Raw genomic sequence first — 56,794 nt, 5'->3', positions numbered from 1 at the left:
TCGAGTACCGTGCGGGCGGACGGCGACAGTGCCGGTATGTCGATCGAGACGCGATGCCGGATTGCCCTCTCCTCCGCTTCAAGGCGCTGCATGGCGTTCGTTCGCATCTGAAGATAACGTTCGAGATCACGCGAAAGCGCCGGCGCATTGACGTGTGCAATATCGCGGTCCTCCTTCTCCACGCGGCTGGCGAACAGGCCGGTCTTGCCTTTGAGCGCTCCAAAACTCTCCGGCTCGTTCGCGATTTTAGCGAGCGTGGATTTCGCAGTCGCCGGATCCTTCAACGCCGCGTCGACATCGACCGCGCGGAAGGCGGCTTCGGGCTGGGCGTAGATCAGATGAAAACGGGAGGAGACTTCCTCCCATTGCTTCTTCAGACCGGGATCGGCGGCGAGCTTGTCCTCGACCGCCTGGTCGAGGGATTTCGGATGAATGGTGATGCCGGCAACCATCGGCCTGACCTCCTTCATGTTGCTGGAAAGCGATTGTTGCTGGTGAGTGCTGGAAACGAGACCGAGCTTGCCGCCGATGGCGAGCAGCCGGCTTCCGAGACGGGCAAGCCGCTGTTTCTGCCGGACCGTCCAGTCGAGCCGGTCGCGCATCATGGTCCGGGCGACGTTCATGACGCGCAGGCCATGCGTGTCGGCGAAGCGGAGTGCCGCGCGATAGAAGCTGGCGTTCTCGTAGTCGAGCGTCGTTTCCTTCGCTGCGTCGCGCGACATGCGTTCCGTCATCCGCGACAGCGCCAGCTCGCGGATGTCGACGACCTTCCAGGTATGGCGCTTGACCTTCTTGCCGTCGGGAAGACGGACCATTTCGGAACCCTTGTGGTCGAGGCCGATGCGGTCGCCGATCTGAGGCGCCGCCTCTGCCATCGCGCGCCTCAGATCGACGCCCCAGATGGTGTTCTGCTTCCCCTCGCCCGTTTCGAGCGTGACGAAATAGCTGTCGTGGTTCTCGGGCTTGTTCTCGTAGGGAGCCTCTCCGTGATCGACGAGAACGCCGCCGCGGTTGGTGAACTCGTTCATGCCGACATAGAGCCGGGCTGCATCGCGATGACGGGTGAGCGCGACATAGGTCAGATGGCGGTCCATCGTGCCGGAAGCGAGCACCCTGACGTCGTCGACCGTCGCGCCCTGCGATTTGTGGATGGTGGTCGCATAGCCATGATCGACATTGGCGTAGAGATGCTGATCGACCGTCACCTGACGGCCATCCTCCCCTTCGCCGATCTCGGCGACAAACCTGCCGGGTGCGGCTTCGACCACCTTCGCCAGCATGCCGTTCTTGACGCCGAGCGATCCCTCGTTCTTCAGGAAGACGATCCGGTCGCCGGCGTCAAAGCGACGCTCGCCTTCTTCTGTCCGGAAGGCGAAGCCCTCGCCGACGAAACCGCGCCCGACCAGTCTTTCGCGGGCGAGTTCGTTGAGTGCGCGCACGTCGAGCCGTCGATGGGCGAGAATGAGAGAAGACCTCGCCGGATCGTAGTCGCGGTTCCAGTCTTCGATCAGCGAGGCTATGGCCTCGTCCTTCGACCAGTGCGAATGGATCAGGTTCGCGCGGTCATAGGCTGCGAGCGCCGACCCGACCTGACGGTGGGCAAGATCGACCGAGGCGCGACGCATCCACGCCTCGCGCTGGCGATAGATCGTGCCAAGTTCGGCATAGCCGATGCGGTCGGTAATCGCGCGGAATGCGGCGCCCGCTTCGATCGGCTGGAGCTGATCGGGGTCACCGACCAGCACCAGCTTGGCCCCGGCCTCGGTCGCTGCCTGGACAAGCATCGCCATCTGCCGCGACGACACCATGCCCGCCTCATCCAACACCATGACGGTCCTGTCGTCGAGACGGTCACGCTCCTGTTGCCAGCGCAGTTCCCATGACGACAGCGTGCGCGCGATAATGCCGGCCTCTTTCTCCAGACCCTCCGCCGCCTTGCCGGCAAGCGCTGCGCCCACGACGCGATATCCGGCGGCTTCCCATGTCTCGCGGGCCGCTTTCATCATCGTGGTCTTGCCCGCTCCGGCACGGCCAACGACGGCGGCTATGCGATTGGCGCCGGCGATATGCGCAAGCGCCGTCCGCTGTTCCTGCGACAGGCGGTCGTGGCGCGCGAAAGTCGCGTCGAGAAGGACCTTGCCGACACCATGCGAGGACCGTCGGTCAAGCCACATCGCGCTCCGGGCCATCGTCGCTTCGAGGCGGATCAGCTCGTGCGTCGTGAACTTCGACGGCTCGCGCTTGCCGGTTGCCAACGAGATCCGCTCACGCTCCAGCCGCAGCACTTGCCCACTCTGCATGATGCGCGCCATCGTGTTGCGGAACATGCCCGCATCGTCGATATAGCGATGCAGGATTTTGGCGACATCGCGCTCGTCGAAGACGCTCTTCTCGCGGGTGATGAGATCCAGCACGAGTTTGGGATTCTCCCGGATGCGGCGGGCATTCTCCTCGCGCCGCTCCTCGTTGAGCTCAAGGCGTTCGAGCTCGGCTTTGCGTCCCTCCCCTTCGGCCTTGCGCTCGATCGCCTTGGCCCCGACGCCGAGATGAATGGTCGGCACCAGGTCGATACCCTGCTTCTCGTAGGATCGCCCGTCGACGCGCAGATTGATGCCGTTGAGCGCCAGGTGATGGTTCATCCGTTCGAACCAGGCGTAGCGAAACGCGTTGAAGTCGTCCGTTCCGCCGGCCCATAGCTCATAGACGATCTTCCCGGCTTTCGTCCGCAGAGGTTCGCCGTCCTCGCCGATCACCGCGACCTTCTTCGCGCCAAAACCGTCTTCGGTCAGCGGCCGCAGGGTCGTCATCAGGTGGATGTGCGGATTGCCGGGATTGTCGTGGTAAACCCAGTCGGCAACCATCCCTCTGGAGAGAATGTGCTTTTCCACGAAGTCACGGACGAGCGCGATATTCTGCTCGGCTGTGAGCTCCAGCGGCAGCGCCACCGTCAGGTCCTTGGCAAGCTGGGCGTCGATCCGCTTTTCGAAAGCCTCGACCCTGTTCCAGAAGGCCTCTGAAGCGCCGGCAACAGAGCGGTCGGCGATCAGCATCCGGACCCATTTCGGCGCATGGTCCGGCAAAAGGAACTCTTCGTGAAGGAGCCCAACCTTGCGGGTGTAGTCGATGGTGCGCGCCTCGCGCTCGTAGTCCATCTTCGCACAGTGCCGATAGGCCGCCGACAGCACCGCGCTGCGGCCGTCGCCGCGGCTTACGATGCTGGCTGAGAAGTGGGCGATGGCCACGGCGGCGAAAACTCCCGATTGATCGGTCGAAACAAGCTGCTCGTCGCGAATAGCGGCCCCGCCAGGGTCATTGAGCAACGCGTCGCGCCAGCGACGTATAATTGCGCCCTTGGTTCCGCTTCTTCGAAACGGCGGGATGATCCTCCAAAGTGTCGGCTTTGCCGACGTGCAAATCTGCACGTTCCTTCGGACGTGCTTTTGAGGAAGTTTGGCGGCGAGAACATCACCGCGAGACTTCCAGGGAGATCCGACCGGAATGAAGAAACCGTCATCGAAGATACGTGAAGAAATCGCCCGCCTTCAGGACCAGCTCAGACAGGCGGAGACGCGGGAGGCCGAGCGCATCGGCCGCGTCGCGCTGAAGGCCGGTCTTGGCGAGATCGAGATCGAGGAGGCCGAACTCCAGGCAGCGTTCGAGGACATCGCCGGGCGCTTTCGCGGAGGTAAGGCAGGGACATCCGGAAGGAAAAATGCCGGTGACGGCCGGACCGCCGGCGAGCCGGGCGCGACGCTCGCATCTGGCTCGGATGCGGGCAGCCGTGGCGAGGCTTGAGCGGATGCACCGGACCGCATCGACCGACGCCCGAAAGAAGGACACCCGCGAGAAGATCGAGCTGGGTGGCCTGATCGTCAAGGCCGGGCTGCGCTACGAGAAACGGGCACTGTTGCTCGGCATGCTGATCGATGCAGGTCGCCGCATCAAGGGCGACGATGCCGAGCGATCGCGCCTCACCACGATAGGGGCGGAGGCCTTTGGTCGTGACGGCGAATAGAATTCTCCTCGCCGTCGTCCCCGCCACGACGATGATCGCAGCGGTGATCCTGATGCCGGGGATCGAGCACTGGCTGGCGGCGTTCGGAAGGACGGCGCAGGCGAAGCTGATGCTCGGGCGGTTCGGCATCGCCCTGCCCTACATCGCAGCGGCTGCGATCGGCACGATGTTCCTGTTCGCGGCCAACGGTGCCGCCAACATAAAGACGGCTGGATGGGGCGTCGTCAGCGGAAACGTCGCGGCGATTATCATCGCGATGATCCGCGAGGCGGCTCGTCTTTCCGGCATCGCCGGAAGCGTCCCCACGGACCAGTCCGTCCTCGCCTACACGGACCCGGCGACAGCGCTCGGTGCGGCCGGCCCATTCCTCGCCGGCGTCTTCGCACTTCGCGTCGTCATCAAGGGCAACGCTGCATTTGCCAGTCCGGCGCCGCGCCGTGTCCGCGGCAAGCGGGCCGTGCATGGCGAGGCGGACTGGATGGGCGTGGTCGAAGCGGGAAGACTGTTTCCCGATGCGGGCGGCATCGTCATCGGAGAACGCTATCGCGTCGATCGCGACAGTGTGGCGGGCATGTCGTTCCGCGCCGATCAGCGCGAGACATGGGGCGCGGGCGGCAAGTCCCCGCTGCTCTGCTTCGACGGCTCGTTCGGCTCGTCGCACGGCATCGTCTTTGCCGGCTCCGGCGGTTTCAAGACGACATCGGTGACGATCCCGACGGCGCTCAAATGGGGTGGCGGGCTTGTGGTTCTGGACCCGTCAAGCGAGGTGGCGCCGATGGTCTCGGAACACCGGCGCAAGGCCGGCCGAAAAGTGATCGTGCTCGATCCCGCCACGCCCGCCATCGGCTTCAACGCGCTCGACTGGATCGGGCGGTTCGGCGGAACGAAGGAGGAGGATATCGTGTCGGTCGCGACCTGGATCATGACCGACAACGCGCGCACCGCCTCCGCCCGCGACGATTTCTTCCGGGCTTCCGCCATGCAGCTGCTGACCGCGTTGATCGCAGACGTGTGCCTGTCAGGGCATACGGACGAACAGGACCAGACGCTGCGCCGGGTGCGCGCCAATCTCTCGGAGCCTGAACCGAAACTGCGCGAGCGGCTGACGCGGATTTACGAGCAGTCCGAATCCGATTTCGTCCGGGAGAATGTCGCGGTGTTCGTCAACATGACGCCGGAGACGTTCTCCGGCGTTTATGCCAACGCCGTCAAGGAAACGCACTGGCTCTCCTATCCGAACTATGCCGCCCTGGTGTCCGGCGACAGCTTCTCGACGGACGATCTCGCCAAGGGCGAGACGGACATCTTCATCGCACTCGACCTGAAAGTGCTGGAGGCCCATCCGGGCCTTGCCCGCGTCGTGATCGGCGCGTTCCTGAACGCGATCTATAATCGCAACGGCGAGGTCGAGGGCAGGACGCTGTTTCTGCTCGACGAGGTGGCCCGTCTCGGCTATCTGCGCATCCTCGAGACAGCGCGCGATGCCGGTCGCAAATACGGCATCACGCTGACGCTGATCTTCCAGAGCCTCGGGCAGATGCGCGAGGCCTATGGCGGTCGGGACGCCACGAGCAAATGGTTCGAGTCGGCGTCATGGATCTCGTTTGCGGCGATCAACGATCCCGACACGGCCGACTACATCTCGAAGCGATGCGGCGACACGACGATCGAGGTCGACCAGACGAACCGGTCGACCGGAATGAAGGGATCGTCGCGCTCGCGGTCGAAGCAGCTTTCGAACCGGCGGCTGATCCTGCCGCATGAGGTGATGCGCATGCGGACCGACGAGCAGATCGTGTTCACGGCTGGCAACGCGCCGCTCAGATGCGGCCGCGCCATCTGGTTCCGCCGCGACGAGATGACGAGGATCGTCGGCAAGAACAGGTTCCATCAAGGCGATGCGCCGGCCAAGGGGCCGGAACCTTCCACACCCTGACAGAACGAAAGGAAGCGCGCATGATGCATTGGAGAAAGGACTGTTACTCGTTGATGGGGCCGTTGATGATCTGGGTGGCGTTCATCATCGCCATTCCGTTTCTCGGCGCCGGGGCGATCGTCAGCATGGCCATTCTGTTAGCGATCGGCGATACGATCGTGAAGACGGTTGGCCTTTTCTGCGCTCTGGTGCTTGGGCCACTGGCGGCGTTCACGGAGATCGCGCCGCCATTTGTGACGAGAGAAGAGGTGGCCTGGCGCAACAGAAACAGAGAGATGCTCTTCGAAGGCGATGTCGCCTGGGAAGATGTTCCGTTTCTGCCACCGGTGCTGAACCGGATTCGGTCCACAACCGGAAAACGAAAGCGGGAGGAAGAGAAGGAGGGGGCCGCTGCCAGCGATGCGAAGCCGTCCATCGCATGACGTCCGAAAGCGCGTCCCCGGATGCCGTACGGGACCTGTATCCGGCACACTGCGACAAGCTGCTGAATTCAGGGGGAGAGGCTATCACCGGTGCATAAAATCACCAATGAGCGACGCCGATCTCCCGGAGCTTTAAGCCGGCCGCAGGCCGCACCCGGGAGAGGGATAGGGGTTTGGGAAAGGGTGGAGGGAACCGTCCCCTTTCCCCATGGGAGGGTGTTTGAGGGAGGGGCTTGCCCTTCCCTCATGGGGTGAGCGGCGAGAGGGGCGGCGCAGCCGCCCCCCTTTCGTTAGCCATGCCGGCCGGTCGATCCGGCTGACGAGGCTCGCAGACAGGGATACGGACGAAAGGTGGCACCACCACCTTTCGTCCTCGACATTAATCGGGGCTAACGTTGAGTTCACGGATCACCGTGTCGATGCGCCAGTCGCCAATCTCGGTTCGTCGCTGGGCAACCAGAATATCGACGGCCGTTTCGTTGGCCTCGATAGCACTGATCGCCGCGTCCATCGCATCCCATGGACCGAGGTTTTCGACAGGGATGACGTCGCCGTCATCGTCATAGCCGCCTGAGATGTACATTGGCGCGCGCGTGACGCGGTCATGTGCACGCTCGGCTTCTCGAATCAACCGAAAACCCTCTTCCCGCTGACGCCAGTATTCCGGGCTGCCACCATCGATGTATTTGATTTTCTGCTCTGTCATGACAATCTCCTTTCGTCTTTCTGACGCAAGGAGGCTGCGCCGTAGACGCGAGGGGTCAGGGATCGCATTGCGACCGCCGGAGGCGGCGAGTGGAGGAGCCGATTTGCAAGAGCCGTCGCGGACGGCGGCTGCAAATTGGAGGTGCTACGACGTCCTTGACGCCGGAGTGGCGGGTGCAAAATACAAAGTCAGAGAGAAGAGAGACCCGCGCCTGCAGGGCGCGTCCGTCTGCCGGTAGAAGCGGCCGCGAGAGGATCGCAACCGGATGGCCGAAACCGCTTGCGGGTTCGGTGCGCCTGCGCATAGAGCCGTGCGGCGAAGCCGTCTCGCCCAGTTCCCGTCTGAAACCATCACGACGATGAATCGGTGACGCCGGATCGATTCATATAACTCGTTGGACGCCGCTTGCCGGGACAGCGACAAGGGGAACATGGAAAACAAGGAGACACGCCAGGTTCATCTTCACCGCATTGATGCGGCGCAGAACATGCGGCGCTACTACAGGATCGCGATCCAGCCGACGCTGTTTGGCGGGGCTTCGGTCGTCCGCAACTGGGGCAGGATCGGATCAGGCGGCCAGACGATGATGGAGACCTTCGATCATCCGGACGATGCGGACACAGCACTCTTCCTTATCGAACGAACGAAGAGACGACGCGGCTATCGGGACGCGGGCAGCTCCCAATAGCCTGTCTCAATCGGCCGAACGCCTGCATTTCCTGTGGTTTTCGCAATCCTTGCGAGGATTCCTGCCGTTCTGCCCCTTTCTTCGCCACATCTTCATTGTCAAAGCTGAAAGACCGAAAACAGAAAGAGGCCTTTCCGATATGACCACGACCAACGAAATCGCCGACAAGATCGCAGCCGAACAGAGCCTGACCAAGGCGCAGGCCAAGACGATCGTCGAGAGCGTCTTCAAGCAGATCACCGACGCGGCGCTTGCTGGCGCGGAAACGTCGATCCCCTCGTTCGGAAAGTTCAAGCTGAAGGACACGCCGGAACGTGAAGGCCGTAACCCGGCAACAGGCGCAACGATCAAGATCGCCGCTTCGAAAAAGCTGACGTTCACGCCTGGCAAGGCGGTCAAGGACGCACTCAACGGCTGAGGCAGGAGAGCCGCACAGGGGACGCAGAAATAGAGCCTCCTAGAAAGGAGGCTCCGTGCTGATGCGCCCGTCCTGTTCGGCCTCGATCGTTGCAAGCTCCGCCTGCACCATCTCCAGCTCCGACGCGATCTGGCGACGCTCCGCCGGATCGCAGGCGTTCCTGAGTTCGGCCTTAAGCTCTTCGCGTTGTATTTCGAGAGAAATCGTCATCGTCGTCTCCTTGACGTTTGTGAAAGACGACGCCGCGCGTCATGGCGGAGCGGAGGGGTCCAGCATCGCGGGACGCGACCGCCGGAGGCGGCGAGGGGAGGAACCGATTTGCGGAAGCCGCCAAAGGCGGCAGGAGCAAATTGGAGGCGCCGCTCGTGCTGGACGCCTTCGGTTCGCCATGGCACGCTTGGACGAACTGAGCAGCTCACACCTCCTCGTATGGCACCGGAAAAGCCGGAAGCAGGCTCGATGCCTGCGCCCGGCTTCGTCAATGGGAACGGAAAAAGAGCCCCGCCTTTCGGCGAAGCTCTTCGGGGTGATCAGGCCTCCCGCTTCGGGCGGTTCCAGATGAGGGCGTATTCGCCGTCCTTATCGCTTGGCCAAAGGGCTGCGGTGATCGGTGCGTTGAAGCTCGGGTCGTCCAGCTTGACCGAGATGTATTCCTCGCCGTCGTTGGAGACCGCCTTCCAGCCGGCGCCGACCTCGACGCCGTTGCCGGCGGTGATGCGGAAATCCGGAGCGTCGCGCGAGACGCGTTCGATCGGGTTCAGGCGGGCCTTCATGCTGACGGTGAGTGTGCGCACGTTGCCTATGATGGAGTTGTTGCCGTTGGTGGTGAATTCGCCGATGACTGCCATTGTCGTAACCTTTCCGGTTTGCTCGGGCCGCGCCCATCGCGTCCTCGATGACGGTGTTAAGACCGACGGCGATCGACGCCGCACCCTTGGGCCGAAACGTCAGTGGAGGGCGGCCGGGAGCGGCTTTCTTGTCGCGCGAGGAATGCGAACCTGTTCGTAGGGGAAGAAAGTCGCGTATGGCCGTTGCGGCCAAGTCGGTCGAGACGAAGGCGTCCTTCGGTCACACCAGATCCATCGAGGACGCGATGGGTGTGGCCAGCCCGAACCGGATTGTGCACGACATGCCGAGAGACCATTCGGTGAATTCACACCAGCGCGCTGCAGGCACGATCGCTATCCGCACCAAGCTCACGCCACGTCACGGCTGCGGTCCTGCCGTTCCGTTCGACTCCTTCGCCGATAGGTGGGTCTGCCCTACCGACTGTTCGACAACCGAGCCCATCGTCGACAGGATGGTGCCTCATTCTGCCGGCAAGGACCGTGGTTAGGATGCGATCCCCCCAGCCCTCAGCGCCCACACCGCACCGGCTGGCCGGCACGGAAGACGTTCCCGGGCTTCAGGAACTGGCTGAGTAGCCGTCTTTCACAACGGAAATCCGCATAGGCCCAGTCGGTCCGAAGCTGTGAAAATTGCCAACTCGAAGAACGAGGTGTAATTCTTAGTTTCTACGCCAGGTGCCGGTGAAAAATAGGCTGTTGCGAAACTCTCTCGCAGAACTCAAATTTAAATCGGGAATTTTGCGACGGAAGCACACAAGACAGGTTCATGCGTCTATTCAATATCATTATCGCGACCCTAGCCATTTCCTTTCTTCCAGCAGGAGCCAATGCTCAATCGTCTCGACAACGGTTCACCATGGCGACCGACAGCGGCGGGGTTCTGGTCGAGAGCTTCGGGAGCTGCGCGAACGCAACCTGCCCGGCTGTGGTGATCTTGAGCGGCAGCAAGGGCTTTGTAGCGCCCGTTTATGACGAGATCGGCCAGTCGCTCCGGGCGGCGGGCTTGAATGCCTATCTCGTGCACGTTCTGTCGGCGGCCGACCGCGACGCCATCGCTAAGGCGGGCAGCGCGCGGGCGCGCATCGCCTATTATGCGCAGCGATTGCCGGACTGGATTTCCGCCGTTCAAGGTGTGGCCGCCCATCTTGAGGGGCAGCCGCGCCACGGCGGCAAGGTCGGCGTTCTCGGAATCTCCCTTGGCGCGCAAATCGCTTCGGCCGCTTCGGTCGGGCGAGCCGATATTGACGCCCTGGTGCTGGTCGATGGTGGTTTCCCGAATGGCTATTCGCAGCCTGTCCGCTCGTTGCCGCCTCTGCATTTGATTTGGGGCAGCGCCGACCGGACTTTTCCCTTGTCGACTGGCCGGGAGCTGCAACGGACTGCGCAGCAGCTTGGCGGACCTGTTACCCTTGACGTTTATGAGGGCGGCACGCACGACTTTTTCTTGAGATCGGGAACTCGGAACGCCGGCGCAGCGCACCAGAGCGCGGCAAATTTCTTGTCATCGCATTTGTTGCGATAAGTGTCGCAGGTTTCGGAAATTTTGCGACTGCACCTCATTTTGTAAGCTGGATCGACTACCATGGCAGAAATCCCAATCCGTAGCTTTGGCGTATCCGTTGTTCTTCTCCGCAACGCCAAACCCGAAACCGAAGTCTTGTTGCTACGCCGGAATCACACCCTCGTTGGCGAGTGGTGTCAAATTGCCGGAGGCATTGAAGACGGCGAGAAGGCGTGGGAAACAGCTCTGCGTGAGGTGAAAGAGGAAACGGGCTTAGGCTGCAACCGCCTTTATTCAGCGGACATATGCGAGCAGTTCTATGAGGCTGATCGTGACGCCATCAGCATGTTTCCCGTATTCGTCGGCTTTGTAGATGCCGAGGCGGCGGTTACGATCAATCACGAGCATAGCGAGTTTCGGTGGGTCTCATTTGCGGCGGCTTTGACGATGGTGCCGTTTGCAGGGCAACGCCATGTTCTAAAGCACGTAGAGGCCGAGTTTGTTCAGCGGGAACCCGTTCAGCACCTGCTCATCCACGAGATGTCGCAGAAATCCTAATTTTGCAGCGCTGCAAAAGTCCGGCTAACATATCGAGCAAAACTCGGGCAAACCGTCTCAAAACTCTCATCAGGAATCTCACGGAGGGTTTTGGGACGGTCTGCTAGGAGATTTCCGGCAACTCGCTGCTTTGTGAGCGCACAGATAAAACTCATTCGACGTCACAAAGATTGCAAGGCAATATCGGATAGGGATGCAGTGAAGGAAAGGCAGAGATGAATCATTCCGATATACTTGGCCGCAGCATCGCCGACCCGATTGTCGGGTCGTACCTGGCGGATCACGAAAAGCTGGACCCTATCGATTTCCGCACAAATGCGGAGATTGGGTTTTTCGGCGGTTTCGATAGCGGCTTCGGCCTGCAGGTGGAAAGCCTTTCCGCATATAGTGCCGAATTCGAAGAGGTACGGTCACGGCACTTGCCGGACGACGAGGAGAGGATCGTCTCTCGGCTGTCCTTTACCGGGCTGGATGCCATCAGAGCCGTGCAACGGTCCTATATGTCGGCGCTGCCATTCGGTCTGACGTTTGGAGACAGCAGCGACGTCGTGGCCGAGAAACTCGGGGCGGGTCCGTTTCGGGAGGGAAAGAGCAGCTCGCTGCCGGAATATTCAGCCGAACGCTTCGATCACGCCCATGCTGTTGGCAATATGGTCGTGATCGTAAAATATGATGCGAACTTGCGGCTGATGGCGGTCTATCTGATGCATGCTGACCGCACCATGCTCAAGGCCAAGCGCCGGAAGGCGTCCTTGCCCAAGCAGAAGATCGTGCCCGACAACATCGATAAAGTCGAAGCGTTGCGGGCCCATATTCCAACGCAACGTTGGCGCGCGTCCATGGCCGAGGGAGACGAGCTGTTCAACGAAACCGATATTGCAACGGCTGAAACGGCGCTGAATGCGTTCCTCGACAGGGTGAAGGCCGCAACCAGCGAGCGGGATGCACAGGCCATCCAGACGGCGGTCAAGGACATCGTTCTTGCGATCAATGAGATCAACGCCAGAAGCGGGATGATCGAAACACTGGAACGCGACGAACTTGGCGTCCTGATCGACGCGGTGGTAAGGGCGTCAGGCTTCAGCCTCCCGGATGATGAAGATATCACCGCAGAATGGCGGGAGTGGTAACGCGAGCCAATGGCCGTAGGGGGGGGGGGCGACACCGTTGAAACGCTGGCGGGAAGTCGTTGTGATAAGATTGCTATTCGTCAAACTGTATTTGACCGCCTTCGATAACGACATGACGGCCCTGAATCTCAACAAAGCGCCAGTCCTCACCAAGTGAACCGTCGGGGAAAATCTGCAGGCGGTAACCACCTGATAGCGACAGGTCAGCCCCGCCATAGTTGTCTGTATTGACAGTTATGACCACGAGTTGGTCGGTCGCGTTTACGAAGGAATTTGTCTCCGCGTCGTAGCCCTTCAGCAGATATGCAATTTTGATGAGCTGCAGGTTTCCCGATTTATGGTCGTCATCGTTCACCTCTGTTCCTTCTGCCGGCTCAAGAAAACGATCTGATGTCCCTGTGATTACCGTCTTCTCGTCAACGATACGCCAAGGGCATTGAACATGTAGTGCGTACGAACCAACAGTGCCTCTGCCTGAAGGATGCGATACGACCTTTCCAAAATGGAAAACCTTCATGCCCGCGACGTCGCGGGCAATGCTCAATGGCAGCCCTACGAGTACCTGAAGGCAGCTTTCCAGGCGGACTTGATTGTTGTTCTCGGGCATCAAATTGAAACACGGCTAAATCGGAACTGAGAAGATTTCGGCAGACCATCACACAGAATAAAGTTGAAATCCATTGCCCTCAAAATGAGCGTTTGTTGATCGCCGATTTAAATGCAGTGCTGCACCACTCCGGATCCGTCAACATCGTCTGCCACGGCTGGATCATGACCGAGTGCGCCGTCGTGCTGGTGAAGAATATGCAGGCTGCCAATGGCGGCACGTACGAGGAACACGGCAAGCGGTCATGGGTTGGATCGGCGGAATCCCGATCGGACGCGGGGCCGAGCCTGGCGAGGTTGCCGACCTTATCGCCTATCTGGCCTCAGATCGTACCGCCGCCATCCATATGGCTCCGAGTTCGTCGTTGACGGCGGCACCATCCCAACAGTCTGAACACATGGACTCGTCCACGTTTGACCAAACTGGCGAAGCGTGGACAGTCTCCCCGATTAAAACTACACTTGTTTTTCTGCAGACTGTCCGAAAACTCCTAAAGGCCTTTGTCCATGCCGATGTCATCCGGTTCGCGGAATTGGGGTCAGGAAAATGCGCTCGTAGCTGATGAACGGTGGGTTGTCACCGAAACGTGCGTTCGCGGCCACTCCATCCGGATCTTTCGCAACCTGCTCACGGTACTGCAGATAGGCTTTCTCATCTGGAAAGGTGAATAGTGCGATCGCTACGTCAGCGGCTCCTTCCTTACCGACGCCTTGAAAGCTTACTCCGGTCTCTGCGGGCTTGTCGCGGGGTATGAAATAGCCGTGGTGCTTTCCACCATGGCGTTCGATGAGTTCGATCCAAATTTGAGCGTATGCCTCGAACTCGGAAACTCGACATTGATCGACGCGGTAGCGAACTTCGCAGGTGACGGGGCTTTTGAGCATGGAGGTCATCTTTTTTGATCGCGGGCAGACCCTTGGATTCCTACCTCCAATGGGCTGTGGTATCGTATGGCATGGCACATCTTTCTGGAACAGATCGCTCGCAATTGCTGCTTCTGCCGGAAGCGGTTGACGATTATGTGGGGCCGGACAACCCGGTCCGCTTCATCGAGGCCTTCGTCGATGGCCTCGATCTCAACGCCGTCGGCTTCGTGCGGGTAGCGGCGAAAGATACCGGCCGTCCTGGATACGATCCGGCGGATTTGCTTAAAATTTACATCTACGGCTACCTTAATCGGGTGAGATCGAGCCGCAGGCTGGAGGCAGAGGCTCATCGCAACATCGAGGTGATCTGGCTTCTGCGCCACCTGAAGCCGGACTTTCGCACCATCGCCGCCTTCCGCAGGATCAACCGGTCTGCATTCCGGCAGGTCTTCCGGGAGTTCGTCGTCCTATGCCGCCAGCTCGATCTGTTCGGGAAAGAGCTTCTGGCGGTCGATGGCACGCGGATCAAAGCGGTCAACAACAAGGATCGTAACTTCACCCGGGGTGCACTGACCAAGTTTATCAACGAGGCCGACGAAAAGCTCGCCGATTACATCAAGCGGCTCGATGAAAGTGACGCCGACGAAGATAAGGTGGGTAATAGCAATGGCTCTGGTCGCGGTGATGGCAAACTTGCCGAGAAGATCGCGGCCATCAAAGGCAAGCGCGATCGCCATAAGGCGCTGCTGGATGAACTGGACAAGACTGGCGAGGATCAGATCTCGCTAACTGATCCGGATGCCCGCGCCATGGCGCGCATGACGAAGGTCGGCGTCGGCTACAACATCCAGCTTGCCGTGGATGTGAAGCACAAGCTGATCGCCGAGCAGGAAGTCTGCAACCAGGTTCTCGACATGGGGCTGCTGGCCACGACGGTCGAATCTGCCATGGAGACACTCGGCGTTGACAAAATCGAGGCGGTCGCCGATCGCGGCTACTTCAAGATCGAGGACATCGAAGCCCGCGAGAAGGCCGGCATCAGCGCCTATGTTCCCAAACCGATCCGGGGACCGGCGGCACGCGAAGGCTTCTTCACCAAGGAGGCGTTCCGCTACGATACGGACAAGAATGTCTATATCTGCCCGGCCGAGCAGGTTCTTTCGCCACGCTACGAGAGTAAGTCACGTGAGAACGTGAAGTTCGACTACTGCAACAGAGAAGCCTGCCAGGGCTGTGCCCTCAAGTCACGCTGCACAAACAATCCCTATCGCCGTGTCTCGCGACTGGAGAATGAAGCGGTGCTCGATCGCATGGCAGCAAGGTTAGCGGCGCGACCTGAGGTTCTCGACCAGCGTCGCGAAAGCGTCGAGCATCCGTTCGGGACGATAAAGCAGTGGATGTACCAGGGAGCGTTTTTGATGCGACGGCTGGAAAACGTCCGTGCGGAGTTCAGTCTGACGGCGCTTGCCTATAATATTAGAAGAGCCATCACTCTCATCGGCGTTCCCGGCCTCATCGCCGCTGCTCTGGCATGAGGGGGGCGATATGTGCCCATTTTAAACCCAAAGAGCGCCCCAAATCCCCGGGAACAGCCTCGCTGCACCTCTGTCGGTTCGAGATAATGATCGTGGATTCTATCGAGCCTCGCGCCAGCAGCTACAGGTAATTACCCATCCGTAGAGTTTTGAGACGCTCTGCGGGAGTTTTGCGACGAGCCCTGTCAAAGATGTATGGTGCAATATAGTGGCTACACTGTTTGATAACGCGCTTGATGAAAAGCGGCTTCTGCGCCCTTCATTCCTTCAGGTGTGTGGGTTTAAAGCTCAGATATTGCCTGATATTCTCGACAGGGCCGCGTTCCTTGCCCTGGCAAGGATTGCTGGAATCCCCGGAGGGTCCGTCTTTATCTTTCATGCCGAGTTCGGCAAGCAGCCGGAGAAAACCACCAGCATCGATCCGGTTCGCGCATGGGACAGTCTTTTTCAAGTTTTCCATGAGGACGTCATTCTGGAGTTCTCACCAAGTCCGCTTTTTGTCTGGCTCCCCGCTGGCGAGCGTTTTCACGTCGTATTCGGGAGCAACGAGATGATCGCCCAACTTGGCAATATGCGAGATGAGGCCGGCTCCTTTTCCGCATTCGTCGACGCGTCGCACCTGACCGAGAAAGGCAAGCAATTCCTGCTCAAAGCCTATGAGCGATACACGATATGAGGTTGCGCTTTCGGGCGTGCAGTCATTCACGTCGAGTAAGGGCCTGCGTTCGAGCAACGCCGGTGCAGCGATCAACGGAGCGGAAGATGACAGCAGCGTACCAATTCCGGGCAACTTTTCTGGCAGCGATACTGTCGATAGGTTGGGCTATCAACGTTGCATCAGCAGAATCTGGCAACGATGAGTCCCGCGACTGGATAATCAGCGGGACTGAGTTGATCAAGGCGCTCGAAGGAATATCCGATAATGGCGCTCCGCAGGGTGAGGCTGGTGGTATCATGTCGCGCGCTCGCGGTAGTGCTTATATAGCTGGGGTGGCTGATGCTACCAGCGGGACGGGGTGGTGTGGAGCCGGATCGGTTCTCCCCCATGAGTTGACAGACCGCGTATACACGCATCTTCGAAGCGTCACGCCAGAGCGTCTCAAAGGGAGCGCATCGACATTAGTGATAGAGACGCTGGCTGCTATTTATCCCTGCCCTGCGAATTAAAGAGGCGTTTTCGAGTTATGCTATTATTGGAATTCTTGTTTTTTTCAGCCGCGTTTGTGGCGGTCGTTCTTCTGGCGGTTCACCAAATTGTCGCGCAGATCAAGGAGTACCGATTTTATAAGAATAACGGCGGTGATTTTTCCGTCGATAGCGGCGCGGACAATCTGAAGCTTGATGAGCGTGTTTATATCAACGCTCTCGGCCTCACGAATTGGCAGCGCTTCTATCTATTTCGTCCGTTTTACATCGCTCTGCTTATAGCCTTCGCCGGCATGATGATCTTCTCTTTGTTCTGACTGGCATGATAATAGTTCAATCCTGGCAGGATTCTTTCAGGATTCGCATCAATCCTAGAGCGTGCAACGTTATGGGTTTTGGGATTTTCGCGACGATCTCTTGGAGGTGTGATGCCACAATGGCCATGGCGAAAGAAGCGGTCAAACGTTGATGAGTATGGTCGGAGTTCGCTTTGGCACCATGCGGCGGAGGGGAATCTTGTCTCGTTAGAAAATGAACTACGTGGCAGCACTGACAATGTTTCTGCTGCCGATAAAGACGGATTCACAGCCTTACACGTAGCCGCTCAGAATGGGCACCCTCACATTGTCAGGAAACTGCTTGCTGCTGGCGCAGAGGTCAACGTGATAGACCGTTACGGAAATGGACCGCTATGGACTGCAAGCAGGCAGGCGAGCTTGGCTATTGCGACAGAGCCGGCATTCGAGATTGTAGCGCTGCTGCTGAGAAGTGGGGCCAATCCGCATCATGTCAACAACGCCAAAAGATCGCCTGTGGTATGGGCTACCACAAGTGCCAAAATGCGAGAAATATATATCGCAGCGGGCGTGCCAGTCCCGACCGATCGAGAGTAGGTGTTTTGTCGCGTAATTCCTAACTTTCGAACGTTGCGAAAGTCAGGATAATATGCCGGACAAAACTCGGGAGTTTTGCGACATTAGGCGAGGATTCTATGCGGATAGCTGTCCTATCGGATGTTCATGGAAATAGGATCGCACTCGACGCTGTCGCGGCGCATTTGCGCAAGGCTGCTCCTGATGTTGTCGTGAACCTAGGCGACCTTGTATCCGGTCCGTTTGATCCGGCCGGGTGCGCTGATTTACTGATGAGCCTGGGCTACGAGACGATTGCGGGCAATCATGAGCGGCAATTGCTTGAAGGGGGCGCAGGTTTCTCGGATGCATTCGCAAGACCGCGCCTTACCAACGCGCATCTTGACTGGATTGCAAAACTGCCCACGACATTGACGTTGGCGGGCGGAGAAGTCTTTGCCTGCCATGGGAGTCCAGCGGGCGGCGACTTGGAATACCTCCTGGAAAACGTTGCTTCTGGCCGGGCCGCACTCGATACCGAGGAAGCCATCCTTCCAAGGCTCGCGGGCATCGGAGACGCGCGCGTCGTCTTATGCGGACACACCCACATACCGCGCGTTGCTTATGTCGGGGGGATTCTTATGGTGAACCCCGGAAGCGTTGGGATGCCAGCCTACCGCGACGACACACCCGTTCCCCATGTCATGGAATCCGGTGCGCCCCACGCACGATATGCGTTGATTGAAAAGCTTCCTTCCGGCTGGGCCGTCGAACTGCGCGCCGTGCCGTTTGATTTTGAAGTTGCAGCGCGTCAGGCAGAAGCAGCGGACCGTCATGCGGTTGCGTATTCTTTGCGCACCGGGCGGATGCCCGCAACATAAGGGGCAGGTGTCGCGCAACTCCCGTTTTTTATGTTGGCCCCTTCCAGATGGGAGGAAAACGCGTATTCTGAAAGCCCGAAAGCAACGATAACTTTCGGGGGTTCCATGGAAATTTCCACCTTACTTGCCTTCGCAGCGGCTTTCTTCGTGTTCGCCGCCAGTCCCGGCCCGGACAATATGACGATCGTCGCCCGCACGATTTCAAATGGCGCGGCCTCGGGCATCGCCTATGGAGCCGGAACAGTCGTTGGAATCCTGATTTTCCTGACCCTCGCCGCCTTCGGCCTGTCGATCCTCGCCGCCGAGATGGGCGTCGTCATGACGATCCTCCGTTATGCCGGCGCGGCCTATCTGGTCTGGATGGGTATCAAGCTCTGGACGGCCGAGCCTGTCGTCCCCGAGCTGCAACCCGTTTCCGAACGGCGCGGCCTACTGGCGGTCTTCGCGACGGGCGTAGCTCTCAATCTCGGCAACCCGAAAATGCCGCTGTTCTATGTGGCGCTGCTGCCGAACGTGGTCGGATCGTCGCTGACCCCCGGCCATCTTGCGGCGCTGGCGGCCGTCATCCTCGCCGTAGAGGCCGTGGTGATCGGAGGGCATGTGATCCTTGCCGGCCGCGCTCGTAAGCTGCTGCGGACGCCGATCGTTGTTCGCCGCGTGAACCGGGCCGCCGGCGGTGTCATGGTCGGCGCTGGCGTGGCCGTGGTCGCGGCGCGATAGTCGCGGAAATCCTGAGTTTTCGGCGTGCTCGGTGGTGCTCTGAAGAGCCTCGCCAATTCCTGTCGCAAATATCGAACGCAAAAGTCCGTGAAATGACGTGGATTTTTGCGACAGCTGAAACGATATATCATTTTTGAGTGCAGCCCAGGGTGACGGTCATGTGTTACGTTCCTTGCGCGTCACAATAGGGGCAAACTGACCCTATTGTGACTGGTAGACGGGGAAGCCACCCTAATGTGAAAGATTCCATCTTTGTTCTTCGAGTTGGCCATTTTCACAGCTTCGGGCCGACTGGGCCACGTAGGGGCACGTCTTGCGCTCAAAGATGGGCGATCATCCGTTGCCAAGCCGCCAATATGCTACCCTTAGACGCCACACATGCCTTCGCATTCGATGGGCCAGAGATCGAGTTGGCCGTGATCGGCCGCCGTCGACAGGTCGGCTTCGTCAAGAGGAACGCACGAGCGATGGAGATAGACGTCGCCGCGGATGCGGCGAATACCGGAACGCAGCGCTCGATCGACGACTACCGCGTCTGCCCACGCTTCCGGATCATGATCACGCATGTGACGCCAACGTCCGTTATCGTGGAACGGGCATCCAATGCAGGCGGATTTCGGGGGCGTCGGATAATCATGTCGGCGCAGCCAGGCAAAGCAATCTTGCCTATTCATGCGCTGTTCAATTAACGGCCACCGATTGACCTGCCAATCCTCAAACGAGGGTTTCATCCGGCTCGCCTCGTCTGTCGAAATCCCGATCCACTGTTCCGCGACCGCATGATCAGGCGAGCGTTTACGCGTGAGACCCAACAATTGCCGAACCTTCCTGCGGATCGGCACAATCTTGAAGTCGGTGGTGCAGGCCCGGCGCATCATGCCGATGGAAACAGTCTGGCGCGATGTCGTGCGTGACCCGATTTCAACGAGTTCACCGTCGTCGTCCTCGTCCAGAACCGGGCGCATACTTCCGGCTGGCGTCACCGTCTTTGCAAACGCCGGAATAGAAGCCCAGCGTTTACCGGCTGCGGCGTCCATGAGATTGTCGCGAACATTGCCGGCCGATACAATATGGACCGGGAACGGCAGGACATTCGGCGACGTCAGCCATTCGAGATGCTCGTAGACGGCTCTTGGCTCCCAACCGGTATCGGCGAAGATCGCGCAATCCGGCATTGGTCCGATTTCACCATGCGCTGCCATCAGCGCCATGGTGGTGGATTGAACACCGGCGCCAAGCGAAAGCGCACGCAGCCGGATCGGAGAAGGCACACCCTGTCCTGCAAAGTTTGGATCATGAAGCATCAGGCAGCCTCCTGCCCGGCCGTGGCTTCCGGCTGAAGGTCATGCAGATAGGCGACAGCACGCTGCGCATGCGCCGCAGCATTGAAGATCGCGCGTTTGTCCGAGCCGAGGATCTCGGCCCAACTCTGGATATAGGCGGCATGGTCCGGGCGCGGTGCAAGCTCCGGCACAATGCCGAGATCCGCGCACAGCATCGCTGACCCCAATTCCACGAGCATTTCCTCGAATGCCCTTTCGCGGCGGTCCTTATGGTAGCGGCTGAGATCCCTGTTCAGCCGCGCGGGACCGCCTGCCCAATGCAAGGTTTCGTGTGCTCTCGTGGCAACGAAGGAGCCCATGTCGCGAAACTGTTCGAGCAGCGGCAGCTGGATGTGGTCGGTCGCGGGAGAATAGTAGGCCTTGTCGCCGCCGTATCGGACGACAGCGCCCGTGTTGTCGAAGAAGCGATCGGCATGCTCGATGCGCTCCAGCGGTTTCGCGATCGGTTCGGGGCGACTGTAATAATGATCTGCAAGGCCATCGATCTGATCGCAATTGAAGACCGTGTAGGCTTTGAGGAACGGGATATCGCGTTCAACCTCGCCACCGCCCGCGTCTGTCCCGGTTTTGGTGAAGCGGCTGGCATAGACGACGGTCGCGCCGCTCTCACCCTTGCGCACGTGAGCGCCGAGCTCGTTTGCCTGGCGCAGCGTCATCCATGTCGATGACCCGAAACCGCTGGCGACGCTCTCCGACCAGAGAAGGAGAACGTTGAGGCCTGTGTAGGGTTGTCCGTTGTGGCGTAGTGGCCGGCTCACCCGGCCGGTCAGATTGGCAGCACTCCACGGCTGCACCCATGGGCGTACGCCCTTTTCCAGGTCAGCGACGATCCTGTCCGTGATGCGGGCGTAGATATCGGTGCGCGTGTTTTGTGATTTCCTTGTCATGTCCAAACCTCCTTGTCAGGAGGCCGCGCCCATCGCGGCCCCGTCGCGGAGGGCCGAAAGCAGGAGCGATCGGCGGGAAACGCACCGGAACGGCCGCAACGTATGTGGAGGACGGCGTAGCCGTTGCGGCTTGCGGCCGGCTCCTGCAGGTCCGACGAACGGGACGGGGCAGCGATGCCGCGCCGCCCTCTTTTCGTCTTTCCTCTGAATTTCGCTCCGACGGTGACACGAAAAATGGCCGCCTCGGAGTGAGGCGGCCTTATCCCGACGAAGGCGGAGCCGGAGCTCCGCCGGAGACGTCTCAGCCAAGAGCGTCCATCTGTGCTGCGGCCGCCTTGCGGTCGAGCGTCTGGCCGGGATTGTCGACCGGCCGATCGAATGGCTTCCACGTTTCGCCGACAATCTGTTCGTAGGCTGCGACGGCGCCTTCAGCTGCCAGGCGCAGCGCATGGGCCTGAATACCCATGTCGGCTGCGAACTCACGCTTGCGCTGGGCGGCGCTGTCGTATCCGACCGGGCCATCGAGATCCTCGTCACGAGCCTCCGACGCACCCTTGGCGGTCGCATCGCGAGCTTCGGTGACGGCCTTGCTGTAGAACTGGCCAGCGCCATGGGCCGATCCGACATAGGCGCCGACGATGCGCTGGAGATGGATCTGCATCGCCCGTTCGCCGAGGCCATCGGAGAGGCCGGTCGCTGTTTCGACGATCAGGCGTTCGTGCATGTCGCGGATGCCGTCGCTGTCGAGGATGGCCGTCCCGAAGCTTTCGGCGATCCGGAGCGCCTGCACTTCATCGGGGCATGTCAGGCGGACCATTTCGATAGTGGCGCCTTTGCGGAGTTGCACAACGCGTGCGGCGGGGCGTGCGGCTTGGCGGGAAGGAGTTGCGGGCTTTGCCATGATGGCTTCCTTTTCGGTTTGTCCGAAGCGTTCGGCCCCTTGGCCGTTCTGTCCTTCGGTGCGGTCGAAAAGAACCGGCGCAAGCCGGGCGGTTCAGGGTCCGGGCAGGCCTGATCGAGCGAAGCAGGGGGGGCGGGCAAGCGGAACCCACGGTTCTGCGAAGCCCGCGTCCCTGTTTTGTCGAGAGCGGCATGACTGGCCGCCCCGCGGCGCGACAGCGGCCTTGAACCGGACGGGTGCTGGTTCAGACCGCCACGAAACCGAAGGACAGAACGGCCAAGGGGCTGATCCCGGATGCCGAAGCCGGAGAGGAAATCATGCAAGGCACGCGCCAGATCTGCCTCGATGAGCCGACCCATTCGATCCGCGTGTGTCAGCCACCTCCGCACCGCCAGGATGGGTTGCCGATCTGCCTGATAGGCCGGCGCCAACCGCTGGGTTTGCTCGCCGCACCGATCCACGATAGACGCCCACCTGATATCACGACCAGCGAACAAGTATTCGCAAAAGGAAACACCAGATGAGTGACCAGAACGACGACGACTATATGTACGACGAACTGACCGGTGAATGGCGTCCAGCATCAGAAATTGCGGCAGAGAAAGCAAAGGCCGCTCAAGTGCGCGACGCCTCCGGCAACGTGCTGGCCGATGGCGAGTCCGTCGTGCTGATCAAGGACCTGAAGGTCAAAGGCGCCGGCCAGACCCTGAAGCAGGGCACGGTCATCCGCTCGATCCGGCTGACCGACAATCCGGAAGAGATTGACTGCCGGCATGACGCAATCAAAGGCCTGGTCCTGCGCACCGAGTTCGTGCGGAAGCGTTGAGCAGGGCTGTGCCGATTGCTCAAGGTTTCGGCAGCCGATAGCAGTCCAGCCAGGTTGGGCCGTGCGTGTTGCGCAACTTGCGAAGGATCTGGCCGTCATCGCAGCGCCCTTCGCCCATCCAGACGGTGTTGAGAATACGCTTCCAGGATCGGCCGTGCCTGGCCGCGTAATCCTGAAGCGCCTTTACCTCCTGATCCGTGAGGGACGGAAGCGGTTCATGGCGCTTCATGGTATCGCCTCCTGCAATGCCGCAATCGCGGACTGCTGACGCATAAGCTTGCGCGTCAGAGCATCGATCTCTGGCTGGCGCTGCGCGGTGATCGCCGCAAGATTGGAGCGGTAGCGGGTGAGGAAGGCGTCGGGTTCGAGAGGCCTGCCGCGGCGATATCCGTGTTTGCGCCGCCCAAGCGATGGGATCAGCGCGGTCATCCTGCGAATGATCTGGCGGTCGATCATATCGAGCTGATGCCGCGTCTGCCGGCACGCTTCTTCCATGCGCCGCAATTCCGCCTGTCGATCGATGGACCGGTTCATGCCGACGTCCTCCCCGTCCACGAGACAAAGCTTGATGGGCCGTCGTAGGCTGCGTGGCGCGCTTCATCGATGATGAAGCCGAAACGGCCTGCTTCGTATTCGGGTGACGGTACGAGAAATCGCCGTTCCGCGCCGCCATGATCGCGCCTGCCTCCGCGCGTGGCGATCACCTCGGTCATGCCCGGATGATGGTCGGATCGAAGTGCCGAGATCACGATCCAGTCGCCGGCGTGCTCGAGTTCGAACGCGCGGCGATCCTTCACATGAGATTCGCCGGGAGTAAGCACAGTCGCGAAAATCGCCTCCCACTCATCGGGCTCCCAATCCTTTAGCGTCTCGCTGGCGCAACGCTTCTCGAAGCTGGTGAACAGTTCAGGGAAGGTGAGCGCCACGGCAGCCCAAGCGCAATCCTCCTCGTAGAACCCGTCGTCCGCCCGGAGCAGCGGATGGACCGTGCGGTTTCGATCGGCCGAGAGCCTGAAGCCGCCGTGGCTTGCACTGGAGTGGAATTCGACCCCCTCGGCATAGGTTGTCGAGTGCTGGGACGAACCCCATGGCGTATGCACGTGGGTGGCGATATTTCGACGTCCGAGCACCTGTTTTTCGCGCTGATGTTCGGCCTGTTCAAGGACGTGTGCACTAAACGCCGCCTCGTCAGTGAGTTCGCGGGAATGGCCGTAGAAGTCTCCCCGTCGCCACTCGGGAAACGGACGCCCAATCTTCCAGCCGGTGGCCAGATAATGCCGTCCGGCATGACCTGGCAGCATGGCAAAGGCGTGATCGCCGACGCGGGCGACGGGAAACCCTTCGCAGGACAGACCAAAGGAAACCCCAGGAAATCCGGGGATGCAGTCGGGCATGTGTGTGGTGGGAAGATCGATCATGCGGCAGCCCTCCCTTCCACGACATCGGCGGCGATCTCATCCGCCGTGACGTCCTCGAGGACGGCGGACGGGTAGCCATGGGTGGTCAGCCATTCCTGCGCAGCCTGCCGGCTCGCCGCGAGATGGACGAGCTCGGCGCTATCGCCGGGGCGGTCGAAGACACGGCAACTGCCGACCGCCGGGCGTTCGACGATGGTGAACATCAGGCTGGCTTCCAGCGAAAATGTGCGGTGGACGCGGATCGTAATAACACCGCCGCCGCCATAGTCGCCTTCGTGCAGCGTGAAGCTGGGCGGCAGGATGATGTTGCCGGCGCCGCGCTCATCCTGCTTGCGGATCAGCCGGCCGCTGCTGTTGTTGGTCTTCCACGCGGACAGCTTTTTGCGATGGCGCTCCGGCGGGCGCGGCTGGCCGTCGGCCCACGCCAGAACGGTGCCGATCGGGACCAGGAATGCGAGATATGCGGACATGTTGATCTCCTTGATCTTCAGGGGTGGAAACGAAGCCGCCGCCGGTGGAAATCACCGGCGGGGGACATTCATTCGGAAGGGGAACGAGGGACGCGGCTACTCCGCAGCGATCCCGTAAGCATCCTGCTCTTCGTCAGGATCGACGGCTTCGGGAGCGTCGTCGGCGCTGTCTGGAAGGTCGGCCTCGTCTTCGGGGGTGGCGAGGCCTTCTTCCTCACCAAGGGCGGAACCATCGACGTCTTCTTCTTCCGCGCTGTTGTCGTCCCTACCGTCATGACCCTTGGTGTCGCCATCGAGCACCTCACCACTCTTGATCAGATCCACGATGTCCTGCGGATCGGGCGCGAAGAGTGCGGCGGTGTGAACGAAGCGTTCTTGCCTGAAGTGGTCGACGAGAGCCGCGCGCGTCTCCCGCACCTTCTGGCGCGGAAGCACGTTGGCTTCCTTCGCAGCCGCTTCCATCGCCTGGCGAGACAGGCACAGCAGAAAGTCCTCCGAGCCCATGTTCGGCAGGAAGTTGTCGGCGCCGATCGCGTCGCCTGCGATCCGGGAGATCACGCCGCTGTTGGACATACCCCGGCGGCACGACAGCACATCGATCAGCATCGAACGCGCGGCCACGCGCAGCGTCTCCCCGTCGAAGGCGAGCCTGCCGTCTTCGCCGATCAGCCGGGCGGCGTGGCGCTTGAAACGCTTCGGTCCGAACACGGTATCGCTGGCGCCGGAATCGACGCGGACGTTCAGGCCGGCGAATGCAAGCACGAGCAGGGCCATCAGCATGTCGTCCTCGATCGGGGCGCGTCCAAGAGCCTCATGCAGGGCATCGGTGCGGAAGTCACCGATCATGTCCTGGCCTTTTTGGGTCACCTCCGGCCGGGACTTTGGTGCATCGACGACGGTGTCGTCAGTCTCGGGCAGACCGCCCGCAGTGGCCGCGCCACCTTTGCCTTTCTTCTTCTCCTCGGGTATCCTGTACGCTACCGACTGCACCTTGCCGTCACGGTCGAGATACATCCCGACGTGATCGGACTTGGACGGCTTGCCGTAAACGCGCTCCGCCTTCTTCGGCAGTTCCGGCTGACCCCAGTTGTTGACCTCGATGATCGCCCCCTTCTTCGGAAGGTTGCTCGTCATCCATTCCTGTTGGGCGCCGAGAAACGCTTCCACGTTGGTGGTGTAGCGGCTGTCCTGGTCGGCCGGGGCGAACAGATCCTCTACCCATTCGATGCCGTAGGCAGCGGCGAGATCATCCCCGAAGCTCGCATCCTTGGCGAACATGCGGGTCTTCGAGAGCGCCCGAGAAATATTGTACCAGTCGGCTCGCTCGGACTTTTTGGGCTTGTTTGCCTTCCACACCTCCTTCTGCTCATCGAGCGAGGCTGCGGCGATGGTCCGGAGCTGCTGCTCGTTCGGCATGTCGCCGAGCGCCATATGGTCGAGCATGGGAGGCAGCACATTGGCCAGGAGTCTGAGCTTCCTGATCTGGCGGACCGGCAGTGCGAGCGCCACGCCGATCGCTTCCTCGGTCCAGCCCAGCGCAACCAGGCGTTCGATGCCGCGCCATTGGTCGACGGGGTTGAGCGGCTCGCGGGCGATGTTTTCCACCATCGAGCGCATTGCACCGTTGTCGTTGGCAGCTTCGACGACGAGGACGGTGATTTCCTCCATTCCCGCTGCGATAGCCTGCTTCACGCGGCGGTGTCCGGCCTGGATGATGTAGCCATTGCCACCGTCGATTTCCGGTGAGATGACCGGCGGCTGGATGATGCCGACCGCTTTTACCGTCGCGAGCAACAGCGCGTCAGACTGCGGCGAGGATTTCGAGCGACGCGTGTCGTCGGGATTGTCCTTCAGCGCACGGGGATCGAGTTTGAGGATTTGCATGAGATTGGCTCCTTCCGGGATTGGTGAGCCGGCGCCTTGCCGGCCCTTTTCCGTCTTCAGTTCTTTCCGAAGACACTTCCCGGACCGCGGAGCGGACGGGCCCGTGCAACTGCGGCCGAGCATCCCTGCCCGGCTGGCCAAGCGGGGCTTACAGCCCTGCGCAGGACGATGGGCCGGGATTGCGCAGTGCCGCGGTTGAGCGCAAGCGTCAGCGGCCTGCCCGATCTGCGAGCAAGCTTCCCCCTTCCTTATTTTCTCATTTCAAAAGAGCGTCCGTGCGGGCAGATGTTGTCACGAGTGTCGCTTGTCAAGCCGCGATCCGCTCACCGACATCAGCCGCCAGGGCCGTCTCGACCTCGGCAAGCTGCCGGTGTTTTTCGGCCAGTTCCCCGGCGAATGCGAATTCACTGCCTTCGCCGCGCGACTGGTACGACGCCAACCTGCGGCGGGCGTCGCCGAGACGCTGGCGATAGCGCTCCCGCTCGCCATCGAAATCGTCGAGCGCGTGCTCGAGGCGTGAAACAGCCCCGAGCGGCGTCACCGTAACCGGAAGCTCGATCTCGTAGTCCGCGCCGGTTCGCTTCAGCATGGTGGTGTAGCGATAGCCATCCTTGCCATAACGTTGGCCGTGATATTCGAGCTCGAAACCGCCGATCGAGGCGATGACGGCCTCGCCCTCTGGGCTGAGCTGGACTAGGGTCAGGATCTCCTTCATGAGGGCGCGGCCCGCCTCCTTGCGTTCGGAGTAGTCTTTCCCCGCGACCGTCATGGTGAAGTCCTCGCCAGTGGTCGGAACCAGCCGCGTGATGTCCTGACCGATCTCCGCAATCCGCCGTGTCGACACCTCAATGTCGCGCTCGGCGTCGCGAAGCTGCCTGCGAACGGCGTGCTGGTCGTCGATATGCGCTGCACGAAGCCGTTCCAGCCGGGCGATGTCCGCTTCAAGCCCCGCCTTTTGCATGAGCCGCTGATCGCCCGACGCGATGGCTTTCGCCATTGCGAACTGGTTGGCCTGCCCCTCGCCTATATCTTCCAGCCGCCGGATCGAGGTGTCGCCGGAGAGCGCGGCAGCGATGAAGCGGGCCTTGCGCTCGTTGTTCTGCCACATCGTGGCATCGAGGCTGCCTTCGGTCGCGTAGGCGAAGATATCGACCTCGTCGTGCTGGTTGCCCTGCCGAACGATGCGGCCCTCACGCTGCTCGATCTGCGAGGGAAGCCAGGGGACGTCGAGATGGTGCAGCGCCTTCAGGCGGAGCTGGACGTTGACCCCGGTTCCCATCGTCTCCGACGAACCGATGAGGAACCGGACCCTGCCGGCCCGAACGTCGCCGAACAGGCGCTGCTTCGCCTCCGACTTCTTGAAGTCCTGCATGAAGGCGATCTCCGACGCCGGCACGCCTAGGCGGATCAGCTCGTCGCGAATCCAGCGATAGGCGGAGAAGCCCCTCGTCTTTTCGACGCTGATGGTGCCCAGGTCGGAAAAAATCATCTGCGCAGCACCTGGCACCTCGAACGGCTTGCTGTCATGACGGAGATAGACGCTGCCTGCCGTCGCCTTCCAGATGCGGAAGGCGTTCGAGACGAGATTGTTGAGCTTGTTGTCTGGCTCGTTGTCATTGTCGGCGTCGACCAGACGCAGGTCGATCGCCGCATGCCGGCCATCGGTGATAACGGAGAGCAGGATGTCGTCGCCCGGCTGCGGCGGCCGCTCGCGCTCCTCGATCGCCTTGATGCGCTCGGCCAGCACCATCTGGTGGTGCTTGAACGCCTGCGTCGGCTTCGACGTGACGATCTGGCGCCTGCCGGTCGAGATCGCCGGCACCTTTACATACTCGCGCAAATCCGCCGGCATCACGACATCCGCGAAGCTCCGGAACATCGCGATCAGCTCGGGCACGTTGACGAAGCTCGCGAAGCGGGAGACCGGCTTGTACTTGCCGGATGGCTGAAGCTCCAGTTCGGTGGTGGTGTCGCCGAACGTCGACGCCCAGGCATCGAACTCGTGCAGGCCACGCTCCTCCAGCGCGGCATGGCCCATCAGCCGCTGGACCGAGAACATTTCGCCGAGCGTGTTGGTGATCGGCGTGCCCGACGCAAGCACGAGCGCCCGGCCGGGATTGATCGTCTCGATGAAGCGCGACTTCACATAGAGGTCCCAGGCCCGCTGCGAGCCGTTCGGATCGACCCCCTTCAACGTACTCATATTGGTGGCAAAGGAGAGCTTGCGGAACTCCTGCGCCTCGTCGACGATGATCTGGTCGACGCCGATCTCGGCGATCGTGAGAAGATCATCCTTGCGGGTGGAAAGCGCTTCGAGCCGCTCCTGCAGGCCTTCCTTCAGGCGCTCCAGCCGTTTGCGGGACACCCGGTCTTCATCCTCGACCTTCAGCAGCAGGGTCTCGTAGAGCTCCAGCTCATCGTGAATCATTTGGCTTTCAAATGCCGCCGGCACGCCGATGAACCTGAAGGCGGAATGCGTGATGATGATCGCATCCCAGGTCGCCGTCGCCGCGCGCGACAGGAACCGGGCCCGCTTGTCCTTCGAAAAATTCGTCTCGTCGGCAACGAGGATACGAGCCGTTGGATAGAGCGCCAGGAACTCGCGTGCCGCCTGCGCAAGGCAATGCCCCGGCACGACCTGCATCGCCTTGGCGATCAGGCCGAGACGCCGCTGCTCCATGATGCTTGCCGCCATCGTCATGGTTTTGCCGGCGCCGACGGCATGGGCAAGATAGGTCGAGCCGGACGAGATGATCCTCCAGATCCCGCGCTTTTGGTGTCCATAAAGAACAAAGGCGCCCGAGGCGCCTGGAAGGTTGAGATGATCTCCGCTGAACTTTCGCGGTGCGATGTTGTTGAAGCGGTCATTATAGACGCGCGCGAGCCGGTCGGTGCGATCGGGATCAGACCATATCCAGCGCTGGAAGGCGTCCTTGATCTTGTGAAGCTTTTCCTTTGCAGCCTCGGTATCGACGACGTTGAGAACCCGCCTTTCGCTGTCGCCATCCCTGATCGTATCGAAGATCTGCGGCACCCGGCTGTTCAGGGCATCGGACAGCAGTTCGCCTGCGTGGCGGCGGTCCGTTCCCCATTCGGACGTTCCCGCGGCCAGATAGCCGAGCTGTCGGGCCTCGACGGTCCATGACGCCAGTTCGGGCATATGATGGATCCGGATATCGGTTCCCATCATCTCCTTGACGAAGGCGACGACGTCGGCGGCCGGTATCCATGGAGCGCCTAGACGGGCGGTGATGTCGGAAGGTCGAAGATCGACCGGCTGAACGCCCGCCAGAGCGGTGACGTTACGGTTATAGACGGGATCGAGCGCGGCCGCGGCTTCAGCAACCTTGAGTTTGTCGCGAACCGGACCGGACAGATAGGCGTCGGCCATCTGCCACGAGCCATCGGCGGGATCGCGGAAGATCGCATTGCCGAGCTCAGCGACGACATCGTCTGGATCACGGTGCAGAAGTTCCGCGATATGGTCGAGATCGACGCGCCCGCGTTCGTTGAGCACCACGGCGAGTGCATCTGCTGCACTGGTGATGACAGGCGGTGCGGGCGGCGAGATGACGCGCTCGGTGAAGATCGCGCCGGGCTTCGCGGTGTCGTTTTCGAGGTCGTAGTCCTCAATCGAGGCGACCAGCCAGCAATCGGGATCGTCCGCGAACGGTTGCAGGTTCGGGCGGCGATGGCTCTCGCGTGTCTCGCCAGACTCCGGATCCTCGGTGATCGAGACCGTGGTGTGGTTGATCGGACCGAAGTCGCGCACGAAGCTCGACCAGGCGATGCGCAGCCTGACCTGCAAATCCTTCCAGGGCCGGTCCTGCTCCTGGGCTTTCAGCACCTCACGGACGGCGTCGCGTATTGGAATGAGCTTCCGGATGATGCGGACATGCTTCTCCGGGATGCCGTCAGCATTGCGACCCTTGCGGACTTTTAGAGCAACGGGCTCGCCGTCGATGACCTGCATGAGGCCGCGGGCATTGTCGAAGAAGAAGCTGCCTTCACGCACGTGCCGGTCGGACGGCAGGTCGACGGGGGCCGCGTCGATCGCATCCTCCAGACCGAGATCGAGATCGATGTCGGTCGGCTCCCCGTCATAGCGGCCTTCTGGAAGGAGATGGACGGCGGCCGACAGCGCGGCGACGAGGTCCTCGCCATCGCGGGCAACGCATGTATAGGTCTCGCCGAAGGGGCCGGAGGTCTGCGCATGGGTGCCGAGCACGAAATCCGGATGCCGCGCGAACCATCTGTTCACCCGGATGGCGCCCTCGTCGCCGGTCGCTGGCCGCACCTCCTCGATGTCGAGCCACGAGAGATCGCCCTCGGGCTCGGCGACCTTGCGCTTGCGGAAGAAAAGGATGTCCACGACGACGTCCGTGCCTGCGTCGGCTCGGAAACTGCCTTCTGGCAGGCGGATAGCCGCAATCAGATCCGCGGTCGTCGCGATATGTTGGCGCGCCGCCGAATCCGCCTTGTCCATCGTGCCGGAGCTCGTGACAAAGGCGGCGAAAGCGCCCGGCTTCAACAGGTCGATCGACCGGGCGACGAAGTAGTCGTGAAGTCTCAGACCGAGCGAGCGATAAGCCCGGTCTGATCGCACGGTCCGGTCGGAGAACGGCGGATTGCCGATGGCGAGGTCGAAGCTCGCTGGCAATTCCGTGCGCGCAAAATCTCCAGTGAGGATCCGCGCGCGCGGCTGCAACAGCCGGACGATGCATGCCGTTACGGGATCGAGTTCAACGCCGGTGACGTGCGACAGATCACGAAGCGCTTCCGGCATCAGCGCCGGAAACAGGCCTGTGCCGATTCCCGGCTCCAGCACCCGGCCGCCGCGCCATCCGAGGCGCTGAAGCCCTGACCATATCGCCCTGACGATGAACTCCGGTGTGAAATGGGCATACTGGGTGCAGCGGGCAAGCGACGCATAGTCGGTCTCGCCGACCGCATCCTCCAGATCGGAACCGATCTCGTCCCAGCCCTTGCGGAATTCGAGCTCGCCCGGACGGCGGAAGACGCCGTTGGCAAGATCGGACGCGCCGAAGCCGGTGAAGCGGATCAGCGTCTCCTGTTCCTCGCGCGTCGCAGGACGTTCGCTCGCCTCGATCTCGGCAGCGAGCCGGATCGCTGCAATATTGTCGCGCGCACGGTCCTTCCAGCTGCGGGCGAGACCACGGTCATCGGCGAGATTGAAGTTCAGGCCACGGGCACGGCACTGCCGGGACGACGGTCGCACGACTGAGGCGATCGGCAAAGCCGGCGCTGGAGTTGTAGGATCGGGATCATCGTCTGGTTCGAAGTTGCTGCCGAAGGCCGTCACGCCAAGGCCGAGGCCGGACGAAAGCGCAGTGCTGCCGAAAAGATCGATGGTGAAGTGCTCGTCATGTGACATGCTGAAATCTCCTGGGTGAAGGCGCGCGTCGCCGTCCCGCTGGAAGGTTCCAGTCGGCCGGCGACATGCGTGGGATGAGGGGGATTGGGTGGGCTTGACCGCCGCCAGATGGCGACTGTCGAAGGATCGCTAGTTTCGCTCGATCACGAAGAGCTGCATCGAGTCCTGCAGGAACGCGATCTTCAGATGCGTGCAGCCGGGGCTTGCCGCGATCAGTTTCACGAGCATGGCGCCATCGAGAAACTCGACGCCGTCATCGCCGCCGAAATGCTGGCGCTTGTAGTGCCAGTAGTCAGGGTTGGTCTTCGGATCGCACTCTTCGGCATAGACGACGAACGGCCGCTGCCCTGCGGCGAGCTTACCATTGGAGAGGATGTAGACGCCCTCGTCGCCGACCAACCAAAGACCGGGCTTCTCATCGCGGCCCGGAAACACTCCGTAGTGGGGATTGCGGAAACCGCCGTTGAGGTAGGCGTCCAGCCGTCCGTGCATCATGACGACGCGGATGTCCGTCACGGAAAAGGTGAACATCGCCGCCTCCCGTCAAGCCGCGATCGCGTCGGGGAGGTACCGCAGATGCACCGGCAGCTTCGACGCGATCTCCGCATCCGTGAGGTCGTCGAGCAGCTTCAGGCGGGTGCCCTGGCGTCCGCCGTAGAACAGCACGGTCCGCTTGCCGTGGTCGTGTTCCGGCCAGCGCTCGCCGGCATAGCCGCGATAGTCATCGTGGGTGCTCGACCAGATGTGGTCCAGGCGTTCCTCGCGCGTCATTGCCCGAACGGGCCGGGTTTCCCGCTCTGCGATTGCGCCGCGCATTCGCTCGGGCGAACCCTTGTCGGACAAGTCGCAATAGGCATGGAAATACCGCATGCGGTCATCGATCTTCAGGGTGAAGAAAATACTCGTGATGTTGCCGGTGAGGAACTCGCGCATGGCGAACATGTCGCCTCGCATGAACAGCGGCGGCAGGATCTCGAACATGTAGTCGTGCTGGGCTTGGGCGATTTCGAACCATTCGCCTCGATAGAGCGCGCTATCGTCACCCTCCCAACGGTTCGGGCGTTGCGCGTGGCGGTCGAACATGCGGAACATCTGCCGGCGGTCGGCGATGCCTTCAAAGACTTTTCGTATCGAAGAGACGGTCATGGGCAGGCTCCTTTCAGCCTTATCGGGAAGGACACGCGGCTCATCCTCGCGATGTCGCCATCCTCTTCAGCCCTTCCTGACCCCTCCTTGGCGCCGCCTCTCCGCCCGGACGGGTCAAGGGCCGCGCAGCGGGCGAAGCTTTACCCTTGACGCGGCTGGCGGGCATGCGGCAGCCGGCCTTCCCCTTCCCTTCCCCTTCCCCTCTTCCTTCCCCTCCTTGGTATTTCATTCAGGTGAAATCAGCTCACAGGCTGTTTCAATCACTCGTCTTATCATACTTGGGGCTGATTATTTGGCGTTGATAATCAGGGTGTAAACTGATAATTTGTACGCAACAATCAGCCTGTTGTCTGATGATCAGCCGCGGTAGAAAGTTGAACGATGAAGGACGACGCAAGAAAGCGAGCGCGCAGAAGGCTTGACGAGCGCCTTCGCGGGCTGCAGCCGGCAGAGGGTTTCAGGGCACCGCCAAAAGGATGGGTCCGGGCGTTGCGCGACGCGCTCGGCATGACAGGAGCGCAGCTCGGCTCAAGGATGGGAATCCGGCCCCAGACCGTGGAAGCGATCGAGAAGTCGGAGGCATCCGGAACAATCCAGCTCAGTACGTTGCGGCGTGCGGCAGAGGCACTCGACTGCACGCTGGTCTACGCATTGGTCCCGAATACGTCGCTCGAGACCGCCGTCAATGAGCGCGCGCGCAAGATCGCAATGCGCGAACTGCAACGGGTCGCACACACAATGCGCCTCGAAGCGCAGGGAACAGACAATGGCGATCTTGAAGCCCGTCTCCAGGCCTACATCCGCGACCAGCTTTCCGAGCGCGACCTCTGGTCAGAAAGATGACCGACCTCTTCCAAGAACCCGAGGACGCAACACCGCTCGAGCCGCAGGAGCGCGAGGGCCTGCTTCAAAGCTGGATCACCCACAGGCAGGATCTCAACGAGGCGGAACAGGAGAACATCGTCGAGGGTGCCGCCTGGGCGCGTGGACGACGGCGCATGCCGGTCGGCAGGATGCTGACCGAAACCTTCATGCGTACATTGCACCGACGCATGTTCGGCGAGGTCTGGCAATGGGCAGGCAGCTTCCGAACGACGGAGCGCAATATCGGCATCCAGGCCTACCGAATTCCGGTCGAACTCACGGCACGGCTCGATGACGTTCGGTATTGGGTCGACCATGAGATATTCGCGCCGGACGAGATCGCAATCAGATTCCACCATCGTCTTGTCGCCATCCACCCGTTTCCGAACGGCAATGGGCGCCATTCGCGTCTGGCTGCCGATCTGCTCGTGGAAAAACTGGGCGCCGAGCCCTTCAGCTGGGGTAGCGGAAGCCTGGGCGACGTGGGAAATCTGCGCACCCGGTACGTCGCGGCACTGCAGGCCGCGGATAATCACGACATCGCGCCTCTCCTCGAATTCGCGCGCAGCTGAGCGCAAAGGTCCTCGTTCCAGTCCTCGTGGTGGGGACGGTGGCGCTCAAATCTGCAGTCGGCGTCCCGGGCAATTGCTTCCAATCGATCAGCGTAGACATCGCCCTGCGCGTTATTATCCGTGGCGGCGACCACCGACATACCCTTCCGCGCCGCCAATAAACGGATCGCCGCATCGGTGGCAGGTGCCCAGCCGCCGCCGGTACTGAAATAGAGGCTATCACGCCGATTACTCTCCAGCGCGGCAAGGCTCATGGCGTCGATGGCAGCTTCCGTCACGCAAAGGCGCGGCGCGTGGATCGCGCCGAACCTGAACAGCACTTTCGCTCCCCCGGTCGAAAAGCCACGCCACTCCGGCCCGCGTTCTTCCCAGCCGGTGACGGCGCCCTCGCTGTCACGGTGCGCGGCCCACATACTGCCGCGCGGACCTTCGCGCACGAGATCATGCCGGAGCGCTGCGCGGATGGTTGCTTCCGGAACGCAGCGTTCGTCGCGGAGATAGCGCCAGGTCATCGAGCCCGGCCACGGCTTGCGCCGCTTCGTCCATCGTTCTGAAACTCCGGCCGGCAGATCGATCTCGCGCGCAGCGTGGGTCCAGACCGGCTCCTTCGGGACGAAGTCGACCAGCGATGCGACATGGTCGAGGGCTTCGACAAAGGGCACTCGGTCGAGATGCTCGACAAGACCGAACACGTCACCCTTGGCATCGGACAGCGGATCGAACCAGCCCCTGCCCTCGTGAATCACGATGATTATGGCCCCGCCGCCGCGGAATTTGACCGCCCTGCGGGTGCTCTCCTTCAGGTCGATGGCAAACCCAGCCTTCTCCAGCACGGCAGCGCATTGCACCCGATCCCTGAGGTCTTCCAGTTCCTTCTTTTCCATTTTTCTTCCCGACGCGCATTGCGTCCGCCCTTCCTTCTGTTTCCATTTCCATTTCCCCGCACCCGCGGGCTCCTCTCCGGACGCCGCGAAGAGCAAAGAAGGCAAGGGCGCGGCTGGCAACCTGCAGATCTGCACCTTGCGCTGACGGATCGTGCAGCCGCGGCGCAGCTTCCCTTGCCGCCTGCCGCTCGCAAGCGGCACGAGGGAGAAGGGTCTCAATGAGACCCGCCCGGAACGTATTCATGCACGATCACCAGATCGTCTTCGTCATCGAGTTCGTCGCTCGGGAGAACGCCGAACTCGTCGCCGGACCGGAAGAGCGTGACCGGAACCATCAGAGTGCGGGAAAGCTGAAAGGCGTGGTTTTGGGCAAGGGAAAGATCGGTGTTCATCTGAAGGCTCCATCTTTGGAGCGGGCCATTCCCGCTCGATGGCTCCCGTCAGTGTCCGGAACCGGTCGCGATCACCGCGAGGGCGAAGCCGAGCGGCGGCAGCTTGCTAGCCGACCCCGCAGCGGGTTGATCGTCGGAGATCCGGGGCCGGACCAGGAAGCCATCCATCAAGAGCGGAATGGCACGTCTCCTATGGACCTCGTTCAACCGACAATGATCATGCGGGAGCAAACCTTATAGCGAATGCGGATCTCTCCGAGATCTGCTCTCCTCAGAGGCCGGTTTTGGTATCAATTCGGAAGCGCGGTAAGACTGAGCTGGTGAGAAGAGCGGAAGAAATTGGAACGCGTGATGAAAAGCGAGGACATTGCCGTACTGGCTCAACAGCTAAAGGAGCAGGAGTGAAAGCATGGGTTCGAACGCTTGCGTCTAGAGGCCCGGGGCGAGGACCCTTATTAGTTGTGCATCACTCGCGGAGATCGCCATGACCTTAGTCTGAAATAATCGTCAGCTTTACCGTTCAGCAGGTCAGCCTCGATATCAAAGGCTGACTGCACGATTGAGTCCATTTCCCTTTCGCGATCTACTGCGAAATAACGCTCCTCAAGTCTGCGCTGCTGTATTTCGATGGAATCCCGCCAGTAGCGGGTTCCTTTTATGTCAGTATGTGTCTCGACATATCTAGCCAGGGGACCGCCACGTTCCCGACGCATGTAGCCCGGGCAGGCGCAGCAAAACTCGTAGAGCTTGTCGTCGCTCGTTGCGATCCAGACATCATGCTCGATGATGCCGAAGTTGAACTGCTCGCGCGAATTGTTCACGATATCTGCAGCAGCAATCAGCTTCAGGTCGTTAGCTCCATTCAAAGCGATGCGCTCCAGTACTTTGTCGGGTGTCAAGCCTTTGCCGCCACCCTTTTTCAGTTTCACGAAGTTGTTTGTGATAGCTACTTTCCGCGTCCTGAGTTGGTCAGTTAAGCCATTTTCGGGGGCGAAGACATATCGAGCGATCGTCAGTTCCTTGAGACTGATGAGATCCAGCACCTCGGCGCAATAATCGATGTAGAGGGCGAATTTTTCCAGGCCATTCAACGCCTCTAATCGATGTATGACGTTCATAGCGAGCAGCGAAGCATATGAGCACGAGATTGCCTTCTGACGCTCCAGCGACAGCGCGCTAAAATGCTCAGGGTCCATCTTTCCACCAGCATACGGAACCTTCATCGAGTTTGGGTCCTCACGGAAATTTGGCAGATAGTCTGCAAGAAACCTGTCGAACGCTGCTTCAACGTCGCCTCGACGCGCTGGGGGCAGTTCTTGGTAAGCCGCTGCGGGCGAGATGAATACGCCATACCTGGAGGTCTTCTCGATGAGTCTCGCGAGTTCCAGAACACCAGCATTCTTAAGTTCCTGGTGTCGCTGGCCGGTCTTATAGGCGCTTTCGATTGCAATCAGGATATTGGTGTCGAACATAATATTGGTTTGTCGACCATTCCGATGGTTTTCTCGGATGGCATCCCTGTCGAGGTTGATAATTTCGGTTGAGTTCGACGACGATTTGAAAGCGCGTATCATGAGGTTCTCTGTTTTATGCTCTGCGTAGTTCTCGGTCCCGAAATCTGGGTCTTCTTGTCGATACCAATCTTCCGCTGGCCTCTCCTGTATAATAATCTGATGATCTAAACTTAACCTCGGGCTCAGACAGCGATTTTTGTTCTGGAAATTGCGCTCAAGCTTTATTTTGCTTTAAAATTGCTGCGAGCGGACTGACAACTCCCTGGGCGCCACCGCGCCTCAGGATGGGGAAAATCAATGGAAGTTCCGGCTTTTGATTTTCAGCGTATCAATGTGAAGATCGGGCGCTTATCCCGAGCCGGAGACTATGCCGAGCCCGTTCCTTAAAGCCCGAGATTTCAGGTGAAGCCGCCTGGCAAGCTCGGCATATTTCAGACCACTTGAAGGTAAGCCGCGACCCATTGCAGCCATCTTTTATGATCAATACTGTCTCGATCGAGCCGTCTGGTGAAGGAGCGATCAATGTCTGAAACACCCTGGTTGGCAAAGGCGAAGCGTCTCCAAGCGATAGCTTCGACCGGGCATTCGTTCTGCAAAGATGAGTTTGATCGTGAACGCTACGAGGAAATCGCAGCAATAGCGAACGCCATGTTGGCTGATCTCGCCGATGTTCCGGTGGAACGCATTCGCGACTTGGTCTCTGACTTTGCCAAAGGGTATGCCACGCCTAAAATCGACGTTCGCGCAGCTCTGATCGAAAATGGCAAAATACTGCTTGTGCGCGAGAGATCCGACGGTCTGTGGACGCTTCCGGGAGGCTTTGCAGACGTAGGGCTTTCGGCCTCCGAGAATGTAGTAAAGGAGGTACGGGAAGAAGCTGGTATCGCCGTTTCGGTGTGTCAGCTCTACAGCGTTCGCCACAAGGCCAAGAGCAGTTATGAGCCAGATGCGCGGGACTTTTACAAGATGTTCTTCCTTTGCCGCCGAACGGGTGAACTGACGCTGACAAGCGGGCTGGAAACCAGCGAAGTTTCTTTCTTCGAACGCGGCCGACTTCCACCATTATCGCGAAGCCGCTCCATTGAGCGCGACGTCGAGCTGGCCTTCGAATTCAAAGACGGTCGCCAAACGATAGCCGTTATTGATTGAACATATTTACAGTGTTCCGATGAACATTTCCGGCGCAAGGATACTACCATCAAACATTTAGAGAACGGGTCTGCTGGCGCCGCAGGATAGCCTGCGGCGTCAAGTTGCTAAAGGTTGTCAAGAAACGACAAGAGTTTATCGTTAGCTTTGAAGCGACAGAAAGGCTGCTTGCTCAGCGAGGCAACCTTTGCAAGTGCGGCCCCCTTGATCGCCAGATGCGCATGAAGGTAGGCTTGGGTGGAGCGTGTGGATTCGTGGCCAAGCCAAAGTGAGATGACAGTGCTGTCCACCCCCGCATCCAGCAATTCCATCGCCGCACTGTGACGAAGAACGTGCGGTGAAATGCGCTTGGCTCGCAATGACGGGTATTGCTGTGCCGCCTGCTTCACATGCTTCGCCAGCAGATATTGAACCGCGTCCGGACTCATCCGAGATCCATGCACGGTCGGGAAGAGGATGTCGGACTGGCCCAATCTTGGCTCGTCCAGCCATTGTTTAAGCACGGAACTCAGAATTTTGGTGAGCGGAGTGACGCGCTCCTTCCGTCCTTTTCCGAAACATCTAATATGCGCGCCAGTGTCCAGGGTGACAGCGCCGCGATCGAGGCCGACCAGTTCGGAGAGCCGCATGCCCGTCTGTATTGCCGTCAGGAGGAGGCAGCAGTCGCGGCGACCGATCCATAATCGCCTGTCCGGTGCTGCCAGGAGCGCCTTGATCTCATCCCGGACAAGGAACTGTACCTCGCGCCTCGTGCCGATCTTGCCGGGGATGGCGAGCACGCGTTGGATCTGATGGCTAAAGGTAGGCTCCTCGAATGCAAGGAACCGAAAGAAGGCTCGAATAGCGGTAAGCCTGAGATTGTAGGTGGCGGTGCCCGATCGTCTTTCTGCGGTGAAGTCATCCAGGAATGCTATGACGAGCTCTGCGTCGAAATCTTCAAGCATCAGGGATGATGGCTGCTTGCCCGTCTTGCGGTGGGCGAACCTCAAAAAGAGCTTGAAGGTGTCGCGGTAGGAGGCGACGGTATGCGTGCTGACATTGCGTTGGCGCATTAGCCGCTGTGTAAAGAAGCGCTCGATAAGACGTGGAAGCGAACTGGTCATTGTGCCGCCTCCCATCGCGCGTCGAGACGGAGTTTGGCTTGCTCCAGAAGATCGGGATGTGCGCTTAGATACCAGTATGTGTCGGCCACCTTTCCATGGCCGAGATATGTCGAAAGTTCCGGGATTCGACGATCGACGTTCTCAACGTTCCTGTACCAGTCCAGAAGTGTGCGCACCGCGAAGGTATGGCGAAGATCGTGAATCCTTGGCCCCTCTGTCTCGGAAGCTCCCCGCAGTCGGGCCTCACGGGTCCAGAGAATGAAGGAGAAATGAGGGTTGGCATGGTTCAGACCCCGCCCACGATCCCCTGTGAAGAAGAACCTGCTGGCGCGCGGGTCGGCAGACGATCTCGCTCATCAGAATACCGTCGGAGTGCGTCCCAGGTGCTGCGATGCAAAGGTATGTGTCGGCTCTTACCGCTTCAAGCGTTGAAGGACTGACCTTGAATTGCCACAGGCGACGTTTTTGATGCCATCATTTCGTAGCCGGATCTGGAGAAGAGCGCCCGAAAATCCGCTGACTCTACGTCGGGTCCCACTCCGCGCTCAACCGAATTCCGAATGCACCTTCCGATGCTCGGACCGAGGTTGTGACACTGGTCGCCCAGAACCTTGAGCGCAAAGACCAAGAGACTGCAGAAATAACAATGCGAGATCAGGCCATCATTTAAAGCGCAAAGTCTCTGCCGATCATTCGCGTGGCCTGGGCGGTCGCTTTACACGGGGCGAAGATAATGATGCAGCAGCAGCCCGCCGATGGGGAGGGAAGCTGGATCATACTTAAAAGACACATTTTGAGGTTGACCGTAGTAGGTTTACGCACTATGTTGCCCCGTAGTCGTACTACGGAGTTTATATGGGCGACAGGACAGTCACGGACCGCATGAAGCGGCAGCGCGAACTGCGCGCGGCGGAAGGATGGCAGAAGGTGACCGTATGGGTTCCAACCGTGGTAGATGCCGAAGATGTCAAGAAACTCGCTGCCGAGCGCCGGGCCAGGGCCGAAGCGCTCGCCGGCCTTAGCGAAGAGGTGCCTAAAGTGAACGTCGACACAGCCGAACGGATCGCGAGGGCGATCGCCGAGCATGGCTCCAAGGCTTACAATACGCCCTCGGGCGCCGTCCTCGAATTGATGAAAGAACTCGCCAAGGAAGATGATTTGGAAAGTCTCGCGAGTGCGTTCGTCATCATAGCAAGGGCAAAGCCAACCAACGCAAAATTCATTACCGCACGCGTGCCGGCCATGATCAGCGAGTTTCTTATCCGCCATCGCGGAATCGACGGGGGTGCGATGGGCAAATGGGGCATGTCAAACCCGGGCTGGGCCGATGAGATCAAGGCGGCCATACGCGAACCGGAACGGTTCCCGCAGGTTGTCGACGCCCTGGCGCAAACCATTAAGCGCAGTCAGACCGTGCAATAATGCGAGAAGCGGACGTCGAGCATTCGCAAATTCCGGAAAGGGGTTCGCCTTACAGCGGCAACATCCGAGCAACTCTGTTGCTAGCGGCTGCACGAATCATATCTTAGAAATTGAAACACCAGGTGAGGACTGGCCTGACCTGGTGCACAAATATCGGTGTCGAAGGCGCATGGCAAGCCAGTGGGGCCTGTTCGACTGCTTTGGAGTAGTTATCTACGTAATATGGCAGAAAGTCAAGTTCCTTTTCCCTACCTGCCGGCGCAACTGCAGGCCATCCGTGCCTCGATTTCCGAGCCGCGCTTCGCAACTTACCTTGCAAAGGGCGGCAATCACGAAGAATATGCGATGGCGCTGTATCTCTACAACGCCCGGGTTGCCAAAGCGTTCCTCTATCCGCTTAATGTGGCAGAAGTGACACTGCGAAATGCCGTCGACGGGATCCTTGTCGCAAGGTTCGGAGCGAACTGGCATCAGGACGCCACATTCCGCGATCAAACTCTGACAGGGAATGGCTTGGCGACGCTCGACAAGGCGATACAAAGGGCGGGCGCGGGCGCAGCACGTGACCAGATCGTCGCGACGCTCACCTTCGATTTTTGGTCGAACCTCTTTCGGCCGGAATATGGTGGCCTCTGGCGCACCACCGTCAATATCGCTTTCCCCCATCTACAGCACGGCGAAAGCCGCCAGGAAATCCAGAACCTGGTAAAGCCGATCAATGTCTTCCGGAATCGCGTGGCCCATCACGAACCGGTTCTTGATCTAAACGTGACTGACATTCATGCCAAGATCGTGCGGCTGATCGAATTACGATGCGCCGAAACGGCAACCTGGATGAAGCATCACTCCACTCTCAGCACCGTCGTCAGAACGCGCCCTCGCCGGGACGGCACCAATGCCAACACGCTGGCCGCGAAGCTCGATCCGGGGTTCGTGCCAGTCAGGCCGGAAACGGGTTTGAGTGAGCTGGCCGAGCTGCTCGACGAAAAGCATCAGGCAATCATCTGCCTCGACGATGACGGGCGTCCGATCGCGGCGCTCACAGTAGTAGACGCCATCCGCTTCATCACAGAGTGCGCAAAGAGGTTGGGTGGGATGATCGATCTTAATGATCATACGGTTTCGGACCTGGTCAAGGTGGCCAACCTCGCGGACCGATGGACGCAAATGGATGACGCCACCCCGCTCGCCTTGGCGGTGAAGGAACTCCAGAAGCCGCGTATCCAGATTCTCGTCGGGATTGAGGCCGCATCAGGCAAGGCCACAGGCGCGATTTTGCGCGCACACCGCCGCTATTGACCGGAAGGATTGCACTTGAGCTTCAAATTGGTGGATTCTGGATGGTCGGACGAACTGGATATCGGGATGCGGGAAAGACCGGAAACGGTTCTGATCGTATGTCCGTTCATCAAGAAGCAGACCGTAGAGCGCCTGATTTTCGCGCATTGCCCTCGTGATCTTCGCGTCATCACTCGATTCGACCTCAACGCCTTCAATGCGGGGGTAAGCGATATGGATGCGCTGTCTCTCCTTCTCCGAAGCGGAGCGAAAATCCGGGGAGTCGTCGGCGTCCATTCCAAAATGTATATCTTCGGCGGCAAGCGGGCGATCGTAACAAGCGCGAATCTCACCGAAGCCGCCATGTTTCAGAATAAGGAGTTCGGCTTCGCCGCTGATGACCACTTCATCGCCGCACAGTGCCAGAATTATTTCGACCGCTTATGGGCCAGCACCAGACACGATCTGTCGCAAGCCGATATCGAGCGATGGCGGCAAATTCTCGCCCCGTACCGTGTCGGGACGAGAGATAGCATTTCTCTACCCGACTTCGGAGAGACGGTGAATTCGACATCGCCGTTCGTACTGGAGCCTCCGACCGATGCGCCTATGCAGTCTTTCGTCAAATTCTTCGGAAGAGCGGACAACCGCGTGTCGCTATCTATGGGGATCGACGAGGAGGTTATTCGCTCCGGTTCGCATTGGGCATGCACGTACCCGAGTGGAAAGCGGCCACGCCAGGTTCGAGAGGGGGCCATCATGTTCATGGCTCGTATGGTTCAGGCGCGGAGCGACTACATTATCTACGGGCGCGCCATTAGCAGGGAACACAGACCAATTCTGGATGACGCCACACCAGCCGACGTGTCGGTGAGAGTATGGAAGGAGAATTGGCCTCACTACGTTCGCGTCCACGATCCCGTCTTCATTAACGGACCGCTTTCGGCAGGAGTGTCCATGGTCGATATGATGACCGAACTTGGTCCGAATTCTTTTGCGCCAACGCAACGCAATCTGAACGCCGGCAGTGGAGGCAATCTCAATCCGCGGCGCGCCATCATGAGAAAACCGCATATGGAGCTCACGCCACAGGCCTATAGGTGGATATTCGATCGGCTCGAGAAATCGATGATGCGGTATGGTGCGCTCGATCTCACCGACTCGCGTTTCGACCTTCCGGCGGCGCAAGACAACTCCCCAGATGCGCTTGCGACCACCCCACAGCTGTCAATGCAGTCTTTAGAGGATTAGAAAATGGATATCCCGCACGTCTCGCGTCAGCCACCTGAGATCGGTAGCCGGGTGAAAATCTACTTTGATCGTAAGTCGGCTGATCTCATCATTGAGACCCCTGAGGGACAGCGCAGCAGGGATTTTATGGGCGTTTGCATCGGAGACGCTGTTTTCGACACGGAACCCACCGCCAGGAGCAGCACCCGCTGCATCGTGACGGGAACTTTTCTTGCTGTCCCGGGCTCACGTGAGAGCCGCGATATCGAGTCGGAAATCCGCGCGCAGGGCAGATCGCATCTGGAGTTTTACTGGTGGCGTGACAAGACGTGGCCACTCCGCAAAGCGCGCCTGGCGTTCATTGCGAAGCCTCATGGTGGCTTCCCGACTTCGATGGTCGTCGACGGAGAAGACTAACAGGGGGCGCCTCGGCGCCGTCTGTAGTCTACAGATCAAAGATTTCGAGGCCTGAAATTATCATTTGCGCCGTTCCCAGCAATGATCTGGGAAGTCTCGCTGCAAAGGCCTGCCTACCGCTATCGACAATTGCCATTATGCGATGTCGGCCGTCCATGACTGAGATCCAGCCCTCCTCTTTTGAGGTCGGTGTCAGCACCGGAAAACCTATTGGTTGGTTGGAACCGATCCGGCGCACCCAATAGTCATATTTCCCTTGCTTGAAATCCACGCCGCCGCCGCCTCTCCTATCGATCGACCAAAACCATGGTGCATGATTTCCGAGGTGCTGATCAAACCCAGCACTCGGCACTTGGACGGTTACATAGTCGTCCAGGTCCGCGAGCGGCACTTTTTCATTTGAGATATAGGTGAGGCCAAGAAGGGTCGTCATGGAGCGAGCATCTCTGATGGAATTATGGGGTTGTAGTAATTTACATGAATTCCCTGGTCAGAAGGTGAAACCAACACCCCGACATAAAGTCGGCCATTTAACCCAGCGTCCGGAAGCGTCGAAGGGAGCGCGGCGAACGGCGGTCAAGAAGCAGGACCCCGTCAAGACCGGACGAAACACTTCTATCCTGCCGACCCGCATAGGTCTGCGACCGACCTTCAAGGGCAGAGAAGACCTGAGCGACACGCCTGCGACGCGTTGCTTCAGTCGGGGGCCGCTCTTGTACCAAGGCAAGGATTTCCTTGTCGATACCCAAGAACACACCATCATCGATCTCGCGGCCGACATAACCCGCACCAACCTGATCGGATAGATCAAGTACCGGCTGATCGAGGATAATGGAGTAGGCTCGTGTAATCGCTTCGAAGAGATCAAACGTCACGGTGATGCCGTCACCCTTTGCCGGCGGATCCAGCACTCTGCCCTCTGCACCACCGGCCTTGAACATGAAGAAGTTTGCACAGCGCGTGGTCGGCGCCCGTCCGTTGACCGTGTGAAGCGCCGAAACCTGCCCCAGTGCCTTCGCAACGGTGCTTGCGGCTGGCGCTCGGATGCGACCCGTACTCTCGAACACATGGCGTTCCCTTCGCTTGATGCCGATAAAGTCGGGACGCGATTTTGGAGGAGGAGGCGCTGCGCCAGCCTTCGGCGCGACCGGAGCCGTTGGGGATCCCCATCGGCAGGAGGCAAGGCCGGCGACATGCACGAGATACTGCACGCTCATCTGACTCTGAGCATACCAGTGCGTGAACGCCTCGCCGAAAAGGAACGAAACCCCCACCTTCTCCGACTGCTCCAAACTCCGAAAATAGGCCATCGTGTTCAAGGAGGCATCCAGATAGCCCGTCGCCATCGCGACCAGCATTTTCTCCCGCCAGGGGCCAACGGTGCGGACAGCGGCTCGACGGCTGGGATAGCCGACGGTCAGCAACGAGCGGATGATGTCGGCATGTGTCGCTGGCAACGTTTTCGTGCCATTCAACGCCGTAAATCGTCCAGAGAAGTTTGCGGAAGTGACTGTAACGGACATACCTATCGCCCGGCCCGGATTGACACCCCGATAGACCGCAGGGCGGGTATCAGGTCGGCTTGACGAACTAACTCGACCGCCGGAGAGGCGACAAGTTTCTCACCGACGGCCCGATCGTAGACCGCCACGCAATCTGTTGCAGTGAGGCGTGAGGAATAGAGCAATCCATCGACAGCATAGGATCGAAAGATCGACTCGCTCAGTCTCTGCCCTTCCTGATGTTCCTTGCCCCGGGCTGCGTCCGTGCTGACGCCCAACCTCAGGAGGCCGGTCGTGCGCAGGTCGAGAAGAATGAGAGCATCCGTGGCCGTCACCTCAGTGACCGACCAGTCCTCGATTTCACTCTCATCCAGCACTCGGTCCTGCGTCCCCTCGAAGCGGTCGCGCACGATCGTCTCCGCAATCGCGGTCGCGAGATCATATGCGGCATAAAGCAGTCGGAACATCTGGTTTGGACTTGAGAATCGCGATTGACCGAAACCCATGCCGAGCGGGGTCGACATGTGGGCTACAGGGATGATGCGGAGATAGGATTGAGGGAGAAACGCAAGCGCGAGCTCCCGAACCGTTTGAGGATCAAGTTTCACGATTCAGCTCAACCAAAATCGCGCTCAGCTGCATCCAGAACCTCGTCAAGATTGCCCATCTTGAGATTGTCGAGCGGCGTTCCGCCTATGCTTGGCTTCGGCTGGATCAACCATTGCCACGCTGAACGCGGATTGCGGATGATTTTGGTGACCTGAGGCATGCCCTCGACCGGCCGGCCATCCACAAACTGAGCCAGGGGAAAGACATGCTTTCGCTCGCCCTTGAGCAGACCGACTACAGCTCCGCGCTTGTGCCAGTCGTGTAAGGTCGATCGCTTCGTGCCGAACTTTTTCTCGATATCGCCCGGACCGGCGACCGGACCGGCCCAGTCTTCGATGCGGGTTGGCGTCGCAAATTCGTCGAGCCTGCGGCGCCCTTCCTCAATGCCTACCGATTGACCCAGACCAGCACCTCGGCTGACCTCCACAGGCTTTTCGACCGATACCTCCGCGAGCACATGACCTGGCTTCGCAGCCAGTTCGGCGACGGCGGCTTCGACAATATGGGCGAGTTCCGTTTCGTCGTCGGCAATCCGACGCTGTTGCTCGACAGAAAGGCGCGCTGCTACCGCAGAGACCACGGCCATGACCTTGCCAGTCGCCGCAAGAGCCTGCTTTGAAAGGCCTGGATTGTGTCGGGCCAGAACCTTGAGAACATCGGCTACCGCAGCCGGATTGACTTCCAGCTTTGCGCCCATCTGCGATTTACGGGTGACAGCGACCATCTTCGTCTTCCTTCTTGACTACAGCCAAGATAATGCGGATTGTCCGGTTTGTCCAGATTGTTGCCATCAGAGGGCGTCGCGTTGGTTTCCCGCTGAACAACGCTTGATCAGGCAACAGCCTTGATGTCGGAGGGGATCGATATCGTCGCGACGGCCGCAACGACAGAGGCAATGCCCGCCAGAACGAATGTCGTGGACAGCGATGACGTGATCACCATGCCGGCCAAGGCGGAACCAAGAGGGAAACCGGCCAGATTCAGGCTCATCGAAATCGACATGACGCGGCCGAGTTGTTGCGGATCGGTTCGACGCTGGCGAAGCGTCAGAAGAGCAACATCGATCGGACCGGACATGACGCCGGCAAGCATGAGGCCGATCGCCAGCCCGCCAAACCCAAACTCAGCTGCCACGGGCCATGCCGCCAAGGCCGTAATTACCATTCCGATAGCCATAATGTGACGCTCGCGACCGGTCGTTCGTATGTGCCCAGCGAACAGCGCACCAATCCCGCCGGCAATGCCCATCGCAGCCCACAGGAAGCCTGTCACCGAACTCCCAATGGAAGTGTCGTAATGGTTGGCGACAAAAACCGGAACGACGACATAGAGAACGCCCCAGGTGATCTGATACATCGAATAGGAGATGGCAAGGCCGCGCAGTGTCGGTTGCCGAGCCACGATCTGGATGCCTTCCAAAGTCTGCCGCATGAACGACGCCTGCCCTGACGCCAGACCTGGAAGGAGCGGTACGAGGGACATGCATATTGCCGCGCCTGCATAGAAGAGGGCGATCATGGACATCGCACTTTCAGGACCAAGCCACGCGACAATGATGCCGGCCATCGCTGGCCCGACGACATCAACGACGGCATAGACCGCCGTATCCAGCGCATTTGCTCGATCGAGTGCGTGAGACGGAACCAGGCGAGGCAATAGGGTGCGGGTGCCAGCTGCGCCCAACGGACCGGCGAGGGAAAACAATATCACCAGAAAGAACAGGACCGGTGGCGTCGTCCAGTTGAGCCAGCTCACGGTACTGATTGCGGCAATGAATATGGCGCTGGCAATCATGTCGATTCTGACAGCTATCGTCGGTCCGACGCGATCAAGCAGAACACCCGCGATTGGACTAACCATCAGGCCAGGCACGATTGCCGCGAAAGTCAGCCAGCCGGCCAGTGCCGGTGACGAGAACCGCGCCAGCACGAACAGCACCAACGTGAGAATGAACATGCGTCCGGCCAGACGCGAGAGGGTAGCAGCGACAATGAGAGGCGTCAGACCGGGAATTGTGGTGAGGGCTCGGTATGAATTTTGCTGTTCCATCGTGACCTGCGAAAGATGGTTGGATTTTTGAACATCAATCAAGTGCGCTCGGAATGTCCGGGCTGAATGCAAAGGCAAGTATCAGGCAGTTCTCTGAATGCCGAGACGTCGTAATTCCCGGTAGACAGTTGAGCGACCAAGGCCAAGCTGCTTGGCGGCTTCGGTCGGGGATGTCTTAGCTTCGATGAGTTTGATCGCCGCGTCTATCTTTTTCATGTCGAGGGGTTGGCGGCCGGGGCGCTTGCCCTTGGCTCTCGCCGCGACGATACCGTCCTTCGTCCGTTCCGAAATCAACCGTCGCTCGAAATGGGCAATGGCCCCGAAGACATGAAAGATCAGCTCGCCGGCGGCTGACGACGTATCGATCTTCTCTTCAAGGCTCAGCAGGTCGATCTGACGCTCGCGCAGCATCTTCACGGTCTCAAGCAGTTCGGCCAAAGACCGGCCGAGGCGATCCAGCCGAACGATCGCTAGCGTGTCGCCAGCGCGAGCATAGGCAATAAGATCCGCCAGACCCGGCCGATCCATGCTCTTGCCGGACTTCACATCGGTGAACACCTTGATCGCTCCGGCGTGTTCGAGACGCAGCGTCTGACCCGCTACATCCTGATCGCCGGTCGAGACGCGCGCATATCCAAGAATTGCCCCCATGATGGCGTCTCCGAAACGGCCGTTCTGTGGACGGTGACAACCGACCTCATTCCGCCACTGAAAAATCGTCCATATAATACGTCTCTTTATTCTCTGCTGTCCATAGATTATCACGCCCTTTTGTGGACGAGTTAGCAGGGTGAAGATGCGCAAACATGAACTTTTGACCGAGCACGAACGGCGACAGCTCTTATATGGGGTCGGAACAAGATCTGTTCCCGCAGACACGCTAAGGCCGAACGGAATGTGAACTTTCGTCGCGAACCCGCATGACGGTCTGTCGGCTGGTTGCGAATTTTCGCGCGATCGCCGAAACGCTCATGCCTTTCGCTAGATCTTCGCGTACATCTTTCTTCTGCTCTTCACTGAGCGTGGCCGGCCGGCCGAGGGTCTTGCCTTCCGATTTGGCGCGCTTGAGGCCGGATTGCGTCCGCTCGACCAGCAGATCGTTCGAACTGGGCGACGGCGTTAAGCACCTGCATGGTCATTGTGCCGGATGAACTGGTCAGGTCCGCGCCGCCGAGAGCGAGACAATAGATCCGTTCCGCGGAATTGTGGATGGCTGAGATAGATATCTTATCCCATCCGATCGAAGCTCATCGTGCCACATCTTGGGAGGGCACAGATCTGGCAGGCTTCTTGAATGGATCAAGGACCGTGACGCCCCGGCTCTGAAAATCCGCGACGTTGCGTGTCACGATGACCAGATCATTTACCTGCGCTGTCGCGGCCAAGCCGGTATCGTCGGTATTCTTTTCAGATTGACCGAGCATCTGCCCCCAACGGCGTGCGACAGCCTCGTCGACCGGGAGAATACGACCTTGATAAGCGGCGAAGATTGCGTCGGCAGCCTTGGCAATCGCGTTCGCCACAGTGTCATCGGCTTTCCGCTTCTTCTCGATGCCTTTCGAAATCTCTCGAACCGAGATCACGCTGATGGCGAGATCGGTATCATCGATCGTATCGAGCCAAGCCGCGACATTCTCGTGCGGTTCGGGTCGACCAATCTCTTTCAGGACATTTGTATCGAGCAGGTATTTCAAGCTCAGTCATCCAGCGCGCTAAGATCGGCTGCGCGCATGGCGGCTTTTGCCGTTTGCTTCGGGTACGGCCGGCCCGCCTTCGGATGCGCCTCCGCATAAACTCGCGCCGCCACGACCTGTTGTTCCTTCAAGGAGGGATAGTCGCGAAGGACCTCTTCGACCGTGGCGCCGGCGTCGAGAAGAGCAGCGATCCGATGAGCCTCGATGTGCGTGCCTCGGATGACCGGCTCCTTCCCGGATAGGTCGACCTGATCGGTGAGCTTCTCGAGTTCCTTCAGCTTGCGCTCGACGAAGACTAAGTGCTGACCGATGTCGTAGCGCTGTTTGCCGAACACGACTTCCTTCGCGAGACCGCGCTTTAGGGAGGTCTGCAACGCCTCATAGAACTCGGATTGGCTCTTGGGCGTGAGCGCCAGTTTGAGTTCGTCATAGGCATGGAGAAACACCAGCTCAGCTTGACCGAACTGTCGAATGCTTCGACCACCTCGCTTCACGAGTTGCGGCTTAATCGGCGCGCGCTCGACAACCTTCTTGAAGATGTCCAGCGGCGCGCCCACTACAAAAGCCGCCTGTGCCGTTGTCAGATGTTCCATCCGATCGCCTCTCTAATTCACCCCGAAAGATAGGGCCGAATTAGAGATAGTGCAAGGCCCCCGTTTGATTTCATTTTGGCAGGGTGTTTCAGACAATACCCCAGGCTCGGTAGCTTCCACGTCCCGTCATTTCCCGAACACCCAGCTCGGCGATCAGATCGAGCGCCGCGCGATGGCTCACTCGCAACTCCTTGGTAATCATGGATGAGGAGACGATCGGCCGGGTTAAAAGCAAATCCACGACACCGGGAAGGCTGCTTGACGACCGCTTTCCTTGGAGCTTGCGCTCTAGGCGGTCCCGGGCTTGGCCTAACCGAATGATTTCTTTCATCCCCAATGCTGCCCCTTCCGCCATGGCCTCAAGCGTGGCGACCAGTCGCCGCGTCCGGTCCCGAGACCGGCGACGATCGCGCGGAACAACCTTCAGGCCGAAATTGAGCCCGAACAGGTGCGACGCGAGCTTGCCGCGCGCGCGAAGATAGGAACTCACCAGTTGCGCACCGAGCCAATGTTGTCTTTGCAGCGGTTCCAGAGTTTCCCACGCATCCCAGAGGATCGCAGAACTGAGCGTCGGCGGCATCGCCGCAACCTGCTGCATGACGGCTTTCCATTCCGAAAGCCGGCCGCCTTCGTCCCAGTCCGGATCCCGAATGATCAGTTCGCCAAGGGCCAAAGATCCCGCCTTGTGTTCCTGATCCTTCCCTGTCGCGGCTGCGAGCGTGCGAGCCGACCGGTCAAGAAGCGCATCGATTTCTGCCATCTCGTCGGCGAAACCATCATGGACCTCATCCGACGTCACCTCTGCTAGCGGTGCTCGCGCGCCCTCCCCTGACACCTCACGTGCGGGAGGGATCGAAGCCCGGGCAATCAAGTTTTCGAGACCTGATTGGCTGATCGCCCAGTCTGCCTCAGCCCCGGCTATTCGCCTCCGGGCCCGGAGGATAGAATGTGCGATGGTGATGTCGTGCGTAGGGGCCCGAACATCCCGCTCGGCATCGTGGAGAACTAGGTCTTCGACGTGTACGAGTTCGCCGGCGACCCACATGCTGGCGGTGGCGTCATGGAAGTGCGCTCGCTCGATGAAGCCCGGTCCCACTACACTACGCCGCACAATCTCATCCAGGCGTGCTAGTTGATCCTCGGCGTGAGCGACCGCCGGAAAAAGAAGCGCCAGAGGCAAATCGCCGATTTCATAGGCCATTGGTATTCCCTGTTAAATTGTTCAATATTGAAGCTATTATAACGTTAACTTCAATCACAGGTGAGAGATTTTCCGCCTACTTTATATATAGAACGGAGCGGCGCTCCTGATTGTACAGCTGGACCGTCGGCGGACGTCGAAGCGCCCAAAAACGTTGTCTTTCAGCGCATTTTTTTACCAAAGTGACCACGCACATGCGTCAAGAGACGTTTACAAACGATCGTTTATCCTTATCCTCTGCGTTTGGAAAACTGCCCTTCAACACTCCTCAGGCGCTGCAAATGGCTCGTAACACGCAAAATCGACGTTCCGGTCGGCCTCAGGGCCGTATAATCGGCTATGCCCGCGTTTCGACGGACGAACAGGCGACGGAAGCGCAGGAGATCGAACTCAGGTCGGCCGGTTGCGACATTATCGTTCAAGAACATGGTTCCGGCGCCTCGCGTGCCCGCCCTGCTCTTTCCAAACTGCTTCGGGAGATTAGCGCTGGCGACACGCTTGTTGTGGTACGACTTGACCGCCTGGCGCGCTCGGTCAGTCATTTGCTCGAGGTAATCGAGGATATGACGGCGAAGGGCGCGCATTTCCGGTCGCTGCGCGATCCTATCGACACGTCGACGCCGCAAGGAATGTTTTCCCTCCAGGTTCTCGGCGCCGTGGCGCAGCTCGAACGCGCGCTCATTTCCGAACGAACGAAGGCGGGTATCCGCGCAGCCAAGTCCAAAGGAAAGCTTTCCGGCAACCCGGGCATCCGGGAAAAGCGCCCGGAGGCACTGGCAAGGATGACCGCGGCCCAGAAAGCGGCATATGGCGATAGGATTCAGGCGTCCGCGAACCAATGGCTTCCTACCGTTCGTCGCATGCGACCGGATCACACATGGGACGACATCGCCCGAATGCTCAAGCAGCGGGGCCTCGACTGGACGCCGGAACGTCTTCGCCGCGCCGTGAAGTGGATGGTGACGGAACGCCTGGTGGATGCAGCGCTCCTGAAAAAATCTCCTCCCCGTCTTCCCGAAGATCGCCTGATGACGCTTGTGGCCGGCATCCATTCTTCGAACCCCGACCTGAAGCTCCGCGAGATCGCCTGCCAGCTTGAAAGACTGCACGAGCGCACGCCGCGCGGTGGATCCAAATGGGCGCCCTCGTCCGTCAAGAACCTGATCGACCGCGCCCGACGTTCCGGGTTGATCACCGACGTCGACATCGCCGCGGCTGAATAGCGAGAGGATCACCAAGATCTCGGCTTTCGCAGGTTTTTGAGCAGCGATTCCGATACGTGGAGGCGGCTGTCATCCTCGACCTCCTCAGCAGTTCGCGGCTTTCCAGCGCCGACTGCATTCTTCTGCTCGTCCAGCTTCGCCCGGAGCAACGCCATGACCATCGGCCAGGTCGAAAACTTCCCATCCTTGGCCCGGTCGGTCAGGCTGCGCAGATAGCCCCCAGCGTTATTGATCTGACCGGCCCGCTGATAGATCGAAGCCAGCGTGATCGCCGCGTGTTGCTCGCCCATGGTTTCGCGGGCCTCCCGCCAGGCGCTCGGACTAATCCCCAGCATCGGCCGGGCAAGCTCAGCCGCCGCCAGCAAGTCGCGCCAATGCCGAATTGGACCTCCCTGGGCCAATTCCCGCATTTCGGGGCAGGCATCCAGCACGATTCCCAAAGGCAGCTCGCGTTTCGGCAAGCTCCGTACATTGTCGGTTTCCGCAACGCTGCCGCCCGCTTCATCTTTTTTTCTAGAGCCGTATTCAGATTCAAATTTAGAGTCTGGATTTGAATTCTGTTTGTGGCGACCGATATGGGACTCATTGGCGTCCAGATTCATCGTTTTTGTGAAAGATTCCAATACGTCACGGATCTCGATGCAAAGTTCCTGAAGCTCTTGCCCAATACTCTCGACAAGCTGCCGAGGTGCCGAGCGTGGCAGGCGGCCGATGATCCCCTGATAGGTCTGGGTAACTCTTCCCCAGTTTCCAGGAACGCTCTCTTCGACGCCAGTTTCGATCATTTTGACAATGTCACGACGAAGAAGAGTCAAGCGCTCCTTGGCCACCCGGAAGGCCTTTTTTTCAGCTTGCACTGTCTGGGCCAGATCTCGGAACTCCTCGGCCCGCGCGACGATCGGCGACAGATCGAACCCATAGGCCTGCTCAATCTCCCCTCCCCTTCCCTTGCGGGCGAACCGCTTGCCATTGGGGCTGTCGCGGCGAATGATGAGCCCGCAATCAACCAGTATGGCAAGATGCCGGCGCAGTGTCGTGGCGGGCATGCCGTTGGCGCGAGCCATCAGCTGTTCGTTAGAAGGCCATACGACCAGTTCGGCACCACCAGTCAAGGCGGTCTCCGGGTAAAACGTCAACAGCGCGTTCAGGATCGAGAGTGAGCGGTCCGTGGCTCCGATCAGTCCCCGGGATTCACGGATGTGCTGGAAGACCTGCCATTTGTGGGCGACAGTGTCTGATGCGACAGCTTTTGCTGCCATCTGGCTTGCAATATGGCCGAGTGTCATCGGCCGCCGCCCAAAGGACGTCGTTGAGATATGCGTCTGCATTTCCTTTTACCTTTTGTTAGGCAATTGAAATCCGCCCGTCGAAATGACGCTTTCCCTTACGGGACCCTTGACTACGATTCCTGGAAATGCGATTCTCTTAGCTGCGAGACTACAGAGAAGGTCTTCCGGAACGCCGTTTCGGGGGCCTTTTTCTTTTGCGGTGAGAGCCAGTCCATCTCAGTCGAGCGGAGCTTTAAATTGGATGAAACCCTGACTATTGGTCGAGCTTGCCTCCTCCGTTGGTTTCAATGAACTGGGCGTACAGACTGTCCAACTGGTCAGCGACATATTCGCCAAAAGTTGGCACCAGTCTCTCGTCGAAAACCAGAGCCGTTCGTCCAGTTTCTTGTCGGATCGTCGCTGCCTTTTTCCCCTTTGGCGTGCTCCAGGCCCTTACCTTTTTTGGAGTCTTCGCAGGTGGCCTTGAAACGGCGTTGAAAATGAGGTTAAAGCGGGTATCGCTATCAGATTGCTTGAACTGCTCTGACCCAAGCATCGCTTCGATTGCGTCGGTTGCCTTAGGCTTCCCAAGCCCCTCGGCAAGTGCGACCCAACGCGATCGACCCGCTTTCGACGCTGGGCCGATTTGTGTGGCGAGGTTCAGCGGTATGCCCCTTGCTACAGTTATGTAGCGGCTGAGGTCGGCCTTGTCAGTGGATAGCGCGGCAATGATGGTGGCTCTATCAAAACCCGCATCTTCGAGGCGCAGGGCGAAGAGAGCCTTCTCAATGAACGAGAGGTCAGCACGGTTAAGATTTTCGCGGCCCTGGGCCACGACCAGTTCACAGTCCGTGAGATTTCGAACAATGGCAGAAACCTCTCTCCGCAGATTTACTGCCGCGCGCAGCCGCCGCCTTCCATATACGATCTGATATCGACCGGCAGCCTCAGGGTGCGGTCTGACAAGAACCGGCACCTGCTGCCCCTCCTGCGAAATGCTCGCCTCAAGCTGCTCGAATTTCGGATCCACGTCTGAGGGCAGCCGATCCGCGATCGGCGACCCGTCGATCATGGATGGATCCAGAGACACGACGGCTTCGCCTGTAGCCAGTTGATCCTGCAGCCGAGCTGCAGCCTTTGCGCCCTCAGCCATCTCTTGCAAAGACGAACCCATGGCCGAAATCGCTCCGGTACGAACACGAGCGGTCGACTTGTCGACTGCTGCTCTATCGGTCGCAGGTTGCTTCTTGAGGAACAAAGTATCGATTGCGTCTTTGCGGCTCATGATATCGGCCTCTTGGGTTTGGCGTCGTGGCGTCGCATTTTTGATTGCAAATGCGCTTGGTTGGGAGCTCCCAACAAGACAAGACAACTGCACCCTGGCCAATTAGCGATGGGCGTGCGTCGTCGTCTCAAATTACCCCGGCTTCTCCAGTGCCCCATGTCCAGGGGGCGAATCAACACCTGTCTGTTGGGAGCTCCCAACAGATCTGTGAGGAACGCAAAGCCTTTCATTAGACCCGCCCCCACGCCATCTTGATCAAAGCCTCGATCTCCGAATTCACCGCATCTAAAGATTCCATCGCCCGGTCGTATGTCGACCGCGTAAGGTTCTCTCGCCCTATCTCATAGAGCGTCTGCTTGGTTAAACCGGCATCAGATACCGCTGCCGACTTGACCATAGGATTTGTAAGGACGTGATCCTCGAACATGTTGCGCAGCAGTGCCGTCACTTTCGTCTGCGGCGCGTCCTGGGGCTCATAGCGCGTCAAGAGATAGCGTATGAAATCGTACTGGAGATTGCCCCCCGCCTCTTTCACGACACCCAGAAGGTCGCGTGTCATGAGGAGAAACTGGCTCATGGAAGCGATATCCAGCATCTGAGGATGTACGGTGATTACCATTGATGTTGCAGCACACAACCCGCTGAGAGTCAAAAACCCAAGCTGAGGAGGGCAGTCGATGACCACGACATCGTAATCGTCGGCGACCTCATCAAAGGCTTGGGCCACGCGAGTGAAGAACAATCCGTCGCGCGTACCTTTGTCAGTCAATGCTTTCGGGGTGGTATGCTCGAACTCCATAAGCTCGAGATTTCCAGGAACAAGGTGAAGACCATCAAAATACGTCGGTCGGATCACATCTCGCAACGGACGACGTGTGTCGTCGTACCGAATAGCCGCATAGAGCGTTTCGTTTGCACCGACATCAGTTTCTGGCAGAACGCCGAGGAGTGCTGAAAGACTAGCCTGCGGATCGAGATCGACTGCGAGAACCCTGTAACCTTGCAACGCCAGATACTGTGCAAGATGAGCGGACGTCGTCGTCTTCCCAGAGCCACCTTTGAAGTTGGTTACAGCAACGACTTGCAAATGCTCAGAACCTCGGCGATGAGGCACAAAATCAATGCTTTCACGTCCTCGAGTCGAGCCGGCAAGCATCTGCCGGATTTCGTTTATCTGACCGAGGGTGTAAAAGCGCCGTCCGTTGCTGGCGAGTTCAGGTTGCGGCCCTTCGCCAGCCAGTGTCATCTTTCGAAGAGTTGAGTCAGATATTTTCATCAAGCGTGCGGCTTCACCCGAGGTGAATTTGCGCAAGCTCTTGTGCGACGTCGGAGGAAACAAAGCCTCGCTCATCGCTTGAAGCTGAGAGCTGAGCTGCTCAGCATGCTCACCAATGGTAACATCTACCGACGGGCGATCATTTCGGGATATGGCAGCGGCTTTGCTCAC

General features: G+C 59.6%; 58 protein-coding genes and 1 pseudogene (1 of these 59 cut by a window edge). 27 read left to right on the top strand and 32 right to left on the bottom strand.

Annotated elements, in window-relative coordinates; all coding sequences use genetic code 11:
* On the bottom strand, positions 1-3,242 hold the 5' portion of the coding sequence (gene traA, locus FY156_29530; GenBank protein UXS05789.1) for a Ti-type conjugative transfer relaxase TraA. The gene continues 343 nt to the left of window position 1, outside the view; only the first 3,242 of its 3,585 coding nucleotides appear in the window; it begins with the start codon at positions 3,240-3,242; the stop codon falls past the left edge of the window.
* Positions 3,243-3,498: 256 nt separating this feature from the next.
* On the opposite strand from traA, the gene FY156_29525 reads away from it, so the two are divergent.
* The 4 genes from FY156_29525 to FY156_29510 are packed head-to-tail and all read left to right on the top strand — an operon-like array spanning position 3,499 to position 6,373.
* The gene (locus FY156_29525; protein UXS05695.1) at positions 3,499-3,795 is read left to right on the top strand and encodes a TraC family protein; all 297 of its coding nucleotides are present in this window, start codon (positions 3,499-3,501) and stop codon (positions 3,793-3,795) included.
* A 4-nt stretch (positions 3,796-3,799) separates the two neighbouring features.
* Positions 3,800-4,015 (top strand): type IV conjugative transfer system coupling protein TraD, encoded by a 216-nt coding sequence (gene traD, locus FY156_29520; protein UXS05694.1) that lies wholly within the window; start codon positions 3,800-3,802, stop codon positions 4,013-4,015.
* On the top strand, positions 4,002-5,951 hold the full coding sequence (gene traG / locus FY156_29515) for a Ti-type conjugative transfer system protein TraG (GenBank protein ID UXS05693.1): 1,950 nt from the start codon (positions 4,002-4,004) through the stop codon (positions 5,949-5,951). Before traD ends, traG begins: the two co-directional genes overlap by 14 nt.
* A gap of 20 nt (positions 5,952-5,971) precedes the next feature.
* A complete protein-coding gene (locus tag FY156_29510) occupies positions 5,972-6,373 on the top strand; it encodes a hypothetical protein (GenBank protein UXS05692.1) in 402 nt (133 codons plus the stop codon).
* A gap of 379 nt (positions 6,374-6,752) precedes the next feature.
* On the opposite strand, the gene FY156_29505 is transcribed toward FY156_29510, so the two are convergent.
* Positions 6,753-7,079: a hypothetical protein gene (locus FY156_29505; GenBank protein UXS05691.1), complete on the bottom strand. Its 327-nt coding sequence runs from the start codon at positions 7,077-7,079 to the stop codon at positions 6,753-6,755.
* A 430-nt stretch (positions 7,080-7,509) separates the two neighbouring features.
* On the opposite strand from FY156_29505, the gene FY156_29500 reads away from it, so the two are divergent.
* Entirely contained in the window at positions 7,510-7,767 is a 258-nt protein-coding gene (locus tag FY156_29500; GenBank protein UXS05690.1) for a WGR domain-containing protein, read from the top strand.
* A gap of 139 nt (positions 7,768-7,906) precedes the next feature.
* The gene (locus tag FY156_29495) at positions 7,907-8,185 is read left to right on the top strand and encodes an HU family DNA-binding protein (GenBank protein ID UXS05689.1); all 279 of its coding nucleotides are present in this window, start codon (positions 7,907-7,909) and stop codon (positions 8,183-8,185) included.
* Positions 8,186-8,715: 530 nt separating this feature from the next.
* Here FY156_29495 and FY156_29490 read toward each other — a convergent pair.
* Positions 8,716-9,033, bottom strand: coding sequence for a DUF736 domain-containing protein (locus FY156_29490; protein ID UXS05688.1), 318 nt, complete (start codon positions 9,031-9,033; stop codon positions 8,716-8,718).
* A gap of 176 nt (positions 9,034-9,209) precedes the next feature.
* Between FY156_29490 and FY156_29485 the strand changes: the two genes are divergently transcribed.
* The 4 genes from FY156_29485 (at position 9,210) to FY156_29470 (ending at position 12,222) form a co-directional block, all read left to right on the top strand.
* Positions 9,210-9,521 (top strand): hypothetical protein, encoded by a 312-nt coding sequence (locus FY156_29485; GenBank protein UXS05687.1) that lies wholly within the window; start codon positions 9,210-9,212, stop codon positions 9,519-9,521.
* 278 nt (positions 9,522-9,799) lie between these two features.
* A complete protein-coding gene (locus FY156_29480) occupies positions 9,800-10,555 on the top strand; it encodes an alpha/beta hydrolase (protein ID UXS05686.1) in 756 nt (251 codons plus the stop codon).
* Positions 10,556-10,615: 60 nt separating this feature from the next.
* Positions 10,616-11,092: an NUDIX domain-containing protein gene (locus FY156_29475; protein ID UXS05685.1), complete on the top strand. Its 477-nt coding sequence runs from the start codon at positions 10,616-10,618 to the stop codon at positions 11,090-11,092.
* Between the two features lie 215 nt (positions 11,093-11,307).
* On the top strand, positions 11,308-12,222 hold the full coding sequence (locus tag FY156_29470; protein UXS05684.1) for a hypothetical protein: 915 nt from the start codon (positions 11,308-11,310) through the stop codon (positions 12,220-12,222).
* Between the two features lie 73 nt (positions 12,223-12,295).
* On the opposite strand, the gene FY156_29465 is transcribed toward FY156_29470, so the two are convergent.
* Entirely contained in the window at positions 12,296-12,829 is a 534-nt protein-coding gene (locus FY156_29465) for a hypothetical protein (GenBank protein UXS05683.1), read from the bottom strand.
* A 515-nt stretch (positions 12,830-13,344) separates the two neighbouring features.
* Positions 13,345-13,713, bottom strand: coding sequence for an NIPSNAP family protein (locus FY156_29460; protein ID UXS05682.1), 369 nt, complete (start codon positions 13,711-13,713; stop codon positions 13,345-13,347).
* A gap of 71 nt (positions 13,714-13,784) precedes the next feature.
* Here FY156_29460 and FY156_29455 point away from each other — a divergent pair, with 71 nt between their 5' ends.
* The 7 genes from FY156_29455 to FY156_29425 all read left to right on the top strand — a co-directional run bounded on the left by FY156_29455 (position 13,785) and on the right by FY156_29425 (position 18,828).
* Positions 13,785-15,230: an IS1182 family transposase gene (locus tag FY156_29455; GenBank protein ID UXS05681.1), complete on the top strand. Its 1,446-nt coding sequence runs from the start codon at positions 13,785-13,787 to the stop codon at positions 15,228-15,230.
* Between the two features lie 208 nt (positions 15,231-15,438).
* Positions 15,439-15,906: a hypothetical protein gene (locus FY156_29450; protein ID UXS05680.1), complete on the top strand. Its 468-nt coding sequence runs from the start codon at positions 15,439-15,441 to the stop codon at positions 15,904-15,906.
* An 86-nt stretch (positions 15,907-15,992) separates the two neighbouring features.
* Entirely contained in the window at positions 15,993-16,397 is a 405-nt protein-coding gene (locus tag FY156_29445) for a hypothetical protein (GenBank protein ID UXS05679.1), read from the top strand.
* 17 nt (positions 16,398-16,414) lie between these two features.
* On the top strand, positions 16,415-16,693 hold the full coding sequence (locus FY156_29440) for a hypothetical protein (protein UXS05678.1): 279 nt from the start codon (positions 16,415-16,417) through the stop codon (positions 16,691-16,693).
* Positions 16,694-16,804: 111 nt separating this feature from the next.
* The gene (locus FY156_29435) at positions 16,805-17,269 is read left to right on the top strand and encodes an ankyrin repeat domain-containing protein (GenBank protein ID UXS05677.1); all 465 of its coding nucleotides are present in this window, start codon (positions 16,805-16,807) and stop codon (positions 17,267-17,269) included.
* A gap of 98 nt (positions 17,270-17,367) precedes the next feature.
* Positions 17,368-18,108, top strand: coding sequence for a metallophosphoesterase family protein (locus tag FY156_29430; GenBank protein UXS05676.1), 741 nt, complete (start codon positions 17,368-17,370; stop codon positions 18,106-18,108).
* Positions 18,109-18,213: 105 nt separating this feature from the next.
* On the top strand, positions 18,214-18,828 hold the full coding sequence (locus FY156_29425) for a LysE family translocator (GenBank protein UXS05675.1): 615 nt from the start codon (positions 18,214-18,216) through the stop codon (positions 18,826-18,828).
* Between the two features lie 365 nt (positions 18,829-19,193).
* Here the strand turns inward: FY156_29425 and FY156_29420 are convergent, their stop codons facing one another.
* The 3 genes from FY156_29420 to FY156_29410 form a co-directional block, all read right to left on the bottom strand.
* Positions 19,194-20,132 (bottom strand): hypothetical protein, encoded by a 939-nt coding sequence (locus FY156_29420; GenBank protein ID UXS05674.1) that lies wholly within the window; start codon positions 20,130-20,132, stop codon positions 19,194-19,196.
* The gene (locus tag FY156_29415; protein UXS05673.1) at positions 20,132-21,058 is read right to left on the bottom strand and encodes an ArdC family protein; all 927 of its coding nucleotides are present in this window, start codon (positions 21,056-21,058) and stop codon (positions 20,132-20,134) included. Before FY156_29415 ends, FY156_29420 begins: the two co-directional genes overlap by 1 nt.
* Positions 21,059-21,359: 301 nt before the next feature.
* Positions 21,360-21,959, bottom strand: a complete 600-nt coding sequence (locus FY156_29410) for a hypothetical protein (GenBank protein ID UXS05672.1) — start codon at positions 21,957-21,959, stop codon at positions 21,360-21,362.
* Positions 21,960-22,195: 236 nt separating this feature from the next.
* On the opposite strand from FY156_29410, the gene FY156_29405 reads away from it, so the two are divergent.
* Together FY156_29405 and FY156_29400 are read left to right on the top strand one after the other, a co-directional pair.
* A complete protein-coding gene (locus FY156_29405; GenBank protein UXS05671.1) occupies positions 22,196-22,483 on the top strand; it encodes a hypothetical protein in 288 nt (95 codons plus the stop codon).
* A complete protein-coding gene (locus FY156_29400; protein ID UXS05670.1) occupies positions 22,480-22,785 on the top strand; it encodes an alkylphosphonate utilization protein in 306 nt (101 codons plus the stop codon). Before FY156_29405 ends, FY156_29400 begins: the two co-directional genes overlap by 4 nt.
* A 19-nt stretch (positions 22,786-22,804) precedes the next feature.
* Here the strand turns inward: FY156_29400 and FY156_29395 are convergent, their stop codons facing one another.
* The 8 genes from FY156_29395 to FY156_29360 all read right to left on the bottom strand — a co-directional run bounded on the left by FY156_29395 (position 22,805) and on the right by FY156_29360 (position 33,098).
* The gene (locus tag FY156_29395) at positions 22,805-23,014 is read right to left on the bottom strand and encodes a hypothetical protein (GenBank protein ID UXS05669.1); all 210 of its coding nucleotides are present in this window, start codon (positions 23,012-23,014) and stop codon (positions 22,805-22,807) included.
* A complete protein-coding gene (locus tag FY156_29390) occupies positions 23,011-23,319 on the bottom strand; it encodes a hypothetical protein (protein UXS05668.1) in 309 nt (102 codons plus the stop codon). Before FY156_29390 ends, FY156_29395 begins: the two co-directional genes overlap by 4 nt.
* Complete coding sequence (locus tag FY156_29385) at positions 23,316-24,203, bottom strand: hypothetical protein (GenBank protein UXS05667.1); 888 nt, start codon at positions 24,201-24,203, stop codon at positions 23,316-23,318. The genes FY156_29390 and FY156_29385 overlap by 4 nt, the downstream gene beginning before the upstream one ends.
* A complete protein-coding gene (locus tag FY156_29380) occupies positions 24,200-24,673 on the bottom strand; it encodes a hypothetical protein (protein UXS05666.1) in 474 nt (157 codons plus the stop codon). The genes FY156_29385 and FY156_29380 overlap by 4 nt, the downstream gene beginning before the upstream one ends.
* 96 nt (positions 24,674-24,769) lie before the next feature.
* Positions 24,770-26,557, bottom strand: coding sequence for a ParB N-terminal domain-containing protein (locus FY156_29375; GenBank protein UXS05665.1), 1,788 nt, complete (start codon positions 26,555-26,557; stop codon positions 24,770-24,772).
* Positions 26,558-26,864: 307 nt separating this feature from the next.
* Positions 26,865-31,952: a lactate dehydrogenase gene (locus FY156_29370; protein UXS05664.1), complete on the bottom strand. Its 5,088-nt coding sequence runs from the start codon at positions 31,950-31,952 to the stop codon at positions 26,865-26,867.
* A gap of 129 nt (positions 31,953-32,081) precedes the next feature.
* Positions 32,082-32,483, bottom strand: a complete 402-nt coding sequence (locus FY156_29365; GenBank protein ID UXS05663.1) for a DUF3085 domain-containing protein — start codon at positions 32,481-32,483, stop codon at positions 32,082-32,084.
* Between the two features lie 12 nt (positions 32,484-32,495).
* The gene (locus FY156_29360; protein ID UXS05662.1) at positions 32,496-33,098 is read right to left on the bottom strand and encodes a DUF1419 domain-containing protein; all 603 of its coding nucleotides are present in this window, start codon (positions 33,096-33,098) and stop codon (positions 32,496-32,498) included.
* A gap of 381 nt (positions 33,099-33,479) precedes the next feature.
* On the opposite strand from FY156_29360, the gene FY156_29355 reads away from it, so the two are divergent.
* Positions 33,480-33,941, top strand: a complete 462-nt coding sequence (locus FY156_29355) for a mobile mystery protein A (protein ID UXS05661.1) — start codon at positions 33,480-33,482, stop codon at positions 33,939-33,941.
* Entirely contained in the window at positions 33,938-34,534 is a 597-nt protein-coding gene (locus tag FY156_29350; protein UXS05660.1) for a mobile mystery protein B, read from the top strand. The genes FY156_29355 and FY156_29350 overlap by 4 nt, the downstream gene beginning before the upstream one ends.
* Here FY156_29350 and FY156_29345 read toward each other — a convergent pair.
* The gene (locus FY156_29345) at positions 34,495-35,568 is read right to left on the bottom strand and encodes a DUF3991 domain-containing protein (GenBank protein ID UXS05788.1); all 1,074 of its coding nucleotides are present in this window, start codon (positions 35,566-35,568) and stop codon (positions 34,495-34,497) included. The two genes, FY156_29350 and FY156_29345, sit on opposite strands and share 40 nt — an antisense overlap.
* Before the next feature lie 697 nt (positions 35,569-36,265).
* On the bottom strand, positions 36,266-37,384 hold the full coding sequence (locus FY156_29340) for a hypothetical protein (GenBank protein ID UXS05659.1): 1,119 nt from the start codon (positions 37,382-37,384) through the stop codon (positions 36,266-36,268).
* 462 nt (positions 37,385-37,846) lie between these two features.
* Between FY156_29340 and FY156_29335 the strand changes: the two genes are divergently transcribed.
* Positions 37,847-38,473 carry an NUDIX hydrolase gene (locus tag FY156_29335; protein ID UXS05658.1) on the top strand — a complete coding sequence of 209 codons (627 nt, stop codon included), beginning with the start codon at positions 37,847-37,849 and terminating at the stop codon, positions 38,471-38,473.
* A 107-nt stretch (positions 38,474-38,580) separates the two neighbouring features.
* Here FY156_29335 and FY156_29330 read toward each other — a convergent pair whose 3' ends face one another.
* Entirely contained in the window at positions 38,581-39,576 is a 996-nt protein-coding gene (locus FY156_29330) for a tyrosine-type recombinase/integrase (GenBank protein ID UXS05657.1), read from the bottom strand.
* Between the two features lie 855 nt (positions 39,577-40,431).
* Here FY156_29330 and FY156_29325 point away from each other — a divergent pair.
* From FY156_29325 to FY156_29310, 4 genes are all read left to right on the top strand, one after another.
* On the top strand, positions 40,432-40,998 hold the full coding sequence (locus tag FY156_29325; protein UXS05656.1) for a hypothetical protein: 567 nt from the start codon (positions 40,432-40,434) through the stop codon (positions 40,996-40,998).
* A gap of 156 nt (positions 40,999-41,154) precedes the next feature.
* Positions 41,155-42,297 carry an Abi family protein gene (locus FY156_29320; protein UXS05655.1) on the top strand — a complete coding sequence of 381 codons (1,143 nt, stop codon included), beginning with the start codon at positions 41,155-41,157 and terminating at the stop codon, positions 42,295-42,297.
* 9 nt (positions 42,298-42,306) lie between these two features.
* Complete coding sequence (locus FY156_29315; GenBank protein UXS05654.1) at positions 42,307-43,527, top strand: hypothetical protein; 1,221 nt, start codon at positions 42,307-42,309, stop codon at positions 43,525-43,527.
* Positions 43,528-43,530: 3 nt separating this feature from the next.
* The gene (locus tag FY156_29310; protein ID UXS05653.1) at positions 43,531-43,923 is read left to right on the top strand and encodes a hypothetical protein; all 393 of its coding nucleotides are present in this window, start codon (positions 43,531-43,533) and stop codon (positions 43,921-43,923) included.
* A gap of 28 nt (positions 43,924-43,951) precedes the next feature.
* Here FY156_29310 and FY156_29305 read toward each other — a convergent pair whose 3' ends face one another.
* From FY156_29305 to FY156_29260, 10 genes and pseudogenes are all read right to left on the bottom strand, one after another.
* Positions 43,952-44,356 (bottom strand): hypothetical protein, encoded by a 405-nt coding sequence (locus tag FY156_29305; GenBank protein UXS05652.1) that lies wholly within the window; start codon positions 44,354-44,356, stop codon positions 43,952-43,954.
* A 97-nt stretch (positions 44,357-44,453) separates the two neighbouring features.
* Positions 44,454-45,446, bottom strand: coding sequence for a hypothetical protein (locus FY156_29300; GenBank protein UXS05651.1), 993 nt, complete (start codon positions 45,444-45,446; stop codon positions 44,454-44,456).
* A gap of 2 nt (positions 45,447-45,448) precedes the next feature.
* Entirely contained in the window at positions 45,449-46,033 is a 585-nt protein-coding gene (locus FY156_29295) for an RES family NAD+ phosphorylase (protein ID UXS05650.1), read from the bottom strand.
* 8 nt (positions 46,034-46,041) lie between these two features.
* A complete protein-coding gene (locus FY156_29290; GenBank protein ID UXS05649.1) occupies positions 46,042-46,758 on the bottom strand; it encodes a hypothetical protein in 717 nt (238 codons plus the stop codon).
* A gap of 107 nt (positions 46,759-46,865) precedes the next feature.
* Positions 46,866-48,083 carry an MFS transporter gene (locus tag FY156_29285; protein UXS05648.1) on the bottom strand — a complete coding sequence of 406 codons (1,218 nt, stop codon included), beginning with the start codon at positions 48,081-48,083 and terminating at the stop codon, positions 46,866-46,868.
* 81 nt (positions 48,084-48,164) lie between these two features.
* Entirely contained in the window at positions 48,165-48,734 is a 570-nt protein-coding gene (locus tag FY156_29280) for a recombinase family protein (GenBank protein ID UXS05647.1), read from the bottom strand.
* A 229-nt stretch (positions 48,735-48,963) separates the two neighbouring features.
* Positions 48,964-49,276: pseudogene (locus tag FY156_29275) on the bottom strand (recombinase family protein).
* A 54-nt stretch (positions 49,277-49,330) separates the two neighbouring features.
* Positions 49,331-49,777, bottom strand: a complete 447-nt coding sequence (locus FY156_29270; protein ID UXS05646.1) for a type II toxin-antitoxin system VapC family toxin — start codon at positions 49,775-49,777, stop codon at positions 49,331-49,333.
* Positions 49,778-49,779: 2 nt separating this feature from the next.
* Entirely contained in the window at positions 49,780-50,370 is a 591-nt protein-coding gene (locus FY156_29265; GenBank protein UXS05645.1) for a DUF433 domain-containing protein, read from the bottom strand.
* Positions 50,371-50,458: 88 nt separating this feature from the next.
* Positions 50,459-51,571, bottom strand: coding sequence for a DUF1612 and helix-turn-helix domain-containing protein (locus FY156_29260; protein ID UXS05644.1), 1,113 nt, complete (start codon positions 51,569-51,571; stop codon positions 50,459-50,461).
* A 281-nt stretch (positions 51,572-51,852) separates the two neighbouring features.
* On the opposite strand from FY156_29260, the gene FY156_29255 reads away from it, so the two are divergent.
* Positions 51,853-52,794, top strand: coding sequence for a recombinase family protein (locus tag FY156_29255; GenBank protein UXS05643.1), 942 nt, complete (start codon positions 51,853-51,855; stop codon positions 52,792-52,794).
* An 8-nt stretch (positions 52,795-52,802) separates the two neighbouring features.
* Here the strand turns inward: FY156_29255 and FY156_29250 are convergent, their stop codons facing one another.
* The 3 genes from FY156_29250 to repA form a co-directional block, all read right to left on the bottom strand.
* On the bottom strand, positions 52,803-54,122 hold the full coding sequence (locus tag FY156_29250; protein ID UXS05642.1) for a replication initiation protein RepC: 1,320 nt from the start codon (positions 54,120-54,122) through the stop codon (positions 52,803-52,805).
* A gap of 214 nt (positions 54,123-54,336) precedes the next feature.
* Complete coding sequence (gene repB / locus FY156_29245) at positions 54,337-55,347, bottom strand: plasmid partitioning protein RepB (protein UXS05641.1); 1,011 nt, start codon at positions 55,345-55,347, stop codon at positions 54,337-54,339.
* A 229-nt stretch (positions 55,348-55,576) separates the two neighbouring features.
* Entirely contained in the window at positions 55,577-56,794 is a 1,218-nt protein-coding gene (gene repA, locus FY156_29240; protein ID UXS05640.1) for a plasmid partitioning protein RepA, read from the bottom strand.

The sequence above is a fragment of the Agrobacterium tumefaciens genome (genome assembly GCA_025559845.1).
GTDB lineage: Bacteria > Pseudomonadota > Alphaproteobacteria > Rhizobiales > Rhizobiaceae > Agrobacterium.
This window is presented reverse-complemented; position numbering and strand designations above follow the sequence as displayed.

Excerpts from the sequence above, each read along its gene's own strand:
- FY156_29525 (UXS05695.1), top strand. The coding sequence starts at position 3,499 with ATGAAGAAACCGTCATCGAAGATACGTGAAGAAATCGCCCGCCTTCAG.
- traD (UXS05694.1), top strand. The coding sequence starts at position 3,800 with ATGCACCGGACCGCATCGACCGACGCCCGAAAGAAGGACACCCGCGAG.
- FY156_29510 (UXS05692.1), top strand. The coding sequence starts at position 5,972 with ATGATGCATTGGAGAAAGGACTGTTACTCGTTGATGGGGCCGTTGATG.
- FY156_29505 (UXS05691.1), bottom strand. The coding sequence starts at position 7,079 with ATGACAGAGCAGAAAATCAAATACATCGATGGTGGCAGCCCGGAATAC.
- FY156_29500 (UXS05690.1), top strand. The coding sequence starts at position 7,510 with ATGGAAAACAAGGAGACACGCCAGGTTCATCTTCACCGCATTGATGCG.
- FY156_29495 (UXS05689.1), top strand. The coding sequence starts at position 7,907 with ATGACCACGACCAACGAAATCGCCGACAAGATCGCAGCCGAACAGAGC.
- FY156_29490 (UXS05688.1), bottom strand. The coding sequence starts at position 9,033 with ATGGCAGTCATCGGCGAATTCACCACCAACGGCAACAACTCCATCATA.
- FY156_29485 (UXS05687.1), top strand. The coding sequence starts at position 9,210 with ATGGCCGTTGCGGCCAAGTCGGTCGAGACGAAGGCGTCCTTCGGTCAC.
- FY156_29480 (UXS05686.1), top strand. The coding sequence starts at position 9,800 with ATGCGTCTATTCAATATCATTATCGCGACCCTAGCCATTTCCTTTCTT.
- FY156_29475 (UXS05685.1), top strand. The coding sequence starts at position 10,616 with ATGGCAGAAATCCCAATCCGTAGCTTTGGCGTATCCGTTGTTCTTCTC.
- FY156_29470 (UXS05684.1), top strand. The coding sequence starts at position 11,308 with ATGAATCATTCCGATATACTTGGCCGCAGCATCGCCGACCCGATTGTC.
- FY156_29465 (UXS05683.1), bottom strand. The coding sequence starts at position 12,829 with ATGCCCGAGAACAACAATCAAGTCCGCCTGGAAAGCTGCCTTCAGGTA.
- FY156_29460 (UXS05682.1), bottom strand. The coding sequence starts at position 13,713 with ATGCTCAAAAGCCCCGTCACCTGCGAAGTTCGCTACCGCGTCGATCAA.
- FY156_29455 (UXS05681.1), top strand. The coding sequence starts at position 13,785 with ATGGCACATCTTTCTGGAACAGATCGCTCGCAATTGCTGCTTCTGCCG.
- FY156_29445 (UXS05679.1), top strand. The coding sequence starts at position 15,993 with ATGACAGCAGCGTACCAATTCCGGGCAACTTTTCTGGCAGCGATACTG.
- FY156_29440 (UXS05678.1), top strand. The coding sequence starts at position 16,415 with ATGCTATTATTGGAATTCTTGTTTTTTTCAGCCGCGTTTGTGGCGGTC.
- FY156_29435 (UXS05677.1), top strand. The coding sequence starts at position 16,805 with ATGCCACAATGGCCATGGCGAAAGAAGCGGTCAAACGTTGATGAGTAT.
- FY156_29430 (UXS05676.1), top strand. The coding sequence starts at position 17,368 with ATGCGGATAGCTGTCCTATCGGATGTTCATGGAAATAGGATCGCACTC.
- FY156_29425 (UXS05675.1), top strand. The coding sequence starts at position 18,214 with ATGGAAATTTCCACCTTACTTGCCTTCGCAGCGGCTTTCTTCGTGTTC.
- FY156_29420 (UXS05674.1), bottom strand. The coding sequence starts at position 20,132 with ATGCTTCATGATCCAAACTTTGCAGGACAGGGTGTGCCTTCTCCGATC.
- FY156_29415 (UXS05673.1), bottom strand. The coding sequence starts at position 21,058 with ATGACAAGGAAATCACAAAACACGCGCACCGATATCTACGCCCGCATC.
- FY156_29410 (UXS05672.1), bottom strand. The coding sequence starts at position 21,959 with ATGGCAAAGCCCGCAACTCCTTCCCGCCAAGCCGCACGCCCCGCCGCA.
- FY156_29400 (UXS05670.1), top strand. The coding sequence starts at position 22,480 with ATGAGTGACCAGAACGACGACGACTATATGTACGACGAACTGACCGGT.
- FY156_29395 (UXS05669.1), bottom strand. The coding sequence starts at position 23,014 with ATGAAGCGCCATGAACCGCTTCCGTCCCTCACGGATCAGGAGGTAAAG.
- FY156_29390 (UXS05668.1), bottom strand. The coding sequence starts at position 23,319 with ATGAACCGGTCCATCGATCGACAGGCGGAATTGCGGCGCATGGAAGAA.
- FY156_29385 (UXS05667.1), bottom strand. The coding sequence starts at position 24,203 with ATGATCGATCTTCCCACCACACACATGCCCGACTGCATCCCCGGATTT.
- FY156_29380 (UXS05666.1), bottom strand. The coding sequence starts at position 24,673 with ATGTCCGCATATCTCGCATTCCTGGTCCCGATCGGCACCGTTCTGGCG.
- FY156_29375 (UXS05665.1), bottom strand. The coding sequence starts at position 26,557 with ATGCAAATCCTCAAACTCGATCCCCGTGCGCTGAAGGACAATCCCGAC.
- FY156_29370 (UXS05664.1), bottom strand. The coding sequence starts at position 31,952 with ATGTCACATGACGAGCACTTCACCATCGATCTTTTCGGCAGCACTGCG.
- FY156_29365 (UXS05663.1), bottom strand. The coding sequence starts at position 32,483 with ATGTTCACCTTTTCCGTGACGGACATCCGCGTCGTCATGATGCACGGA.
- FY156_29360 (UXS05662.1), bottom strand. The coding sequence starts at position 33,098 with ATGACCGTCTCTTCGATACGAAAAGTCTTTGAAGGCATCGCCGACCGC.
- FY156_29355 (UXS05661.1), top strand. The coding sequence starts at position 33,480 with ATGAAGGACGACGCAAGAAAGCGAGCGCGCAGAAGGCTTGACGAGCGC.
- FY156_29350 (UXS05660.1), top strand. The coding sequence starts at position 33,938 with ATGACCGACCTCTTCCAAGAACCCGAGGACGCAACACCGCTCGAGCCG.
- FY156_29340 (UXS05659.1), bottom strand. The coding sequence starts at position 37,384 with ATGATACGCGCTTTCAAATCGTCGTCGAACTCAACCGAAATTATCAAC.
- FY156_29335 (UXS05658.1), top strand. The coding sequence starts at position 37,847 with ATGTCTGAAACACCCTGGTTGGCAAAGGCGAAGCGTCTCCAAGCGATA.
- FY156_29330 (UXS05657.1), bottom strand. The coding sequence starts at position 39,576 with ATGACCAGTTCGCTTCCACGTCTTATCGAGCGCTTCTTTACACAGCGG.
- FY156_29325 (UXS05656.1), top strand. The coding sequence starts at position 40,432 with ATGGGCGACAGGACAGTCACGGACCGCATGAAGCGGCAGCGCGAACTG.
- FY156_29310 (UXS05653.1), top strand. The coding sequence starts at position 43,531 with ATGGATATCCCGCACGTCTCGCGTCAGCCACCTGAGATCGGTAGCCGG.
- FY156_29305 (UXS05652.1), bottom strand. The coding sequence starts at position 44,356 with ATGACGACCCTTCTTGGCCTCACCTATATCTCAAATGAAAAAGTGCCG.
- FY156_29300 (UXS05651.1), bottom strand. The coding sequence starts at position 45,446 with ATGTCCGTTACAGTCACTTCCGCAAACTTCTCTGGACGATTTACGGCG.
- FY156_29290 (UXS05649.1), bottom strand. The coding sequence starts at position 46,758 with ATGGTCGCTGTCACCCGTAAATCGCAGATGGGCGCAAAGCTGGAAGTC.
- FY156_29285 (UXS05648.1), bottom strand. The coding sequence starts at position 48,083 with ATGGAACAGCAAAATTCATACCGAGCCCTCACCACAATTCCCGGTCTG.
- FY156_29280 (UXS05647.1), bottom strand. The coding sequence starts at position 48,734 with ATGGGGGCAATTCTTGGATATGCGCGCGTCTCGACCGGCGATCAGGAT.
- FY156_29265 (UXS05645.1), bottom strand. The coding sequence starts at position 50,370 with ATGGAACATCTGACAACGGCACAGGCGGCTTTTGTAGTGGGCGCGCCG.
- FY156_29260 (UXS05644.1), bottom strand. The coding sequence starts at position 51,571 with ATGGCCTATGAAATCGGCGATTTGCCTCTGGCGCTTCTTTTTCCGGCG.
- FY156_29255 (UXS05643.1), top strand. The coding sequence starts at position 51,853 with ATGGCTCGTAACACGCAAAATCGACGTTCCGGTCGGCCTCAGGGCCGT.
- FY156_29250 (UXS05642.1), bottom strand. The coding sequence starts at position 54,122 with ATGCAGACGCATATCTCAACGACGTCCTTTGGGCGGCGGCCGATGACA.
- repB (UXS05641.1), bottom strand. The coding sequence starts at position 55,347 with ATGAGCCGCAAAGACGCAATCGATACTTTGTTCCTCAAGAAGCAACCT.